The organism is Paraburkholderia sprentiae WSM5005 (genome assembly GCF_001865575.2).
Lineage (GTDB): Bacteria > Pseudomonadota > Gammaproteobacteria > Burkholderiales > Burkholderiaceae > Paraburkholderia > Paraburkholderia sprentiae.
On record NZ_CP017561.2, the window covers coordinates 1,886,109 to 1,943,635 of the forward strand.

Here is a 57,527-nt window from a genome sequence, read left to right on the forward strand (position 1 = left end):
GGAGTCGATTTCGAAAGCGGTGTCGCCAGGCCTCGTGCCGGTGCTGCAACACCCCGCGCTGATATCCGTGCGGCCCGCCGTCGGCGAGCGCACGTTGATGCCGTTGTTCGATTTGCTGGAGCAGGAATTTCGCGGCAGCGCGCGCGGCCATATCGCCGCGGGCATGTCGCTGATGATTGCACTTTTTGTGCAGGTCGCGCGTCTGACCGATGCCGCGTCGAGCGCGGGCGCGACCGTCAATGACCGGCGCGCCGCGCAGATCAAACGGCTACGCGAACTGATCACCGCACACGTGCGTGAGCATCAGCCGATCGATTTTTACGCGGAAAAATTGCGGGTGACCACGACGCAGCTGGGCCGCATTTGTCGTGAAGAGCTCGGGCATTCGCCGCTGTCGCTCGTCAACGACCAGTTGATACGCGAGGCGCAGCGCGATCTGGTGTACTCGGGTTCGAGCATCAAACAGATCGCGCATGCGCTCGGTTTCGAGGACGCCGCCTATTTCAGTCGCTATTTCCGCAAGCAGACGGGCGTCACGCCCAAGGAGTTTCAGGCGGCCGCGCATCGGGACCTATCGCTCAACTAGCGGTCCCGATCAGCGCGCGGGCCTGTGGTGGCAATCACAGTTGCGCCTGCATCTGCGCGCCGGCGACGCCGACGTAGTTTTCCGCCAGCACCGTCGCGGCCGTGCGCGACGTCGTGACGTACTCGAGCTCGGCAACCTGCAGCTGTTGCTCGAACGCCGACGCGCCTTCGATACGATGCATCATGCTGGTCATCCAGTACGAGAAGTGCTCGGCGCGCCAGATGCGTTTGAGCGCAGTTTCGCTGTAGCGGTCGAGCAGATCGGTGCAGTTTTCCTTGTAGAACGCGTCGAGCGCCTTGCTGAGCACGTTCACGTCGGCGACGGCGAGGTTCATGCCCTTCGCGCCGGTTGGCGGCACGATATGCGCGGCGTCGCCAGCCAGGAACAGGCGGCCGTGCTGCATCGTCGTCGACACGAAGCTGCGCATACCGACGATGTTCTTCTGGAAAATCTTGCCGTCGACGACCTTGTGGCCTTCGTCCGAATCGGCGCGTGCATGCAACTCGGCCCAGATCCGATCGTCGGACCAGTTGTTGACCGAGTCCTTCGGATCGCACTGGAAATACATGCGCTGCACGTTCGGCGAGCGCGTGCTGATCAGCGCGAAGCCGCGCTCGTGGCGCGCGTAGATCAGTTCGTCCGACGACGGCGGCCCTTCGCACAGAATGCCGAACCAGCCAAACGGATAGACGCGCTCGAAGTCTCGACGCAGCGCCTGCGGAATCGCCTGACGCGACACGCCTTGCGAGCCGTCGCAGCCGATCACGAAGTCGCATTGCAGCTCGTGCTCCGCGTCTTCGTGCCGATAGCGGATCGACGGCTTATCGGTATCGATGCCGTGCACCGACGTATCCGACACGCCGAAACGCAGTTCGGCGCCCGCTGCGACGCGGGCCGCGACGAGATCCTTGATCACTTCGTGCTGGGCATAAACCGTGATTGCATGACCGGTGAGGCCGCTCAGATCGATGCGCCGGCGCTTGCCTTCGAACGCGAGTTCGAAACCGTGATGCAGCGCGCCTTCGGCTTTCATGCGTTCGCCGAGACCGGTTTGCGTCAGCAGGTCCATCGTGCCCTGCTCGAGCACGCCGGCCCGTATCGTGGATTCGATCTGATCGCGCGTGCGCGTTTCGAGCACGACCGAGTCGATACCGCGCAGATGAAGCAGATGGGAAAGAAGCAGGCCAGCGGGCCCTGCACCGATGATGCCGACTTGGGTGCGCATGTATGTCTCCTGAACGCGGTGATGAAAATTGCGCTCAGTGTGACGATCGCGCCGCCTATCGTGCAACGCGATACGGCGGATAGGCCGTATCGTGCTGCGCGATAAAAGGTGTGGAGCGGGTGCGGGCGCGGCGCGGTCATGCCGGCCGCAAACGCCAGACTGGCGTGGCTTACCGGCGATCCGCACGACACGCGGCTCGTTCTGCCGGCGGCGCACCCCTCAGGTAAACCCCGATCTGGCAAACGAGGTCCAACTGACCAAGAAACAGCCGGTAGACAGGATTTTTCGTCTGTTCCCAGCACGGTGGTCGCTCCCGGGCACGTGATGCCACCAGTCTCGACGAGACACGCCGAGAATGAACCTGAAAGCGGACATAAAAAACCCGCCTCGTGTGGCGGGTTATGTGTGACTGCAAGTCGACGCGCTAACTGGTCATTCGATGGATGATGCTAATGATCAGCGCAATCGCGAATACCGAGGCAGTTCATGAGCAACACCGCGATCACTCGCGCACGCCGCTGTGCTTTTCGAATGCCGCGAGAATCCGCTGCTCCAGCGCGTTGTAGTCGCGGCCAAAGTGATGATCGCCGGCAGTGCGGATGACTTCGACACCGGTCTTCTCGAGCGCCGGGCACAGCGTGTCGGTCTCGTTCTTACCATAGAAGCATTGGACGATCGACGGCGGCACATGCGTCAACTCGGGCCGCACGTCCAGCGCTTTATCGCTTGCGGGCATGCCGAGCCAGCCGCCGACGCGGATCTGGAAATCGGCGTCGGGCGCAAAGCCGAGCAGCGACATCAGCGACACCTGATCGCGCTGCGCCTGCGGCAGACGGTTGTACGCGAACGGCATGACATCGGCGCCGAACGAATAGCCGATCAGCGCGATGTGCTGCGCGTGCCAGCGCGCGCCATAGGTTTGCATCACGCGCGCGAGATCGCGGCTCGTTTTCGCGGGAGGCTGCTCGCTCCAGAAATAACGCAGGCTGTCCCAGCCGACCACCGACACACCATCTTTCTGCAGCGCCTGCGCGATTGTCTTGTCGAGATCGCGCCAGCCGCCATCGCCGGAAATTACGATCGCCATCAAGCCGTTCGGATGCGCGGCCGGCAACTCGATCAGCGGCAGGTCGGACACGTCGTCGGCGCTTGACGGGACCGGCTGCAGATGCGGCGTCAGCAGCGCGACGAGACGCGCGCGATCGGCATTGCCCGTGCTCGCCTTGTCGACGAAACCCGGCACCTTGTCGCGGATCACGGTCGGATCGGGCGCACACGGCTCGAAGCGTGCGTCGAGCGCGTGGTCGGCATCGACCGACACCGCGCCCGCAATCGTATTGGACGGCGCCTGCTCGAGCACGTGCATCGCGAGCGTTGCGCCCTGCCCCGTCCCCGCGACGATCGGCGCGAAATAGTGGCTCGATTGCGATTGCCGTTCGAGCTGATGGCTGAGCGCCTCGGCATCGCCCACCAGCTGATGACAGCTTTCCTTTTTCGCGGCGAGGTTGGCCGCGTAGCGCGCGGTATCGACGCCGACCGTCAACGCGCCCGCTTTCGCGAGCGCATCGGCGCTCTGCTGATCGGCCGCGCTCCAGCCGCTCGCCTGCGAATACAGCACGACGAAGCCGCGCAGCGGCCCGTCGGGCTGGGTCACGTGCACGCTGCCGTAGCGGCCGCCGGGCACGGTGGTGGTGGCCGCGTGCGCGAGTGCGCCGCAGCTTAAAACGCTCGCCGCGACGGCGAGCCGGAACAACGGATGCAATGTCATGAACGCCGGCCTCCCGCCAGCAGCGACAGGTCCGCGAGCGTGAAGAACACGCCGGAACCGGATGCCGCGAGGTAACGCGGCTCCCAGTGCGGCTGGAACTTGCTCTTGAAAGCACGCAGTCCGCGGAAGTTATAGAAGCGGCCGCCGAAGCGCCACACGATGCCGGCCAGCCGATGCCAGCGCGACGCGAGCGGTGTCGGCTGCACGCCGGAGAGCGGCGCAATGCCGAGACTGAGCGAGCGGAAGCCCGCCTGTTTGAGATGCAGCGCGAGCTGCGTGAACAGGTATTCCATCGCGTATGACGACGCGCTGTCGACATGTCGCATCACGCCGACGGTCGCCTCGGTATGCATATCGGTCGTCATGAAGGTCACGAACGCGACCGGCTCGCCGTGCTGGCGCACCAGCATCACCGATTGCGCGGCGAGGTATTCGTCATGGAAAGCGGCGACCGAAAAGCTTTTCTCGCGCGCGTCGCGGCTGTCGAGCCATCCGTCGGAAATGCCGCGCAGCGTTTCGAGCGATGCCGGCACCTGCGCCCGATCGATCACTTCGACGCTAAAGCCGTCGCGCTCGCCGCGCTTTAGCGCATAGCGCAGATGCGCGCGATGCGAGCCCTTCAGATCGAAGTCGTCGAGCACGACGTGCGCTTCCTCGCCGAGCTTCATCAGCGTCAGGCCGGCGTCGAGATACAGCGGCAGCGCGTTCGCGCGCACCTGGTAGAACGCGGCCCGACCGCCGTGCGCATGCGCGAGCGCGACGAACTTGCTGATCAGGCCGGCCCACTCTTCGCGCGGGCCCACCGGATCGTGCAGCGCGGCCCACGTGCGGCCGTATTTCGCGTACATCAGGAAGGCCTCGCGCGACGCCGAAAACAGGAAGCTCTTGTCGCCCATCAACGCCAGACCGGCATCGCTGCGCTCCTGAGCGCGCACGATGCGCGCGGCGTCGTGCAGATCTTCGGGCGCCGGCTTCACGAAGCGGCCCGCAGCCGGACGCAGCAATTGCCAGAACGAAAAGGTCGCGGCGAACAGGCTCGCGGCGAGTGTCGCGCGCAACGCGCGCGGCGCGCGCTCGTCGAACGCGAATTGCCACCACAGGTCGCGCGTGTAAGGCACGTCACGGAAAGCGAACAGCATGACCCACGTCGCGAGCATCAGCACCATCGCGATCGATACGAGCCAGCCGGCCGTAAAGCGCTCGGCGAACAGCGACGAATGACGGTTGAAGCGCTTGCGCGTCGCGAGCAGCAGGACGATCAGCGTGCCGAGCACACCGGCCTCGACGAACGCGAGACCCTTGGTCAGCGACAGCGCGAGGCTCAGCACCGCAAGCGCGAGCGTCATCCACCAGGCCGCGTCGAGCCGCCGCAGCAGCCCGCGCGCGACGAACAGCAGCAGCACGCCGAGCACGCTGCACAGCATCTGCGAGCTTTCGAGCACCCACAGCGGCACGACGTCGCGCAGGATATGGATGCGCTGCCAGAACGCGGGCGTCGCGCTCGAAATCACCAGCATGCCGCCGACCACGAACGTGACGAGGCTCAGAAACAGTGGCGCGAGTTCCGACACGCGCTGCGCCTGCAACAACGACAGGCGGTTCTTCAGTGCGCGCCCCTCGAAGCCGGCCAGCAGCGCCGCGGAGACGACCAGCGGCACGCCGAAATAGATCGCCCGATAAGCGAGCAGCGCAGCGACCATCTGATGCATCTGCACGCTGCCGCTCAGCGTGAACACCATTGCCGCCTCGAACACCCCGACCCCGCCAGGCGTATGGCCGATCATGCCGAGCAGCATCGCGGCCGCGTAGACGGTGATGAAGCCGACGAAGCTCACGTTCGCATGCGGCAGCAAGGCCCACAGCGCGAGGCCGGCGGCGATCACGTCGAGCACCGCCAGCGCGACTTGCCCGAGCAGATCTCGGCGTGCGGGAATATCGAACGAGAGCCACTGCCGGCGCGTGCGGATCGGCCGGGTCTCGCGACGGCACGCGGCGGCCGCGAGCGCCAACGCGATCAGCAACGCCGCGCCGCTCCAGCGCAGCGCGACCGGCGACAAATGCAGCATCGGCGCGAGCTGGCCGGCCATGCAGACCATGCCGAGCGCGCTCATCAACACGAGCGCGAGCGTGAGCGACACGCTCGTGAACACCGTCATGCGGCCGATCTGCGCGGGCGTAATGCCCGCGACGCCGTACACCCGCGCACGCACCGCTCCGCCCGTCAGCGCGCCGAAACCGGTCGCATTGCCGAGCGCCGACCCGGCGGTCGCGCCGACCCATAGCGCCGTGCGCGGCACGCTCGCGCCGAGATAGCGCAGGCCGACCGCGTCGCGCCCGACCAGCGCGACGTAGCTGAGCGCGGTCGCGCCCAGCGCGCCGATCCACTCGCGCGCCGACAGCCCGCGCAGCTGGTGGATCACCGAACGGTAATTGACGGCCTCCGACAGATGCTGCAGCACCACCAGCAGCAGCCCGCAAATGACGAGCGCGAGCACGGGCGACAGAAGTCCTCGGCTGCCGAGCGCTTTCGCTGCACGGCCGAGCAGCGCGCGAAGGCGCTCGAACCTGGGTTGAAGTCGGTGAAATATGGTCAATGCGGGCCTTGCGAGGAGCGATCGCGGCGACGGGCCGTCACGCGCGGTATCGCGTGTGGCGGCGATTACAAAGAGATAACGGCAAAATGTGCAAAAGGTTGACAGCTTTAGCTATTTCGCTGTCGGCGCCGCTGCGCTTTGCGTCAAAGAGGGCGCGATTGTAATGGCTTGTCAGCGCGATGCGAGGCATCGATGGCGCTACAAGTGCGGCGTCAAAAAGCCGCTCGGGGTGTCGTAATCAGGAGCAGTCGCGCACTGCAGGACGCCGCGCGAGTACAAGCGCAAGCCACGCGCCTGCCGCGTCGGGTGCCAGCGCTGAAGGGAAATGCCGATGGCAGAGCGGGGCTGACTTCGAGGATGCGCAACAGACGCGTGTCTCATGCTCCGTTTGCCGGGGCCAGAAAGCACAATGCCCGCTACTCGAGCGGGCATTGACACGGCGGCCGCGCTTGCGCGGCGCGCGGGCAGCTTAGTTCGGGCGACGATGCGCTTCGGCGATCACTGCGCAGTTCTGCAAATGCAGTTCCAGCGCATGCAGCGCCAGCGCGCGCAGCTTGCCGAAGAAGGTGTTGGCGGCGGGGGTGGTACGGACGACGTTCGATGCGGTGTTCATGGCGGCTCCTGACTAGGGTTTATACCTACGCAATAACCCGATTATAGTCATCCGATGGCGCAGTGCAACAAAAATCGATATTTTCTTGGCGGGACCGCGGTGCCCTAACCGTGTGTCGGCGAAAAAGTTCGCCAAACGGCGTCTCGATCCAGCAGGTATTAACAACCTGCACCGTACAGGTGCAATAATCACCGCTTTGCCCGCGGCGCTTCGTCGCAGCCTTGCCGTCATGACCGTCGCCCAGACCCAGAAAGCTCTGATTGCGCCTCTTATCGTCGCGTGTGCGATGTTCATGGAAAGCGTCGACGCCAACGTCATCGTCACCGCGCTGCCGGCGATGGCGCGCGATTTCGCGCGCGATCCCGTCACGCTGAAGATCGCGGTGACGAGCTACGTGCTCGGGCTCGGCGTGTTCATCCCCGTGTGCGGCTGGCTCGCCGACAAGTTCGGCGCCCGCACGGTGTTTCGCACGGCGATCGGCATCTTCGTGACGGGCTCGCTGTTGTGCGCCGCGTCGAATTCGCTGGGCACCTTCACGGTTGCGCGTTTCATTCAGGGCGTCGGCGGCGCGATGATGGTGCCGGTCGGGCGGATCATCATCTTTCGCGTGGTGGAGAAAGCCGACTTCATCCGCGCGATGAACTACCTCAGCGTGCCCGCGATGCTCGGCCCCGCCGCCGGCCCGCTGCTCGGCGGCTTCATCACGACGTATCTGCACTGGCGGCTGATTTTCTTCATCAACGTGCCGATCGGCATTGTCGGCATCTATCTGACCAACCGCTATATCGCCAACACGCGCGAGCCTGACCCCGGCCCGCTCGACTGGGTCGGCTTCCTGCTGTCGGCGGCGGGCGCGGTGCTGCTCCTGCTCGGCTTGTCGCTGGTCGGCGGCGAACTGATTTCGAGTCTGGACGCGTTTGGGATGTGCGCGCTCGGCGCCATGCTGCTCGCGATCTACGTCGCGTACGCGCAGCGCGTCGCGCTGCCGCTGCTCGATCTGCGTTTTTTCAACGTGCCGACTTTCCAGGCGAGTGTGCTCGGCGGCTCGCTGTTTCGCATCGGCCTGGGCGCATTGCCGTTCCTGCTGCCGCTGCTGTTGCAGGAAGGTCACGGCATGAGCGCGTTCGAATCGGGGCTGATCACCTGCGCGTCCGCGTTCGGCGGCATGTTCATGCGCACGATCGCCTCCGCCGTGCTGCGCCGCTTCGGCTTTCGCGACGTGCTCGTGGTCAACGCCGCGCTATCGGGTATCTCGATCGCAGCATGCGGGCTGTTTTTCCCGCACACGCCGACGTGGCTCATCTGGTTCGTCGTGCTGCTCGGCGGCTTCTTCCCCGCCTTGCAGTTCACGAGCCTCAATTCGCTGACTTACGCGGAGATCGCGAGCCGCGACGTCGGCCGTGCGACGAGCCTCGGCAGCGTCGTGCAGCAGATGTCGCTCGGTCTCGGCGTGACCGTCGGCGGGATCGTGCTGCAAATTTCGCGCGCGCTGCATGGACATCCGGGCCTCACGTGGTCGGATTTCTGGCCCGCGTTTCTCGTCGTCGGGCTGTGCTCGTTCGCGTCGATTCCCGTCACGCTGCGCTTGCCGCGCGGCGCGGGCGCAGAGATTTCGCGCGGCGGGCGCGGCTAAGCCGTATCCGGGCGCCCCGCCCTTCAGGCGTTCGGGCGTTCATGCGCGCTTGCGAATCACGCTCACTTCGCCGTTGCGTTCGAGAATCGCGGCGGCCACGTTGTCCATCGAGCGCGAGCCGGTTTTCTGCCGCACGCTTTCCTCGACGTCGGTGCGCGTGACGAGCGCCGCGTGCATTTCGTCCGCGTGAAACTTGCCGTCGCTGTACACCTCGCGCTCGGTGCCGCCCACCAGCAGCTCGAAGCGGCGTGAGCGCATGCAGGCCCACGCCAGCACCCTATGACATACGACGATCACGAACGACGCGACCACGGTCGCGATGAACGGCGAGGCCCCGACGATCGCGCGGCTCAGCGTCGCGCCGAGCAGAATCACGACGACCGAATCGAACGGCGAGCGCTGTCCGAAGGAACGTCGCCCCGATACGCGGATCAGCGCGAGCCCGATCACGAAGATGGCGATCGAGCGCAGACCCATCTGCAACGGGTCGAGCTCCCTGCCTTGGCCGAATACAACGTAAAACGCGTCCATCATGTTCGCCCTCCCCGCGGCGTATTGCCGAGCCAATGTTCTGGTGTCCGGATCATGGCGATCGAGACGAGTTCGCGATGCCCCGCCGCCCATCAGGCCAGCGCGCTATCCGTCGCCCATGAGATGAGCCTGTCGCCGAAGCCGCCGCGCGCGCGGGCCGCCGTGCGCGCGCTCGTCGTCACACGCGGCGCCGCGCTCCACGCGATGCGCGCGCCAGTCGCGATCAGCCGATCGACGAGCGCGACGTCCTCGCTGCACTTGAGCGGCGGAAAGCCGCCCGAGCGCCGATAAGCGTGCGCTGAAACGCCGAGATTCGCGCCATGCACGTGGCGATGTCCGTCGGCGTCGACATAGGTCTTGCGAAAATATTCGCGCACGCTGCGGGGATGCGCGCTCCAGTCGTCGACGGCAATCGAGCCGCACACCGCATCCGCGCCGAGCGCCAGCTGCGCGGCCAGCCAGCCGCGCGACACGCGGCTGTCCGCATCGGTGAACGCGAGCCAGCGCGCACCGTGCGCGAGCAGCAGGGACGCGCCCAGTGCCCGCGCGATGCCGACGTTACGCGCCTTCAGTGTGAGCGTGTGCACGCCGTAAGCGCGCGCGATCGCCCCGCTGAAATCGCTGCAGGCGTCGAGCGCGACAACGATGCGCACCTCTTCGCCGGCGAGCGCTTCGTGTCGCGACGCTGCGAGCAAGGCCGTGAGGCAGCGCGCGATCAACGCCTCTTCGTTATGCGCAGGAACGACCACGCCGATCATAGGAGCCCCTCGCGTTGCGCGACCGAGCGTGCGTCGCGCGACCACACGTCGATCAGCAGATCGGCTTCGTCGTGATGCGCGAGACGCGCGAGACCGCAGCGGGCATCGAATAATGCGTGCGTGTGCTCCGCGCATCCGCGTGCTTCGGCGAACGGCCAGCGCCAATGACAGGCGAGCAGCGTGCCGTCCGTCGTCAGCGACCCGGCGATGCGCGCGGCCAGCGCTTCGAGCTCGGCCGCCTCGAGGTAGTACGCGAACTCGCTGATCACGATCAGATCGAACGGTGCGTACTGCGTCGGCCATTCGCGCGGCACCCTGCGCTGTTCGACCCGCACGTTCGATGCGCCCGCCACGCGTTCGCGCGCCAGCTCGACGGCGCGGGCGTGCAGATCGGCGGCGAGCAGCGCGTCGCAGCGCGTCGCGAGCCCGGCCGTCAACTCGCCGTTCGCGCAGCCCGGTTCGAACGCGTTGCGATACCGCGGCCGCGGCAGCAGCGCGAGGGTCAGCGAACGCTTGCGCCTTTCGTACCAGCCTTCGCGCAAGCGCCACGGATCGTCGCTGTGCCGGTAAAGTTCGTCGAAGTACAGCATCGTCGAGCTCATCTCAGCGATCCTCCGAAGGCTGGGGAGTAGAGGTCATAGCGTCCACGGTGCGAGCGTTTGCGAAGACGCGCGAGGCGGTGCAGGTGCGGCGCTCGTGTCACCCGAGGCGAACAGCCGTTCGCCGAGCGCGGCGAGATCGCGTTCGGCGTGGCTTTGTCGCAGAAACACCGGCAAGTCGGCGAGCGCACGCGCGAAGCGCGCGTTGCGGCACAACGGGCCCGCGCCGAGCGCGCGCGTCGCGTGCTCGATCACCGCGTTCGCGGCCTGCTCGACGGCAAGACGCGCGCGCAGCGCGCGCGTCTGCGCATCGTCGGCCGGCCGGGCGTCGATCCACGCGGCGGTTTCGCGCAGTACCGCCGCGGCCGACTGCAATGCAACATCGGTCGCACCCAGATGAGCCAGCCGATGCGCATCCGCTTGCCGGGCGCACGCGTCGCGCAGCGTGCGGCCGATCTGCGCGGCCGCGCCGTACCAGCACGCGGCGATACCGGCGCCGCCATGCCAGAAGCCCGGACGACGCAGATACGCATACGACCCGCCGACGAGCGTCGCGACGGTGTCGTTGAACGTGACATCCGCGCTGGCGGTCGCCTGCATACCGACGGCCTGCCACTTCGATGTATCGATCGAAATCGAGCTCTGGTCCAGCGCGAGCGCCGCGAGCACGGGCTCGTCGTCACGCCATGCCGTCACGAGCGCATGGGTGAGCGCCTGCGCGCCGGAACACCAGGCCTTGGTGCCGGACAGCCGTACCTGAGCGCCGTCGCCGGAAACCTTCTGGATGCCTTCGTTGATGACGCGCACCCGCGCGTGCGGCGCCTCGGCGGCCCACACGCCCCAGCGGCTGGCCGTGGGCGGCATCGGACCATCCAGCTCGGCGAGAATCGCAAGCGCATCGGTATGGCCTTCGAATAGTTTGACGAGACCGAGGTCGCACGCGCCAACGGCCGCGAGCGCGCGCCAACGCGCCAGCGTCTCGCCCTGCCCCGGCAACGGCACGCTCGGCGCGCGATCATAGCCGCGCTCGATCAGCCGCGCGAGCAGTTCACCGAGGGCGACGGGATCGTTCGGATCGAACCGCGCGTCGCGCAAGAAATCGTCGAGCGATACAGCGGATTTGCCGGGCTGCGGCGCGCGCTCACCTTGTTCTATCGGGACTTGCCGGGACCGGGCCGTGAAGCTGGCCGACTGGTCGCGCGTGTCGAGCATCGTGCCTCCCTGCACCGGTTCGATCCTCGGCCCGCCGGCGGCGGCGGACCGCAACGTATGCAGACTCGCAGCAAGCACCGTGCCACCGGAAGGCGCTCGCCGTGCCGCAAACCCAGCGGCTAGGTCTGCGCGCCTCCGCTCAAACGCCCATCCGCCTTCGCGAGCAACGCATCGAGGACCGCCATCTCGACCGGCTTCACGAGGTGCGCATGAAAACCCGCCTTGCGAGTGCGATCGAGATCGCTCGCATGACCGAAGCCCGTCATCGCCGCGTACATCGTGCGGGCCATCGCGGGCAGCGCGCGCATCGCCGCGAGCGTCGCGTAGCCATCCATCTTCGGCATCGCAATGTCGATCAGCGCGAGATGCGGCGCAAAGCGCGGCGCGATCTGCAGCGCCTGCTCGCCATCGTAGGCGATACGCACCTCGTGACCCTTCAGCTCGAGCAGCATCGCGAGGCTGTCGGCCGAATCGCGATTGTCGTCGATGAGGAGAATCCGCAGCGGCTGCACCTCCGGCGCGGCACCGATCGTGCCGCTTTCCGCGGTGTCGAACTGCGCGGAGAGCGGCAGACTCAACGTGAAGGTGCTGCCGAACCCCAGCCCTTCGCTGCTCGCGACGATGCTGCCGCCATGCATCTCGACGAGCGACTTGCACAGCGTCAGGCCGATGCCGAGGCCGCTCTCGCCGCCATTTTGTCCGTCCTTTTCCTGCGCGAACAGCTCGAAGATCTTGTCGAGCGAGCGCACCGGAATGCCGCAGCCGCGGTCGCGCACTTCGAGCACCGCCATGCGAAAGTCGACACGGCCCTCCATTTCGATCACGCTGCCGTTCGGCGAAAACTTCGATGCGTTGTGCAGCAGGTTTTGCAGCACCTGCACGAGCCGCGTCATGTCACCGCGAATGATCACGGGATCGTCGGGCACCTGTGCGACCACGCGCTGCTCGCGCGAGTCGGTGAACGGCCGCGCCGCTTCGATCGCGCGCGCGACGAGTTCGGCGAGTTCGACGTGTGAAATGCGCAGCTCGACCTTATCGGACATGATGCGGCCGATATCGAGCAGATCGTCGACGAGCCGCGTCAGGTGCGTGACCTGGCGATCGATCAGATCGCGCGCCCGCGCGATCACCGGGCTCAGATTGGTTTCCATCTGCATCGTGCCGACCGCGTTGCGCACCGGCGCGAGCGGATTGCGCAGTTCGTGCGCAAGTGTCGCGAGAAATTCGCGCATGCGCTCGCCGGAGCGCTCGAGTTCCTCGCGCCGGCGCCGCTCGGTCAGGTCCCGCGTGACCTTGGCGAAGCCGCGCAAGCGTCGCGCTTCGTCGTAGACAGCCGTGATGATCACGTTGGCCCAGAACGTCGAGCCGTCCTTGCGCACGCGCCAGCCTTCGTCTTCCACGGTGCCGATCTGCCGCGCGATCGCGAGCTCGCGCGCGGGCTTGCCGGCCGCCGCTTCCTCGGGCACGTAGAACAGCGAGAAGTGCCGCCCGACGATTTCGTCGTGCGTATAGCCTTTGATGCGCGCGGCCCCCGAATTCCAACTCACGATGAAGCCTTGCGGATCGAGCATGAAGATCGCGTAATCCTTCACGCTATCGACGAGCAGCCGGAAGCGTTCTTCGCTCTGCCGCAGCGCTTCGAGGTATTCGCGCTGCGCGGTCAGATCGCGCGTGATCTTCGCGAAGCCCGTGACCTCGCCCGCCTCGTTGCGTATCGCGGTGATCACGACGTTCGACCAGAACGTCGTGCCGTCCTTGCGCACGCGCCAGCCTTCATCCTCGAAGCGGCCGGTCAGCGCCGCCTGTTCCAGCTCGTAAGTCGGCCAGCCGCGTGCGACGGCTTCGTCGGTATAGAAGCGCGAAAAATGCTGGCCGACGATCTCGTTTTCCCTGTAGCCGTTCAGCTTCTGCGCGCCGGCATTCCAGCTGACGATGTGGCCCCTCGCGTCGAGCAGAAAGATCGCGTAGTCCGAAATCGCCTGTACGAGCGACGAATAGTCGACGCTGACGGGCACCGGCGGCGCGGCCGCGGCCTGCACTTGGGCGGGCTCGCCGTAATCGCGCGAAGAAGAAGCATCAAGCTGGGTCATAGCGGATACGTAATTTGAATTTTCGTCTCAAGCAAAGCTCGCGCCTGGCAGACGGTAGCGTCCCTCGCGCAAGCGGTAGCGCGCTCCCACGCCGGGGTCGGGATAGGTCACGAAGCGTGCTCGCGCGCTGGGCCATACGACGCAAAGCTTATAACGGCGGGCCCCGCGATTGCTAAAGGCCAATGACGGATCGCGTCGCCGGGTTGCGGTTTCGGTTTGGCATTTTGCCCTTCGCTAGCAAAAACAGGAGTGTCAATTGAAAAAGGTATTGACGGTTTTCGCAACGAACTTCGCGGCCCCGCTTGTTCTTGCCGCCGCATTGAGCTTGGCACCCACCGCCGCGCAGGCCGAAGGCTGCGCCAAAGGCGCGGTCGTGGGCGGCGTCGCCGGGCATGTTGCCGGTCATCATGGGACCGCGGGCGCGGCAGCGGGCTGCGCGATCGGCCACCACGAGGCGAAGAAGAAAGACAAGGCGGCGAGCGCCGCGGCCGCCGCGAGTCAACCCGCCGGAAAGTAGTGCCTGCCGCGAGCAACAGAGCACGTAAAAGGACTGGCCGTCGCGCCATGCTAACGGCCGGCCAGGGTCGACGCCGCAGGGCGTCCGCGCGTCTCGCGACGGCAAACCGCTGCCGCGCTTGCGCGCTAGTCAGCCCGCCGCGCCGATCTTTTCGGCGAGCTTCGCGTCGTAGCTCGAATGGACGTGCACACGCTTTTTGTCGGGATACGCGTACGCGTACGCCTTGCGCAGCGCGAGCGACGCCTCGTGAAAGCCCGACAGGATCAGCTTCTGCTTGTTCGGATAGTTCGCGATGTCGCCGACGGCGAAGATGCCCGGCCGCGAGCTTTCATAGTTCGATGTATCCACGTCGACGCGGCCGCCGTGAATCGTCAGTCCCCACTGCGCGATCGGGCCGAGATCGGCGACGAGCCCATACAGCGCGATCAGATGCTCGGCTTCCAGCTGGATCTCGCCGTCGATCTGCCGCAGCGTCAGCGAGCGCAGCGCACCGTCTTCCACCTCGAGCGCCGCGATCCCGCCGACGACGAAGTCCATTTCGCCCGCCTCGACCGCGCGCCGCATCAGCTCGACGCTCGAATCGGCCGCGCTGAAGCCCGCGCGCCGATGCACCAGCGTCACGCGCCGCGCGACCTTGCGTAATGCCAGTGCCCAGTCGAGCGCTGAATCGCCGCCGCCCGCGACGACCACGTTTTTGTCGGCGAAATCGGCGAGGCGCGGCACGCTGTAGTGCACGTGACGCGTTTCGAGCGGCCCGGCCTCCGGGAGCGTGAGCTTTTGCGGAACGAACGCGCCATTGCCGGCGCCGAGCAGGATCGCCGCGACGTCGAACACCAGGCCGCGCTGCGTGCGCACGGTCCAGCGTCCGTCGTCGCGCTGCTCGATCGTTTCGACGCGCTGTTCCAGATGAATCGGCACATCGAACGGCTTGCACTGCGCGAGCAACCGTTCGACCAGTTCGCGCGCGGTGCAAGAGGTGATGGCGGGGATGTCGTAGATCGGCTTGTCGGGATACAGCTCGATGCACTGGCCACCGACGCGTCCGAGTATGTCGACGATCTGGCAGCTGAGGCCGATCACACCCGCCTCGAACGCCGCGAACAGACCCACGGGACCGGCGCCGACGATCAGCACATCGGTGCGGATCGGCGAAACGGGCGAAGCGGACGGGTCGGCGGCAACGGTCATGGGGCAGGTCTCCGGGCTCACGGTGGAACGCGCAATGCAAGGATCGATGACCCACCATACCGAATCGGCCCGCACGCGGCAACGATGTCATTGTCGACGGTAAGGATGCTCGGGACGCGCGTCGGGCGCATCGTCACACCCCTCAGGCCGCAGCGATCGGCGCGCAGCGCGGCGACCCACTGCCGGCCTCACTCGCCAATCCACGACCCGCGCAGATCGCTGTCATGCAGCAACTGCAGCAGCGTGCCCGCCGGGCGGCTCAGGCGCTTTGCCGCGAGCGCGATGAATTCCACCGACGGCAAGGTCGGCAGTCCGGCCGCATTCACCGGCGGTGCGAGCCCGCGCGCGGCCAGGTACTGCGGCCGCACGGTGATGCCGAGTCCGCCGCGCGCGGCCGCGATACAGCCGGAATGACTGCTGCTCGTGCAGACGATCTGCCAGCTCGCGCCGGCTTCGGCGAGCGCATCGAGCACGACCGCGCGCGTCACGCTCGGCTCGGCGACCAGAATCAGCGGCAGCGGCTGGCTCAAATCGACGAGCGTGCCGGTCCGCGCCAGCCATTCGAGCCGCCCGGTGAAGAGCGGCACGCCGCGCCGGTCGCCGAGCCGGCGCTTGCCGACCAGCAGATCGATCGCGCCGGCGTCGAGCAGTTCGTAGAGCCTGCCGGTCATGCCGATCGTGATTTCAAGCTCGACGTCGGGATGCGCGTTGCGAAACGCCGCCAGCACGGTTGGCAGCGGGCCGAGCGCGATGTCGTCCGATGAACCGAGCCGCACGCGCCCCTTCAGACGCGGCGCGCGAAACTGCGATTCGGCGCGCGCCAGCGCGTGCAGGATCACGCTCGCATGCGCGAGCATCGCTTCGCCGTCGGGCGTCAGCGCGAGCGAATGCGTATCGCGCACGAACAGGCGCCGGCCCACGCTCTGTTCGAGGCGCCGGATATGTTCGCTGACGCTCGACTGCGTCAGATCGAGCCGCCGCCCCGCTTCGGTGAAGCTATGGCAGGCCGCGACGGTCGAAAAGGTCTTGAGCCAGATTGGATTGAGCATGCCTGATTGTCGCGCCGCTCATCGGCAATGTCGATAACAGTCAGCAGGCCTAGTGGGGTTCCCGATTGACGGGTTCGCCAATAAGATGACGGAATTCCGCTTGCCCTGCTCCGGGTGCGCTTCGCCGCCCGCTGTCGAAAACCGCTGTCGAAAACATGACCAAGGATTCCTCTCAGACCGCCCTGCTGTGGATCGTCGCCGCCGGCTTCTTCATGCAGTCGCTCGACACGACGATCGTCAACACCGCGCTGCCGTCGATCGCGAACAGCCTGCACGTCGCGCCGCTCGCGATGCAACCGATTGTCGTCGCCTACACACTGACGATGGCGATGCTCACGCCCGCCTCCGGCTGGCTTGCCGACCGCTTCGGCACCCGCCGCGTCTATTTCGCTGCGATTCTCGTGTTCGTGCTCGGCTCGATCTGCTGCTCGAGCGCGCACACGCTCGGCCAGCTCGTGATGGCGCGCGTGCTGCAAGGCCTCGGTGGCTCGATGCTGCTGCCGATCGGACGGCTCGCGGTACTGCGCAGTGTGTCGGGCGAGCAATACGTGTCCGCGCTCGCGTTCATTTCGATTGCGGGCCAGCTCGGACCGATCGCCGGGCCGACGCTCGGCGGCTGGTTCGTGCAGGCGATCACGTGGCATTGGATCTTTCTGATCAACGTGCCGATCGGCGCGGTAGGACTTTACGCTGTGCGGCGCTTTCTGCCGTCGCATGACGAGGCGCAGGCGCCTCCGTTCGATGTCATCGGTTGCGCGCTGCTGTCGCTGTGCATGATCGCGTTTTCGCTTGCCATCGACGCGCCGGTCTCGTCGCATCGCGCGGCGTGGTCGGCGGCGCTGTTCGCATTGGCTGTCGCGAGCGCGCTCGCCTACGTTCCTCACGCACGAAACCGCCGCGATCCGCTGTTCAAGCTGTCGCTGTTCGGCGAGCCGAACTTCAGCGTCGGCCTGATCGGCAACCTCGTATGCCGGGTCGGCTCGAGCGCGGTGCCGTTCCTCGTGCCGCTGCTGCTGCAACTGCAGCTCGGCTACTCGCCGCTGCACTCCGGTCTGATGATGCTGCCCGCGGCGCTCGCCGGCACGCTCGCCAAACGCTGGATCGCGCCGCTCGTGCGCCGCTTCGGCTATGACACGTTCCTGCTTGTCAACACGATCATCGTCGGCTCGGCAATCGTCGCGTTCTCGCTGATTTCGCGCGGCACCCCGCTCGTGATCGAAATCGCGATCCTCGCGGTATTCGGCGCGGCCAACTCGATGCAGTTCGCGGCGATGAACAGTGTCACGCTGAAGGACCTGTCGCACGAAGACGCGGGCAGCGGCAACAGCCTTTTCTCGATGGTGCAGATGCTCGCGATCGGGCTCGGCGTGTCGATCGGCGGCGGGCTCGTGAATCTGTTCGCGGCGCAATGGGGCTCGCCGGAACTCGGCTTCCGGCTCGCGTTCGTGTGCGTCGGCGTGATCACGCTCGTGTCCGCCTGGATCTTCCGCCATCTCGACGATGCGTCGGGCACGCGTGTGATTCGCGGCCAGGCCGCGCCGAGCACCGGGCGTTGAGACGCTGCGGCGCGCACGCCAATCGGGCGAGGAAGCTTTTAGCCTTTGACGAGCGCGTGCGGCAGTTTCGCTGCGGCCGCCGAAGCGCCGCCCCGCCCGGGTCCGCGCCTTGCTTCTCAGCTATGTCTTCCTTTCCAGGAGAGCAGCGATGAGCAAAGCGACGGATCAATCCCAAGGCGAAGCAGAAAACGCGGCCGACAACGAATCGAAAAGCCAGGCCGGCACCCCGACCGAGGACCTCGCGCACCCGCACCATGCAGTGCATAGCGACAACCCGAAGAGCAAGATGCCCGAGCGCGACGATCAGGGCCGCAAGCAATCGCCTGCCGACCGTCCTGGCAAACAGCCCGGCGAGGGCGAAACGTCGGTCGGTTGATCAGATGAAACCCGCACACACGGCCTGGGTGTGCGCTGCATCCAGGCCGCATCACTTTCCGCTTTCCGCAGCTTTCTGTAAGCAAACATTTCTTCCCGATTTTTACCGAATATTTTTTCGGCGCCTTGCACTACTTTGCTGCTTGCGGCAACGCGTGCGCCTGCGAATCGGCGGCCCCGCTTCCTGCCGCTCCATGCCGCTTCCGATTGATAAAAGGCGTCATCCATGTCCAACGCGTCAAGTTCTCCCGTCGTCGGTGCGCCCGTCGCCTACGTCTCCATTTGCGTGCCCACGTGCAACCGTCCCGAGCTGCTGGTCGAATGCATCGACTCGTGCCTCGCGCAAAACTATCGGCATCTGGAAATCCTGATTGGCGACGATTCGACGGACGCGCGCTCGCAGCAACTGATCGCGCAGCGTTACCGCGACGAGCCGCGGGTGCGCTACGAGAAGCATGCATCGCCGCTTGGCCAGGCGCGCAATGTATCGAGCCTGTTCGCGCGGGCGCGCGGCGAAAAGATCCTGCTGATCCACGACGACGATCTGTTGACGCGCGACGCCGTCGATAAACTCGTGTCGCTATGGCAGCGCTATCCGCGGCTCGATGCGGCATTCGGCGCTCAGTACGAAGCGGATCACGACGGCGCCATCGACTTCGACGCGAGCGCCCGTCTGAACGCAGCGTTCCGGCGCACCCGGGCCAGTGAGGGTCTGCAGCCGCTCGCGGGCCGCACCGGCCTGATCCAGATGTTTCCGAACAATGGCTGGATGGCCGATGCGCGGCTCGTCAAGCGGATCGGCTACGACGAGCGGTACGGCGTCTGTTGCGACTACGTGTTCGGCGCCAAGCTATGCCTCGCCGCGCGCGAGGTGTTTTATCTGCACGACTATGTGTCGGTGTATCGGAAGACCGCGACGTCGATCTCGCACAGCACGCGCGGCACGCGGATGGCCGCATCGCAGAGCGCCTATGCGTTCGTGAAGTCGCTCGATTTGCCGGCGCGACTGGAGCCGTCGCGGCGGCTCGCGCTGCGGCGATTGGCACCGATCGTCGTGTCGATTCACGCGCGCAACGGCCAGCCGCGCGCGGGCTTGCAAGTCGCGCTCGCGCATCTGTTCGCCTACCGCTATGGATTCAGCGCGCGGTTCTACTATCACCTGGCGATGCTCGCGCGCGCGGCACTGCGGGCACGGCGCTCGGTCGCCAGCGCCGCGACCGATGCGGCCGCCGCCGCGGTCGCGGTGGTCGCGGCCGCGCCGGTAGTCGCCGCGGATCAGGCCGCGGCGGTCAAGGAGTTCGTCAACGAACTGGTGAGCGAACGGCACGAGCCGGTGACATTGCGCGAGCGCCTGTGAGCGCTGCACGGACGGGCTTTCTTCAGGTCAAGTTCCGCTGCCCTTTCGCTGCCGTCGTGATCTGAAACCCGGTCACGCGCCACGATTCGCACCCCTGCCCGCTCAAGGCTCGTGACGCAAATACCCTTGCGTCGACGGATCGCGCATGCGTAACGACACGAGGCCCGCGATCGCGCACATCGCCGTCACGTACCAGAAGAACATCGATTCGACGTTGGCCTGCTTCAGCCACAGCGCAACGTACTCCGCCGAGCCGCCGAAGATCGCGTTCGCGACCGCATACGACAAGCCCACGCCGAGCGCGCGCACTTGTGGCGGGAACATTTCCGCCTTGATCAGACCGCTGATCGACGTATAGAAGCTGACGATCGCGAGCGCCACCACGACCAGCGCGAAGGCCGCATACGGGCTCGTCACGTCTTTCAGCGCATGCAGCAGCGGCACCGTGCCGAGGGTAGCGAACAGGCCGAAACACAGCATCGAGCGGCGCCGCCCGATGCGGTCCGACAACGCGCCGAACGCCGGCTGCATCAACATGTAGACGAACAACGCGGCGGTCATCACCGAGCTCGCGGTCTTCGCGTGCATGCCGGCCGTGTTGACCAGGTACTTTTGCATGTAGGTGGTGAACGTGTAGAAGATCAGCGAGCCGCCGGCTGTGAAGCCGAGCACCGTCATGAACGCGGTCTTGTGCTCCCACAGCCCGCGCAGCGTGCCCGCTTCCTTGCGCTGGCGCATCGCGGCGGTGGTGGTTTCATCAAGGGATTTGCGCAGATACAGCGCGATCAACGCGGCGATGGCGCCAATCACGAACGGCACGCGCCAGCCCCATGCCTTCAGCTCTTCGGTCGTCAGCGTCTGTTGCAGGGTCACGAGCACGAGCAGCGCGCACAGTTGGCCGCCGATCAGCGTCACATACTGGAACGACGCGAAAAAGCCGCGCCGGCCCTTCAACGCGACTTCGCTCATATAGGTTGCGCTGGTGCCGTATTCGCCGCCCACCGACAAGCCCTGCAACAGCCGCGCGAGCAGCAGCAACGCCGGCGCGAGCGCGCCGATCTGCGCGTAGGTGGGCAGCATCGCGATCACTAGCGAGCCGCCGCACATCATGAATACCGACACCATCATCGCGGTGCGGCGACCGCGTTTGTCGGCGAGCCGCCCGAAGAACCAGCCGCCGATCGGCCGCATCAGAAAGCCCGCGGCGAACACGCCCGCCGTGTTCAGCAACTGCGTGGTCGTGTTGCCACTCGGGAAGAACGACGGCGCGAAGTAGAGCGCCGTGAACGAATACACGTAGAAGTCAAACCACTCGACGAGATTGCCCGATGAAGCGCCGACGATTGCAAAAATGCGGCGCCGTGTATCGTGCGCCGAGGCCACGATGGATTGTTCGGTTCGGTCGTTCATGCTTGGTGTCTTTCCTTATTTAAACGAGGAGAACGGTCGTGCGCCGTCTTGATGTCGCGCGCGCAGCCTGAGCGGCCGTCGCGAGTGCGCGAATTTTACATAAATGAAAGCAAAGGAAGGTTGTTTGTCAGCGCGACCTGAGGAAAGCCCTGGGTCGGTCGAATTTGCGCTCCCACAAAACGAAGCCCCTGCCAGTTGACGACTGGCAGGGGCTTGACGGGTGACACGGACCGCTTCGGCGGGCGCTCAGGCGGCGCTCAGATTCTCAAGGACGGCGGCATGTACCGGCACTCGTAGCGTTTTCTGACGGTACCGTTTTCGTCGACGCTTTCGAGGTACACGTCGAACTGCCATAAGCGCGCCATATGCTTGAGCACTTCGTCGCTATCCGGTGACAGGTGCCGGTTATCGCTCATGAAATGACGCAACGTGAGACTGCGGTCACCGCGTGTATTGACGGCCCACACCTGAATGTTCGGCTCGCGGTGATGCATGTCGTACTGCCGCGACAGCGCCTGGCGTACGTACTGGTAGCCGCTATCGTCGTGAATCGCCGACACTTCGAGCGCGTCGCGCATGTCGTCGTCGAGCACCGAGAACAGGCGCATTTCGCGGATCAGATGCGGCGACAGATACTGCGCGACGAAGCTCTCGTCCTTGAAGTTGCGCATCGCGTAGTGCATCGCGGGCAGCCACGGACTGCCGGCCAGATCCGGGAACCACCGGCGATCTTCGTCGGTCGGCGATTCGCAGATGCGGCGAATGTCGCTCATCATCGAAAAGCCGAGCGCATACGGGTTGATGCCGCTGTAATACGGCTTCGTGACCGGCGGCTGGTAGACGACATTGCTGTGGGAATGGAGAAACTCCATCATGAAGCCGTCTTCGAGCTTGCCCTGGTTGTACATCGTATTGAGCAGCGTGTAGTGCCAGAACGTCGCCCAGCCTTCGTTCATCACCTGGGTCTGCCGCTGCGGGTAGAAGTACTGACCGATCTTGCGCACGATGCGGATCACCTCGCGCTCCCACGGCTCGAGTAGCGGCGCGTTTTTCTCCGCAAAATACAGCAGGTTTTCCTGCGGCTCGGGCGGATAGCGCTCTTCGACCTCCTCGGGCAGCGGTGTATGGCGCGTGGGCAAGGTGCGCCACAACTCGTTGACCTGCGACTGCAGATACGCCTCGCGTTCGCGACGCGCGGCGAACTCTTTCTGCAGCGACAGCTTCTGCGGCCGCTTGTAACGGTCCACGCCGTAATTCATCAGCGCGTGGCACGAATCGAGCAATTCCTCGACGCGGTCGAGCCCATAGCGCTCCTCGCATTCCGCGATGTAGTTTTTCGCGTAGACGAGGTAGTCGATGATCGCGTGCGCGTCCGTCCACAAGCGGAACAGATAGTTGCCCTTGAAGAACGAGTTGTGACCGTAGGCCGCATGGGCGATGACGAGCGCCTGCATCGTCATCGTGTTCTCTTCCATCAGATAGGCGATGCAGGGGTTCGAATTGATGACGATTTCGTACGCGAGCCCCATCTGGCCGCGACGATAGCTTTTTTCCGTAGAAAGAAAATGTTTGCCGAACGACCAGTGACGGTAGTTCACCGGCATACCGACGGACGCATAGGCATCCATCATCTGTTCGGCGCTGATGAGTTCGAGCTGGATCGGATACACGTCGAGCTCGTATTGCTCCGCAACACGGGCAATATGCGAGTCGTACTCTTCGATCAATTCGAAGGTCCAGTCGGACGGGCACGGCAGAGGCCGTCTATCGGCTACGTTCATACGGACTTCCCTTTGCCCCTCGATGGGCGTTCCGGTGTGTCCCGTGCTGCAGATCGCGGACTGCTCCGGCACGAGCGGTTCCCGTTCCATCACGAAGTCGCCGCCTGCTTCTCGAACAGCTCGCGAAACACCGGATAAATGTCGGCCGCGGTCTCGACCTTCTTCATCGCCATATGCGGTTGCGATAGCGCCAGTTGCGCGTATTCGAGCCACAGATTCTGCTCTTCGGGCGTCACCTGAATATACGCAAAATACCGCACCTTCTCCAGGATGTCATCCGACAGTATCTTGCGGCATTTCGGCGAGTCGTCGGTCCAGTTGTCGCCATCGGACGCCTGGGCGCCGTAAATGTTCCATTCAGTCGGCGAGTAGCGTTCGTCCATCACCTTGCGCATCAGTTCGAGCGCGCTCGACACGACGGTGCCGCCGCTTTCGGTCGAGTGGAAGAACGTGTCCTCGTCGACTTCCTCGGCGCGCGTGTGGTGGCGAATGAACACGACTTCGATGCGCTCGTAGTTACGCTTCAGGAACAGGTACAGCAGGATGAAGAAGCGCTTGGCGAGATCCTTGCGCTGCTCGTCCATCGAACCGGACACGTCCATCAGGCAGAACATCACCGCCTGGCTCGACGGCGTGGGCTGCTTCACGCGATTCACGTAGCGCAGATCGAATGGATCGATGAACGGAATGCGCCAGATCCGTCCTTTCAGATGGTGGATGTCGTCCTCGAGCCGCTTGATCTCTTCGCGGCGATCGGCGGGATCGGCCATCAACTCTTCGAGCTGGCGCTCCAATTCGTGCAGCTGGTTGACGAGCGGCGCGCCGAGCGCGATGCGCCGGCCGAGCGCGCTGCGCAACGAGCGCACCACGTCGATGTTGTTGGGCGTGCCCTCGGCGGCCCAGCCCGCGCGGACGCTTTTCCACGTCGGCACCGCCATCAGATGAGTTTTGACGAGACGCGGCAGTTCGAGGTCGTCGAAGAAATACTGCATGAACTCTTCGCGGCTCAGTTCGAACACGAAGTCGTCCTGACCTTCGCCCTCGTTACTGGCCTGACTCCCTCCGCCGCCGCCACCGCCACCTTGCGGGCGCTGAATCTTGTCGCCGCGGATGTAGTCCGAGTTGCCGGGATGCACCATCTCGCGCCGGCCGCCCGGTCCGTGACGGAACGACGGCTCCGCGATGTCCTTGCGCGGAATGGTGATGCTCTGGGTGTTCTGAATGTCCTTGATGCTGCGGTCGCGCACCGCCTCCGACACGGCACGACGAATGTAGTTTTTGACGCGGCGCAAAAAGCGCTCGCGATTCGCAATACTTTTGTTCTTACCTGCCAACCTGCGGTCGATGATTTGATGAAGCACGCCCGGTCTCCCGTCCATGCAACCGCGATTCCCTGCGGCCGCATCACTATTTCGGGTGCGCGAAACGCCCGCCGCGCAGTGCAATGCTATGACCCTGCGGCCTGCGCCTCGCCGGTTGCCCGTACGGTCGAACCGTACGAGCGGCACACCATGAGTATCATGCGCGCATCATGACGACTTGCGCACGCGCAGATACCAGTCGCACAGCAAGCGCACCTGCTTCGGCGTATAGCCCTTCGCCACCATGCGATTGACGAAGTCTTCATGCTTGCGCTGCTCTTCGGCCGAGCCCTTCGCGTTGAACGAGATCACCGGCAACAGCTCTTCCGTGTTCGAGAACATCTTCTTTTCGATCACGACGCGCAGCTTCTCGTAGCTGATCCACGCGGGGTTCTTGCCCGCATTCGCAGCCCGCGCACGCAGCACGAAGTTCACGATTTCGTTGCGGAAGTCCTTCGGGTTGCTGATGCCCGCCGGCTTCTCGATTTTCTCCAGTTCGGCGTTCAACGAGGCACGGTCGAAGCTTTCGCCGGTGTCGTGGTCGCGGAACTCCTGATCCTGGATCCAGAAGTCCGCATACGTGACGTAGCGGTCGAAGATGTTCTGACCGTACTCGGAGTACGACTCCAGATACGCGGTCTGAATCTCCTTGCCGATGAACTCCGCATAGCGCGAGGCGAGCACGTCCTTGATAAAGGACAGATACTTCTGCTCGGTCTCCGGCGGGAACTGCTCGCGTTCGATCTGCTGTTCGAGCACGTACATCAGATGTACCGGGTTGGCCGCGACTTCGGTCGAGTCGAAGTTGAACACGCGCGACAGAATCTTGAACGCGAAGCGGGTCGACACGCCGGTCATGCCTTCGTCGACGCCGGCGAAGTCGCGATACTCCTGATACGATTTCGCTTTCGGGTCCGTGTCCTTCAGATTCTCGCCGTCGTAGACCTGCATCTTCGAGAACAGGCTCGAGTTCTCCGGCTCCTGCAAACGCGTGAGCACGGACATCTGCGCCATCATCTTGAGCGTGCCCGGCGCGCACACCGCGTTGGCGAGCGACGAGTTGCGCAGCAACTTCTCGTAGATCTTGACCTCTTCGCTATAGCGCAGGCAGTACGGCACCTTGACGACGAAGATCCGGTCGAGCAGCGCCTCGTTGTTACGGTTGTTGCGGAATGCCTTCCACTCCGACTCGTTCGAGTGAGCGAGGATGATGCCGTCGAACGGAATCGCGCCGAAGCCTTCCGTGCCCTTGAAGTTGCCTTCCTGGGTCGCGGTGAGCAGCGGGTGCAACACCTTGATCGGCGCCTTGAACATTTCGACGAATTCGAGCAGGCCCTGATTGGCGAGGCACAGGCCGCCCGAGTAGCTGTAGGCGTCGGCGTCGTCCTGCGCGTACTGTTCGAGCTTGCGGATATCGACCTTGCCGACCAGCGACGAGATGTCCTGATTGTTTTCGTCGCCCGGTTCCGTCTTCGAGATAGCGATCTGGCGAAGGATCGACGGATAGCGGCGCACGACGCGGAACTTGCGGATGTCGCCGTTGTACTCGTGCAGGCGCTTGACCGCCCACGGACTCAGAATGCCTCGCAGGTAGCGACGAGGGATGCCGTATTGCTCTTCGAGGATCGGACCGTCTTCCTCGTAGTCGAACAGACCGAGCGGCGATTCATTGACGGGCGAGCCCTTGATCGCATAGAACGGCACGCGTTCCATCAGCTGCTTCAGACGTTCGGCGATCGACGACTTGCCGCCGCCGACCGGTCCTAACAGATACAGTATCTGCTTCTTTTCTTCGAGCCCCTGGGCCGAGTGCCGGAAGTAGGCGACCACCTGCTCGATCACCTCTTCCATCCCGTAGAACTCACGGAATGCGGGGTATACCTTGATGACCTTGTTCGCGAAGATACGCGATAGACGCGGATCGTTGCGCGTGTCGATCTGTTCCGGTTCTCCAATTGCCGTCAACATGCGTTCGCCGGCGGTGGCGTACGCGGCGGGATTGTCTTTGCAGAGCGCGAGATACTCCTCGAGCGAGAGTTCGTCCTCCCGTGTTTTCTCGAAGCGGGTCGCGAAACTGCTGTAGATATCCATGCTACCTCCTCGCCAAAGTCTGGAGCGATGTCATGCGCGGCGCGCTATTCGGAAACGACATCGCTCGAATTCATCCTAAACCCTTTTAAATTTTTTTTCACGGACTACGTTGCGAAAATCGCGTCGTAACCGCCATGTCCACATCCTCACCTGGAAACAAAGATTCGACATCTACAATTTTTTACGTACGTTGCAACAAATCACATCGATGCTGCTCCGCTGTACCGTTGCTTTCTTCGGCACCGCATCGCTATTCAGTGCTCCTGCACGAGTTCGCGGTAGCACTGCATCGCGCCATGTCGTCGCGTTGCTGATGCACATCCCGTACCTGCACCGTCGAGCCTGCATAAAAATGCCGCTGTCTGCGCACGAACACTTCGTGACTAACAGCATGCACTGATGACATGGATGACGGCAGCGGCTCGCAGCGCGCTTATAGGTGTATACGGAAGGACACGGCAAAGTTGCAACGCAAGGCATCAAACAGACTAGCGATCAAGACTGCCACCGTTTTCCATTCGCCAAAATAAAAACGGCTGCACGCGTGCAGCCGTTTCTTATGAAACGTTGTAATTTGCCGTTACAAGCGCCGCAGCATCGATCAGGTCAGTTCGATCTCCACTTCACCGAGTCCGTCGATATGACCGCGCACGATGCCCGGCTCGTCGATCTTGTGCGCGCCAACGTACGAACCAGTCGTCAAGGTCCAGTCACGCTCGATGGTGATGCCCATCGCCGCGCAATGGTTGACGAACCACACGAGCAGCTCGCGCGGATCGCCCGCTGGGTTGCCGGTCATTTCCGGTATCAGCGAACGGCCGTTGAAACTCAGCTCCAGTTCCGGCGACACGAAGTCGAAGCCGCGCGCGAGGCTCGCATAGACGGCAGGATGGCCGGTGATCAGCGCGCCGTTGTTCTGCGCGTCGGCCAACTGCGCGAGCGGTGCGACGTTCGGCCACTCGGCAAAGCGGCTGTCGACGATCTCGATGGCCGGCAGCACCGCGCCGAGCTTGGACAGCACCTCGTCGCGCGCATACGCCTGAGCGCGCGGCTCGATCGTCGCGTCGAAGCGGAACGCGATCTCGAGCTCGACCAGCACGCGGAAGAATCCGTCGTGCGCGAGCCGCGCCGGCGACGGCACCACCAGCGAGGCCGGAATGGGCGCGCCCGACGTCGCGCCGCCGGGCGACTTCGCGCCGATTTTCCACGCGCCGGTCGACTCGCCGAGACCCACGATCACCGCCTGTTGGATCGCGTAAGCGCTCGCCGCATCGGGGGGCAGGCTGTCGGGTGGCGGCGCCACGATCGGCCGGTGCTGCCGGCGTGCCTCGACGAGGCGTTGCGCAAGATCGTATCGCGTGATGTCGGTTCTTTGTGGCTGGCGCATGGCGGGTTCACAGGACGTAGCGATGAAGTGGGAGCCACCTGTTCGAGGTGCGGGCAGCCGCACGTCGCGCACGCGGATCGGGGCCGTGCCCGTCAATGTACCGGATCGCGGCGCGCACCGGTGAAAGGCGGCAGCGCGCAAACGTTAATTCTTGCGCGAGCCGAAAAAAAACCCGCATGCGGACCCTGCGCGGCTTGTCGTGAAGCGCGCGTCGCTGGCCGTGGCGGGTGTGCCGGACAAGGCGAGCGCCCGGAACGGATGTTGCATCGAACTGCCGCGGGTCGAATCAGGCGACGCGCGACAGCGCCGCCGCCCGGTTCAGCTGAGCTTGAGCAAGCTCAGAAGGTCTCCCATTCCTGATCGCTGCCAGCCGTCGTCGCGGGCCTGGCCGGCGCGCGCGCCGGCGCGGGCGCAGCCGCCACCGCCACTTGGGGCGCGACAGCGGCCGGGACCGGGGTCTTCGGACGCAAGGCCGCCTGCGCCGTGGCCTGCGTGGTCTTGCGCGCGCGGGTGGCGGCCGGACTCGGGGATCTCACCCGCTTGGGCGCCGCAACTGCCGAGGCCGCTTCGTGACCGCCACGGCCGCTGTCGTCGACCTGAAACACCGCGACCGCGCTGCGCAGCCGGGTCGCCTGCTCCTCGAGCGACGACGCCGCGGCGGCCGCTTCCTCGACGAGCGCCGCGTTCTGCTGCGTGACCTCGTCCATCTGCGTGACCGCGCGCGCGACCTGGTCGATGCCGCCGCTCTGTTCCTCCGACGCCGCCGCGATCTCGCCCATGATGTCGGTTACGCGCTGCACCGCGCCGATGATCTCGCTCATCGTGCGGCCGGCCTCGTCGACCAGCGCCGTGCCCGAGTGCACGCGCTGGACGGACGTATCGATCAGCTCCTTGATCTCCTTGGCCGCCGCCGACGAACGCTGCGCGAGGCTGCGCACCTCGCCCGCGACGACCGCGAAGCCGCGCCCCTCTTCGCCCGCGCGCGCCGCCTCGACGGCCGCGTTCAGCGCGAGGATGTTGGTCTGGAAGGCGATGCCCTCGATGATCGAGATGATGTCGGCGATCTTCGCCGAACTCTGGTTGATGTCGCCCATCGTGCCGACCACCTGGCCCACCACCGCGCTGCCCTTGTTGGCGATCTCCGACGCGTTGGCCGCGAGCGCGCTCGCCTGGCGCGCGTTGTCGGCGTTCTGGCGCACGGTGCCGGTGAGCTGCTCCATGCTCGAAGCGGTTTCCTGCAGCGCGGACGCCTGCTCCTCGGTCCGCGACGACAGGTCGATGTTGCCCGCCGCGATTTCGCGAGTCGCGGTCGCGATCGACTCGCTGCCCCCGCGCACGCTGCGCACCGTTTCGGTGAGACTGCGCTGCATTTTGGCGATTCCGTCGAGCAGTTGCCCCATTTCGTCGCGCGACGTCACCATCACCGGACGACGCAAATCGCCGGCCGCGATCGCCTCGAAGTGGCCGAGCGCTTCGCCGAGCGGACGCGCGATCGCGCGGCTCAGCGTCAGATACGACAGCGCCGCCGCGATCACGCCGAGCGCCAGCGCGGCGATGCTGACGATGCGAAATGTCTCGAAGCTGCTCTGCGCGGCGTCATAGCCGAGCTTCGCCGAATCGAACTGGAATTTGCGCAGCGCGTCGTCGGCGACGACGAGATCGTTGAACACGACTTGCAGATGCTTTGCGTCCTCGACAAGCTGGTTCTGATCGTTCGCCGTGATCGACCCCGCGAACGCTTCGAGATGCTGATGCAAGGTGTTGCGCTTCGCGGCGACGTCCTGCGCGAGCCGGTCTTCGTCCGCGTTGCGCGGCAAGTCGAGATATTTTTTCCACCACACGTCGGATGTGCCGCCGAGCATGCGCGCACGCTCGATAGTCGATGCCGCTTCCGGCGTGCCGACCAGGAGCGCGGCGCGATCGAGCGCGAGACGTTCGCGCGCCGCGTAGATTTCCGCATTGCCGATGTTCACCGCGCTCGGCATCGCGTCGGTGAACGTGTCCCGATAGGCGTCATTCGAACGGCTCATGCCGAACAGACCGAAAACGCCGATCGCGACCAGCAACGCGGCGAGGAATGCCATCGTGAGGCCAATTCGCGCCTTGATCGTGATGCCTTTGTTCACCATGCTGGGTCCTGTTTGCTGTACTGAAATGAGAGGCTGCCTGCGCAGACCTGAGACGGCGGGGTCCGGCGCTATTCGAGTGGGCGCTCTAATTACGGTTTACGGCAACGCATTCACAGACTTGAAGCATTTAAAAGATATGAAGAAAGACGTTGTAAGACGTAGAAAGCAAGTTGGCTGAGGAGCGATATGTTCGCGGCGCCTTCGGGCAACGCGATGGCATTCGTCAAGGCAGGGCTTTTGACGCTTTAGCGGCGGGGGTCAGTGCGGGTGCGAGGGTTCGGAAGCGCCCGGAGCGGTGGCAGGACGGATCGGTCGGGCGGCACCCGAGCGTGCTAACGCCGGTGACCGCATCAGCCGAATGCGTCGACCTCGGAGCGCGTCGGTATCGATGGTTGCGCGCCCGCGCGCGTCACCGATAGCGCGGCGGCGCGTTGCGCAAAGTGGATCGCCGCTTCGACAGTCGCGCCCTGCGCAAGCTGCGCCGCGAAGCCGCCGATGAAGGTGTCGCCGGCCGCGGTCGTATCGACCGCCTCGACGCGCGGCGCGTCGTACCGCATCACGGCCGCACCTTCGAGCGCGGCGTGCACGCCGCGAGCGCCGAGCGTGACCAGCACGTTGCGCGCGCCGGCCGCGCGCAATGCGGCGGCGGCCCGCGCGGCGTCCTCGGGCGAATCGACGGTCAGACCGCTCAGCGCGGCGGCTTCGAGTTCGTTCGGGATCAGATAGTCGATCAGCGGCAGCCAGTCGGCCGGCAACGGGCCGGTGGCGGGCGCCGGGTTCAGGATCACGGTCTTGCCGAGCCGGCGCGCCGTGGCGAGCGCCGCGCGCACCGATTCGGGCGGCGTTTCGAGTTGACAGATCACCACATCGGCGGCGGCGAGCGTCGCTTCGTGTCGTGCGATTGTGGCGGGCGTGACCTCGCCGTTGCTACCCGCGACGATCACGATCGTGTTCTGGCTCGCATCGTCGACGACGATCAGCGCGACGCCGCTCGGCGCGCCGCCGGTTTCGAGCGCCGCGCAATCGATGCGCTCCGCTTCGAGGCCCGCGCGCAGCTGCGCGCCGTTCGCATCGGCACCGACACAGCCGAGCATCGACACCTGCGCTCCGAGCCGCGCGGCCGCGACGGCCTGGTTGCCGCCTTTGCCGCCCGCGACCTGCGCGAAGGTGCGCCCAGCCAGCGTCTCGCCCGGCTGCGGCAGGCGTGGCGAGCGCACCACGAGGTCCATATTCAGACTGCCGACCACCGTGACGCGTGCGCCCGTTTCGTTGCTTGCCACTCGAATGTCCTCCGTTGCGCGGCGGATCGGCTTGCTATTCCGCGCGCGTCCTTCATGTGTCCTTCATGCGGCGCATCAAGCCGCCAGATCCCGCCGCGCATCGCCCGCCCACGTCGCGGTGGACTCGCGCACGATCAGCCGCGGCGACACCACGCGCCGGCGCGCCGGCGCCCGCGCGGCGTGGTTCGCCGACGCCTCGGCGATCCGGTCGATCAGCGTCTGCGCAGCGGTGTCACCGAGCGCTCGCACCGACTGCCCGACCGTCGACAGCGACGGGAACGTGAAGCAGCCCAGCTCGATATCGTCGAAACCGATGATCGAACAGTCGCGCGGCACGCTGATGTTGCGCTCGGCCGCCGCGCGCAATGCGCCGATGCCCATCATGTCGTTGCCCGCGAAAATCGCCGACGGCCTGACCGTGTCGAATAACTGCGCGGCCGCACGGTGTCCGCCCGTCCCCGAGAAATCGCTTTCGACGATCGCATCGGCGGCAATCTCGATGCCGCGCTCGGCCATCGCGCGAATGAAGCCGTGCACGCGCATCGCGCTGACCGCGGTCTGCACCGGCCCCGTGATGCAGCCGATCCGCACATGCCCGAGTTCGAGCAGATGACGCGTGGCCAGATACGCGCCCTTCTCGTGATCGATCTGCACCAGATCCGCGTTGATCCCCTCGATGTTGCGGTCCACCACGACGAGCGGCTCGCGCGCGTCGGCGAGCGCCTGCGCGAGCACGGCGTCGTCGCCGGCGGATGCGACGATCAACCCGTCGATGCGTTTTTCCTGCAGCACGCGCAGATAGTTGCGCTGCTTCGCGGGGTCGTCGTCAGAGTTGCAGAAGAACACACAGTAGCCGTTGCGCGCGCAGCCGTCCTCGATGCCGCGCGCGAGCTCCGCGAAATACGGGTTCGTGCTGTTCGGCACCACCAGTCCGATCGTCGCGGTCGAGCGCGCCTTCAGCGAGCGCGCGACTGCCGACGGCACATAGTGCAGTTGACGGATCGCGTGCTCGACTTTCGCGCGCACATCGGCCGACACCGGCCGCGAGTTGTTCACGACGTGCGATACCGTCGTGAACGACACCCCCGCCACGGCCGCTACATCCTTGATCGTCGCCATAACCTGTTGCTCTCCGGTCCCATGCAGTGATTCATCATTACGTCGCGGCGCATACTCAGGCGCGTTTGCGGCGGCTGCGGTATGTATCGAGCACCACCGCGACCACGATCACAGCGCCGGTGATCATCCGCTTGGTCGGCTCGTTCGCGCCGATCTGCGCGAGCCCCGCCGCCAGCACCGAAATAATCAGCACGCCAAAGAACGTGCTGATCACCGAACCACGTCCGCCCATCAGACTCGTGCCGCCGATCACGACCGCCGCGATCACCTGCAACTCCAGGCCGACGCCCGCATTCGGATCGGCTGCCTCGAGCCGCGAAATCTGGAACAGCGCCGCGAGTCCCGACAGCGCGCCCATCAGCGCGAACACGATTACCTTGTACGGCCGCGGATTGACGCCCGCGAGCCGCACCGCTTCCTCGTTGGTGCCGATCCCGACCAGGTAACGACCGAACACCGTGCGCGTCAGCACCAGCTGGGCGATCACCATCACGGCGACCGCGATCAGGAAGGCCGGCGAGATGCCGAGCGCGATCGGGTTCGACAGAAAGTCGAACGCGTCGCCGATATACGCGGTGCGCGAATTGGTCATCTGATACGCCATGCCGCGCGCCGCCTCGAGCACGCCGAGCGACACGATGAACGACGGAATCCGCCAGCCCACCGTCACCGCGCCGGTCACGGTGCCGGTCAGCGCCGCGACCGCGACACCGAGCAGCGCGCCCGCGGCCGGCCCCCAGCCCCATTTCAGCGTCACCACGCTGACCACCGACGCCCCGAGCGCGAGCACCGAGCCCACCGACAGATCGATCCCCGCGATGATCAGCACGAAGGTCATGCCGACCGACATCACGACGAGATCCGGGATCTGGTTCGCGATCGTGCTGAACGTGTCGTACGTCAGAAAGTGCGAACTCAGCAACGAGAACAGCACGATCATCGCGAGCAGCGCGCCGGCGAGACCGAGGTAGTTCGAAAAGCCGAGCCGCGTGCCGGCCGGCTTGCCGCTGGCGAGCGGCGCCGACGGATCGGCGGGCGGCGTCGCGCTCGGCGCATCCGGCGCGCCACCCTGCTTGCCGTCCGACTGGCTGTTCTGTTTGACACCGGCCGACTCGCGCCACGATTGATCGGTCATCCCTGGCTCCCTGCTTCGTTGACGCCGTGCGTGTGCAGCAGCGCCTCGCGGCCGCGGTAGCCGGCGAACGCGGCCGCGAGCAGCGCATCCTGGCTCCAGCTCGCGCGCTCGAACACGCCCGTCATGCTGCCCGCCGACATCACGCCGATCCGATCGCAGATCAGCATCAGCTCGCGCAGATCGCTCGACACCACGACGAGCGCGCGGCCGTCGCGCGCGAGCGCGCCCATCAGGCCGTAAATATCGAACTTCGCACCGACGTCGATGCCGCGCGTCGGTTCGTCGAATAACAGCACGCGGCAGTCGCGCGCGAGCCAGCGGCCGATCACGACCTTCTGCTGGTTGCCGCCCGACAGCTCGCCGACGATCTGCGCGGGCCCCGAGCTGCGAATCCGCATCGCGGCGATCTGCTTGCGCGCCAGCGCGTTCTCGCGCTTCGCGTCGACCACGCCGTGCCGCGCGACGCTGCCGAGATTGCCGAGCGACAGGTTGGCCGCGATCGGTTGCGGCAGCAGCAGCCCTTCGCCTTTGCGGTCTTCGGTGATCAGCGCGATGCCCGCGCGCACCGCGTCCGCCGGCGAGTCGATCCGCATCGGCGTGGGCGGTGCGCCCGGCGTCGCGGCGAGCGACACGCTGCCGCCATCCTTCGGGTCGGCGCCGTAGATGAGCCGCATCAGCTCGGTGCGGCCCGCGCCGATCAGCCCGCTCACACCGAAGATCTCGCCCGCGCGCACCTCGAACGACACGTCGCGCACGACCTTGCCGCGCGCGAGCCGCTCGACTTTCAACAGCGGCGCGCCGATGTTGCGCTCGCCGAGATCGATATGCTCGCCAAGCTCGCGGCCGACCATCCACGTGACGATCTGCTCGCTCGTCAGCTTTGCCATCGCGTCGACTTGCACGAGGCGGCCGTCGCGCAGCACCGCGACCCGTTCGGCGACCCGCGCCAGCTCTTCGAGCCGGTGCGAGATATAGACGAGCGCGACGCCGCGTGCCTTGAGCCGCCCGATCTGCTCGAACAGCAGATCGACTTCGCGCGCGGTCAGCATCGCGGTCGGCTCGTCGAGGATCAGAACGCGGCAGTCGTCGATCAGGTTGCGGGCGATCTCGACCATCTGCTGATGACCGATGCCGAGTTCGCCGACCAGCGTGTCGGGATCGATCGCGTCGAGCCCGACCTGCGCCATCGCCGCGCGCGCGTTCTCACGCAGCTTGCCGCGATCGATCCAGCCGAAGCTGAGCGCGCCCGCGCGCGGCAGCCGGTTCAGGAACAGGTTTTCGGCGACCGACAGCGTCGGCAGCAGATTCAACTCCTGCATGACCATGCGCACCCCGAGCGCCTCCGCCTCGGTACGGCTCGCGGGCGCATACGGCGCACCGGCAAGCCGCATCGTGCCCGCGCTCGGCTCGACCAGCCCGCCGACGATCTTCGACAGCGTGCTCTTGCCCGCGCCGTTCTCGCCGGTCAACGCCAATACCTCGCCTGCTCGCAGCGACAGCGATACATCGGCGAGCACCGGTTCCGCATAGGTCTTGCCGATGCCGCTGACGGTCAATACGACAGGCAAGGCGTCGTGGTCGGTTGAATCCATCGCGCTCCTGGTTGCATGGCGCTACTGGCGCCTTTGCGCCTTCGTGGCGCTTTGGCGCTCTCGCCTCGCGAGCCGCCGACATGACGCTTACCTCTGGAATTAACGGCGCCGCGGCGAGTTTCTTGAGCGTTCATTGAATAAAAGCGGATCGTCGGGTTGCCGCGTCGCTGCCGAAGCGGGCTTCTTCGCGCGCTTCGGCGGCGGCTTTTGCGGTTTCCCGCACGGGTTTGCGGCAGCGCCCGGCTGGCGCTTGATGCAAGGCGCGCCGAGCTTACTTCAGCGTGTCTTTCGTCACCAGAACGACCGGCGTTTCGACGACGCCCGACAGCTCCGACTGCTTCTTGTTTCCGCTCAATGCCTTCAACGCGGTATCGATGCCGAACACGGCCTGCTTCGCCGCGAACTGGTCGGCGGTGGCGAGCACGCGGCCGTCCTTCAGCATCGGATGGATCGCGTTGATGTTGTCGTAACCGACCACTAGCACCTTGCCCTGCTTGCCGGCCGCGCGCACGGCCGACACCGCGCCGATGGCCATGTTGTCATTGCCGGCGAGCAGCGCCTTCAGGTTCGGATACTCGTTGAGCATGGCCGAGGCAACCGCGTTGCCTTTGTCGATTTCCCACTCGCCCGACTGCACCGACACGACTTTCGCGCCGACCGCCTGCATCGCATCCTTGAAGCCCGCGGTGCGCTGCTGCGCGTTGGTGGTCGTCGACACGCCTTCGAGGATGCCGACCTCGTCGCCGGCCTTCAGGCGCTTCGCGAGGTAGTCGCCGACCATGCGCGCGCCCTTGCGGTTGTCGGGGCCGACGAACGGCACGTTCAGGTCTTTCGACTTCAGCACGTCCGGATCGAGCCGGTTGTCGATGTTGACGACGATGATGCCCGCGTCGACCGCCTTCTTGACGACCGGCACGAGCGCCTTCGAATCGGCCGGCGCGAGCACGATCGCGTCGACCTTCGACACGATCATCTGCTCGACGATGCGGATCTGATTGGCGGTGTCGGTTTCATCCTTGATGCCGTTGGTGATCAGGTCGAACTTGGTGGGGTTGTGCTTCTGATAATCCTTCGCGCCGGTCTCCATGGTCAGGAAGAACTCGTTGGCGAGCGACTTCATCACGAGCGCGACCTTGGGCTTATGAGCCGGCGCGTTCTGCGCGTAGGCAGCGGAAAAAGGCAGGACGGCGGAGGCGGTGGCGAGAACTGCGGCGGCAAGCATGCGACGGCGGGTTCGATGGCTCATGCGTATCTCCAGGATTCTGTGGCTCGCGGACGAGCCGTATTTTTTGTGATGCGCAAACGTTTGCGAGGCCTATTCTCAGCGCAAGCCCTTCGGAATGTCAACGAATCGCGGTGTTGCAACGCATCGGCGCGCAAGCGCCGCGGCGCCGCAATGCGCTCGATCCATCCGGGCAGCGTGTGGCAAGGTTTCCTCGCTCGGTCCGTGCAGTCGATGTCGCCCGTGCGTCGCGCGCGGCGCGGCGTACCGGCCGCTTATGCTGGCCTGGTATCGCGCGCGCTGCAAGTGAAACCGCGAGGAAAACGGGAGGCGCGCCGGCTAGAGCCAGCCGGCCTTGCGAAAGCGCCGGTAGAGTACGAAGTCGATCGCCAGCATCACCAGCAGGACGACCGGATAGCCGAACTTGAAATGCAGCTCGGGAATGCGCTCGAAGTTCATCCCGTAGATACCGGCGATCATCGTCGGCACCGCGAACAGCGCTGCGAACGAGCCGAGCCGCTTGGTGATTTCGCTCTCGGCGAGCGAGATCATGCCGAGGTTCACCTGCACCGCCGTGACGACGATTTCGCGTCGTCCCTCGATGGTTCTGACGATCCGGTCGAGGTGATCGTAGACGTCGCGAAAGTACGCCTGCATGCCCGCACACACGCTCGGAATGCGCCCGCCCGTCAGTTTCCCGACCGCTTCCTGCAGCGGCACGATATGGTGCTGCAGGATCACCAGCCGGCGCTTCATCGTGTACAGGTCCTGCACGATCGCGCGCGCGGCGGCCGAATCGCTCTTCTCGAAGATGCGGTCTTCGAGCGTCTCGAGCTCGGTGCTCATCGCCTCGACGACCGGGAAATATCGGTCGACCACGTCGTCGATCAGCGCGTACAGCACGAACGCCGAGCCTTCCTTCAACAGATGCGGCTCGCGCTCGCAGCGCGCCCGCACGCCCTGGAAACCGGTGCGCGTGCCGCGGCGCACCGACAGCACATAGTTGCTGCCGACGAACACGTCGACTTCGCCGATCACGAGTTCGCCTTGCTCGTCCATCTCGACCGTGTGCATCACGGTAAACAGCGAATCGCCGTACTCCTCGAGCTTCGGGCGCTGATGGCCGTATTGCGCGTCTTCGATCGCGAGCTCGTGCAGATTGAACTCGTCTTTCATGACCGCGAGTTCGTCGGGGCTCGGGTCTTTCAACGCGACCCAGACGAAGCACTCGGGCCGCGCGACATAGTCGCTGATGCTGTCGATATCGATGTCAGCGAGCTTCCGGCCGTCCTGATAGGCGGCGCAATTGATCAGCATGTTCGGATTACCTTGCATACGGAAGCAGACCGCGCCGCCGTCTCGCGTAAGCGTGGCGTAAGCCGGGCGGCGGGTCTGCATGAACGGACAAGCACGCTTGCGACGGGCTTGCATCAGCCGCCATGTTAAGGCGCGACGCATCAGCCGCGCGTATCCGTTTGTGAATAATCGACGACACGCTACTGCGCGACCCGTTGCAGGCCGATGCGGTGATCGTCATTGAACGTGACCGAGGCGCGGTTGGTGTAGCGCGGGTCGGGCGTCACGATGAAGGTCAGCTCGACGAGCGGATCGAACTGCGTCGATACACCGATCCGATGCGCGCCGGGCGGCAGATAGAACACCACGTGCTCGCCGTTCAACAGGTCGGTCACGCGCTCGCCGTCGACATAGACGAGCGCATCGCGGAACCGCACCACCACGTCGCGCGAACGCTCGCGCCGCACGTCCACCGCGACGAGCCCAGGGCCCGGCTGCGTGTAACCCTGTCCGACGATGCGCTCGGCCGGCACCGGTTTGAACGGTACCGGCTCGGCCGGCGTCGACGCGCAGCCGGCTAGCGTAAGCGCGCTGATCACGCTGAACGCGACGGATGCGGCCAACGCGGCGCAGCGTGCGGACCCGGCCGGCCGTGCGGTTCGGCCGCGGCAAGACACGCGCATCGGCATGCTGGTTCTCCCGTGTGCTCTCGATCGTGGGCGGCTCGTGGGCCGGCTTTCCGACTACGCGGTGCGGGTCGCCGCTGTGCGTCCGCCTGACCCGGCGCGCACGCTGCGCTCGCACGCATGACTGTTGCGCATCATAGCAACGCACGGGCAATGCGCCGGCCAATGTCGACCCTGCTCGGGCGCCGCGCCTCTTGCACGGCGCGGCGTTCTTCTTCATGATCGTTGCGAAGGCGGCCGCACTGGCGGTTGACCGTCGTCGGACGCACGATCAAGGAGACTGCGATGTGGTATTTCACCTGGATTCTCGGCGTGGGTGTGGCGCTCGGCTTCGGCATCATCAACGTGATGTGGCTCGAGACCAACGGCACGTTCGCGCGCGACCCGCACCCCGATGCCGTCGCCGCGCCGCGTGAGGACAAGCCTGCGTGAGCTCGCTGGTTTTCTTTTGCGGTCATGCGGGCACGGGCAAGACGACGTTGGCGAAACAACTGCTCGGCCCGCTGATGAAAGCGAGCGGCGCGCCGTTCTGCCTGCTCGACAAGGACACGCTTTACGGCGGCTATAGTGCGGCCGCGATGTCCATGCTGACCGGTGATCCGAACGATCGCGACAGCCCTCTTTTCCTGCAGCATCTGCGCGAGCCCGAGTATCGCGGCCTCATCGATACCGCCCGCGACAATCTCGAACTCGGCGTCAGTGTGTTGGTCGTCGGCCCGCTATCGCGCGAGGTGCGCGAGCGGCGTCTGTTCGATCATACGTGGCTGGGTGTCGCCCCGGACGTGAAGTTGCGTGTCGTATGGGTGCACACGTCGGAGGACGTGGCGCGGCAGCGGATCGTCGCGCGCGCGAATCCCAACGATGCATACAAGCTCGCACACTGGGAGGACTACCGGCAGCGCCGGTTCGTGCCGAGCGGCGCGAGCCGCGATGGTCTGCTGATGTTCGACAACACCGCGCCGAACCCGGCGCACTATGACGCGCTCGTCGCGCGGATCATGGCTGGGTGACGGTCGCCGTCGCGAGCTATCGCAGCCTCAAACCGTCGCCATCGCCTCCAGCGACCGCCCCTCATACAGCTTGCCGAAGCGGTTCGCCAGAAAATCGCCGAGCGACACCTGCTCCTGCCGCACGAAGCCCTTTTGCGGCAGCTTGCGCTCGCGGAACAGATCCAGCACCGCGCACATCGCGCCGGCGGTCGTGATCTGGATCGCGCTCATCGGCACGCCGCAGACGGTCTTCGCGAAAATCTTGCGCGTGAACACCTCCTGCACGAGCTGAGCGTCGCGCATGCCGCTCACGGTGATGAACACCAGCACGACATCCTGCGCGGTCGACGGCACCGAGCGGCGCATGATGGCTTTCAGCGTATCGCGGTCGCTCGACAGACGCAGGTCCTCCAGCAGGAACTGCATCAGGTTGCGATGGCCTGGATAGCGCACCGACTTGTAGTCGAGCGATTCGACGCGGCCCGATAGCGTTTCGCACAGCGTGCCGAGCCCGCCCGAGGTGTTGAACGCTTCGTACTCGGTGCCGTCGAGCGAGAAATGCTCGAGGCCTTCGAGCGGCTGCACCCACTGCGTGCGGCCGTCGCGGATCGCCTCGCACGGCTGGCAATACTCGTTGATCAGACCGTCGACGCTCCACGTCAGGTTGTACTTCAGCGCATTGGTCGGAAACTCGGGCAGCGCGCCGACGCGCATCTTCACGTCGCGGATTTCCGTGAAGCGGTTCGCGAGCTCATGCGCGGCAATGCCGATAAAACCCGGTGCGAGACCGCACTGCGGCATGAACGCGTGATCGGCATCTTCGGCAATGGCGCGGATCGCGTGCGTTGCGCGCACGTCCTCCGTCAGATCGAAGTAATGGACACCCGCGCCCTTCGCGGCCGATGCGACGTTGACCGCGAGGTAGTACGGCAGCGCATTGATCAGCACGTCGAAGCCCTGAATCGCGGCTCGCACTACGGCGGCGTCGGCGGAATCGATGCGGCGCGTCGGCATCCCCTGGGCGGCGAGCTTGTCGAGCGCATGCTGATCGCGGTCGAATGCGACGACTTCGTAGTCGCCCGTCTCGCGCAGCATATGGGCAATGGTGTGACCGATCAGGCCTGCGCCAACGATAGCTACTTTCATCTGCTGCTCCTTGTTATCCATGTGCTGTCTTCGAGCGTGGGAAGTGCGCCGTGCGTTGCGCGCGGCGCCTGCGGACCGAACCCTTGAATGACAGTGTAGGTAGAAGCAAAAACAGTTCATACGCGCAAAATGCTGCGGTATGACCATCGGGTTCGACGTTCTGACGAACGCGTAAAGCGATTCGTCGAAGTACGGTCGAAAAGGCGCTAACAAAAGGATTCGCGAGCCGCCCGCGGATAGGCTACGCCGCGCGCCGGCTCACACGGCGCCGCGGTCGATCTTGCGCGCGAGAATGATCGACGTCGTGGTCCGCTCGACGCCTTCAAGGCCGCCGATCTGATCGAGCAGATCGTTGAGCCGCTCCGGCGAATCGGCGCGCAGCCATGCCACGTAGTCGAACTCGCCGCTCACCGCGCACAGCAGCTGAACCTCCGGCATTTTGGCGAGGCGCTTCTGCACGGCCGGCCCGTGCTTCGGCGCGATGATGATGCCGACATACGCAACGATGCTCGAATCGAGCACGTCCTGGCCGAGCCGCACGCTGTAGCCGGCGATCACGTTGCTGCGCTCGAGCCGCGCAATGCGTGCGATCACGGTCGTGCGCGCGACGCCGAGCTGCCGCGCGAGACTCGCGACGCTCTCACGCGCGTTGGCTTGAAGCAGTGCAACGAGGTTACGGTCGAGGTCGTCGAGCTGGTCGAGGCGCGGAGGTCTCATCGAAGGGGAAAGGAAGTGGGTGTGGAATGTCGCGGATTATCGCGCGTCTGCGCGCAGCGGCGCCATGTCACGCTGCACGGCCACAGAGGCACGGCGTCTCGTGGGGGCCTCGGCGCAGTGTGCCGGCGCAATTGCCGCGCAGGCGCGAGCCGTTTCGCGTTCGTTTCGGTTGTAAGCGTTTGTCGCACCGACACCGTGTTGTAGGGTTAACGTGTTACTAATAGCGGCGACAGGCGAATGCGGCAGCCGCTTAGCGGCGCCGCCATTGGCCGCTGGCGCGGGGCACTTCGCTCGCCGCGCGCCGTGTCTCAATACGAACAGACATCAGGAGTTTCGATGAAAAAAGCACTGGTTATGCTGGCTACCGCCGTTTCAATGGGCGGCGCGTTCGCCCAAACCGCCGCGCCGGCCGCGGCACCGGACACCACAGCCTCGGCCCCCGCGGCCAAGGCCGGCCATGAACGCAACGTCGAAGACCGCATCGCTTATCTGCACTCGCAACTGAAGATCACGCCCGCGCAGGAGACGCAATGGAAGGCATTCGCCGACGTCATGCGCAGCAACGGCGAAACCATGGGTCAGCTGTTCGAGCAGCGCAAGGCGGCAACCAACGTGAGCGCGCTCGACGATATGAAACAGTACGCGACGATCGCGCAGGCGCATGCGGATGGCATGAAGAAGCTCGTCGATGCATTCGATCCGCTGTATAACAGCCTGTCACCGGAGCAAAAGAAGCTCGCCGACGCGACGTTCCGCCATGGCGGCCCGGAGAGCGGCCATCATCGCGGCCGCCACGGCAAGGGCATGAGCGGCAAGCCTGCGGCCGAAGCCGCGAGCGACGCGGCCGTCAAGCCGTAATGAAGGGTCGCCCGCGGCGCGGGTTGCCGCGTTGCGGGCGCGGTCCGTTCGGACGCGGTTGATTTCAGCGATTCCGCTAGCGCCGGAAAAACGGCTTGCTCACACCTCCCCGCCATTCGAATCGCCCCGCCCGGCCCATGCATCTGGCATGATTCGGGTGCGCGGCGTCCGGGCCGGCTTTCCGTCCTAGCGACCCACCGCACACGATCGCCGCCATGCGGCAAGTCTCACCGCAACACCCACCCCTAATCTCCCGCCCGCTTCATGACCGAACTCAGGAATCTCGATCTGCGTGACGATCCGCACGCCCAACGCGTCGTCAAGGACGAAACGGTAAGCGTCGAATTCGCCGCCGCCGAAGGCCAGTTGATGAGCCTCGAAGGCCCGAACCGCTATGTGCGTGGCGATTCGCTGATCACCGGCTCGACCGGCGAGCGCTGGGTCGTCTCGCGCGAGCGCTTCGACGCGAAGTACCTGCCCGCCGATGCGGCGCTTGCGCACGGCGAAGCCGGCGCGTATCGCAACCGCCCGGCGGTCGTGCTTGCCCGCCGGATGGACGCGGCCTTCTCGCTCGCGCGCTCGGCCAGCGGCGGCGACGTGCTGCACGGCGCGCCCGGCGACTGGGTCATGCAATATGCGCCCGGTGACTATGGCGTCGTGCAGGCCGCGCGTTTCGCGAAGGTCTATCGGCTCGCGGACTGAAACTGCTTCAAGGGCGCTTCATTGGTGCGTCACGCGAACTCGTCGCCGAGATCCACCGTGACTTCACGCGGAACCGCCTCGCCGTTCGCGTACATTTCTTCGAGCGAGCCCAGGCTCGCTTCGACGTACGCGCGCAACACCGCGAAGCTGCGGCCGCGCAGCCGCACCGGCATCGCGCGATAACGCGCGAGCGCCGCCGGCGCGATCGCGACCGTCATCACGATGCGCCGCGCGGTCGAACCGAAGCGCATCGCTACCCAGTGGATCGTCAGCGTGGGTGCGCCGTCGTCGGCCGCACGCTCGATGAACTGCGTCTGCTCGGGAAACAGATCGCTGATGACGCGCGCGAGCTCGTCGAACTCTGGGTGCGCGCAGTCGTATTGGTAAGCTTCCATGAGGGCTGCCGGGAAAAGAAGATCCTGAAACGTAGGCGCATTCTAGAGAAACGCTGAACGGATAGCGAGGCGCGTCGCGCCGGCCACCCCGGCGCTCATTCGCTCATTCGCTCACGCCTCGACCGGCCGCCGGTAAATCCGTATCAGCAGTCCCGCGACGAACAACGCCGCCACCGCATAGATCGTATCGGCCGCCGCGAGCGGCAGCAGCCGCGCCTGCGTCATCGCCGCGGGCACGTCGAGCAGCGCGTGCACCACGATGGCGAGCGGCAGGATGCCGCGCGAGCCGGCCCGCACGCCGCGCCACATCAGCACCGACAGACCGATCTGAAACACCAGCGCCGCGATGCGTTCCAGCGCAAAAATCCCGGCCAGTTGCGGCGTCAGGCTCGCGAGAATCAGATGCACGCGCATCACCGCTTCGGCCGGCAGATTGCCGAGATAATCGCCGAGCCGGCCGCGGTTTTCGAGGACCGCGAACACGAGCCACTGGCACTGCACGAGCACGCCGACCAGCCACGCTTCGGCACCGCCGTGGCCGAGGCCATAGCTGAGCGCGGCGCCATCGTCGGCGCGCAATGCGGCGGTGCGCGTGTCGGCAGTCGCGCTGGCGGCGGTGCTCGCGGCGGTGCTGGTGCCCGCCCGTGCATCGACGCCGGCGTTCGCGTCGACGTTCGCTTTTCTGCGCGGCGCCGGCCGCGCCGTCGCGCGCTTCACGAGCAGCCGCATGCCGAAGAACCGCCCTACTTCCTCGCAGACGCCCGCGGTCAGCGCGCCGTAGACGACGAACGCGAGCGGCTGCGCAAGGAACGCCGCGCTCGCCTCGTTGCCGCGCAGCAGATAGTCGTTCAGCCCACGCTCGATCACCATCGCGAACAGCGCGAACACCGCGACGCCGGCGATCGCGTCGCGCGGCCTGAGCGCGAGCGGCCGGCGCAACTGCCGATAGATCAGAAACGGTAAAGCGGCGATGACGAGCGTGGCGAGTGCGAGGCTCGCGAGGGTAAGCGGTGGCACGACCATGAGTATCCTTGCGGGGTTCGTTGCAATCCCCGGCGCGCAACCGCTGCGCGCCGCAGCCCCGAATGATCGCAGATCGAGCGCAACTCAGCGCGCGGTCGAAGCCCGCACGATCAACTCGCCGGGCAGCAGGCAGTCGCGCGCGCCCATGTGCGCGCCTTCGATGCGCTCGTGCAGGAATTCGACCGCGCGATAGCCGATGTCGTAGGTCGGCTGACGGATCGTCGTGATGCCGGCGAGTTCGGCCCACTCCGGATCGTCGATGGCAAGCAGCGCGACGCGGCTCTGCCAGTGCGCGCCGTAGCGCGCGTTCAGATGCAGCGCGAGACGCAACGCGACCGGTGCGTTGGCCGCGAACAGCGCGACGCGTGGCGAAGCGCCGGCGGGCTCAGCAACGTCCCCAGTCAGCGAGTCGATCGCGTGATCCAGCTCGGCGAGGCCACGCTCGAGCGCGGCCGCCTCGGCGAGATCGAGCACCAGCGTACGACCGCGCGCGCGACCAGCGTCGCGCATCGCGCGATCGAACGCTTCGACGCGCAACTGGCGCGAGCTGACCTGCTCGAACGGCTGCACGACGAACCAGATGTGCCCGAAGCCACGTTCGAGCAAATGCCGCGTGCCGAGCCCGGCGGCCGCGCGATTGTCGAGACCGACCATGTCGGCGATCAGCCCCTCCACGCGCCGATCGACCAGCACCGCCGGAATCCCGCCGTCGCCGACCGGCCGCAACGTTTCCTCGCGCACGCCGAGCGCGTTGACGATCACGCCTTCCACGCGATACGTGGTCAGCAGTTGCAGATAACGCCGCTCCATCTCGATTTCGTTCGCCGCGTGGCAGATCAGCGGCATCAGGCCGAGCGCGTGGCACGCAGCCTCGACGCCTTGCAGCACTTCGACGGAGTACGGATTGGTCAGGTCGGCGACCAGCATGCCGATCAGCCGGTTGCGGCCGCGCTTCAGGCCGCGCGCCATCTGGTTCGGCTGATAGTCGAGCCGTGCGATCGCAGCTTCGATGCGCGCGCGCAGCTCGGGCGACAGCGCGCTGATCTCGCCGTTCAGATAGCGCGAGATGCTGGTCTTGCCGGTGCCCGCTTCGCGCGCGACATCGGTGATGGTCGCGCGGCGCGGCGCCGCGGGCGGACTACCGGGGGGCGTGCTGGGCGGGCTCGTGCTCATGCGCTGATCGTTCGTATCGGTCCGAGGGCGGAAGCTTGCGCGCCGCTGCGCGATTCACTTCGCCAGGACGTCACGATTGACGATGTTCGTCGTCAACGTGCCATCGAGCGCGGCGACCAGGTTCTCGGCCGCGTTGAGCGCCATCGCATGACGCGTTTCGTGGGTCGCCGAGCCGATATGCGGCAGCGCGACCACGTTCGGCATCGAGAGCAACGGCGAGTCCGCCGGCAACGGTTCGGTGTTGAACACGTCGAGGCCCGCGCCATGAATCGTGCCGTTGCGCAAGGCCTCGATCAGCGCGGCTTCGTCGACGGTCGCGCCGCGCGACGCGTTGATCAGGATCGCGCTCTTCTTCATCGAGCGCAATTCGGCCGCGCCGATCAGATGCCGCGTCTCTGGCGTGAGCGGTACCTGCAGACACACGAAGTCGGACTGCGCGAGCAATTCGGCCAGCTCGACGCGCCGTGCGCCATACGCCTGTTCCGCTTGGCGGTTCGCGCTGCGGTTCGTATAGAGCACGTTCATGTTGAAGCCGAGCGCCGCACGCCGCGCGACCGCACCGCCGATCCGCCCCAAGCCGACGATGCCGATCGTCTTGCCCTGCACGTCGAGCCCGAACTGCGCGGGCCCGATGCTGGTGCGCCATTGCCCCGCCCTGACCCAGTCGGCCAGTTCGACGACGCGCCGCGCGCACGCTAGGATCAGCGAGAACACCGTATCGGCGGTCGATTCGGTCAGCACGTCCGGCGTGTGCGCGAGCACGATGCCGCGGCGCGTGAGGTCGTCGACGTCGAACTGGTCGTAGCCGACCGAGATCGTCGACAGCGCCTTCAGCCGGCTCGCGCCCTCGAGCATCGCCGGCGTGATCTTCACGCTCGCGCCGATGCCGCCGTCGGCATCGCGCAGCGCGGCGACGAACGGATCATGCCGTGACGGATCGACCTGCACGACCTGCGCATGCTGTTGCAGATAGCCGAGCACATCCTCGGGCAGCGACTTCCAGGCGACGATCTTCTTCATCAGCTAATTTTCCTTGCGACGGTGGGACGAGCGGGTTCACTTCTTTCGGCGCTGGCCGGCTTGACGGCAAGCGTCAGGAGCACCGCGGCGACGAGCGCCACGCTCATGAATGCATACGATGCCGCGGGCGATCCGGTCGCGCCGTTCAGATAGCCGACCACGTACGAGCCGACGAACGAACCGAGCGCGCCCATGCTGTTGATCAGCGCCATCGCGCCGCCCGCGACGTTCTTCGGCAACAGCTCCGGCACGATTGCGAAGAACGGCCCGTACGGCGCGTACATGGCGGCGCCCGCGATCACCAGTAGCGCATACGAGACCCAGAAATGGGCGGAGCCCAGGCCGTACGACACCGCGAACGCGATTGCGCCGATCAGCAGGAACGGCCACACGAACACCTTGCGGCGGTTGAGTTTATCCGATGCCCACGAAGCTGCAAGCATCGCGATCGTCGCGGCCAGATACGGCAGCGCCGACAGCCAGCCGGTTTCCACCATGCCGATCGACGAGCCGTTCTTCAGGATCGACGGCAGCCACAGCACGAAGCCGTACACGCCGATGCTCCAGCAGAAATACTGCGCGCACAGCTTGATTACCGCGGGCGTGCGAAACGCCTCGCTGTAGTTGCGCACCGGCTTGATCGCGGCCTGCTCGGCGCGCAGCGTCTGCGCTAGCGCGTCCTTTTCCTGCGGCGAGAGCCACGACACCTGCTCGGGCTTGTCCTTCACGAGGAACCACCAGCAGATCGCCCAGATGATCGCGGGCGCGCCCTCTGCGATGAACATCTGCCGCCAGCCAAACGAATGCACGAGATAACCGGACACGATCGACATCCACAGCACCGTGACTGGATTGCCGAGGATCAGGAACGTGTTCGCGCGCGAACGCTCGCTCTTCGTGAACCAGTTGCTGATGAAGATCAGCATCGCCGGCATCACCGCGGCTTCGACGACGCCGAGCAGGAAGCGGATTGCGATCAGCGACGGGATGTTGCTGACGATGCCGGTCAACGCGGCGCAGCCGCCCCACAGAACGAGGCTCCAGAACACCAGCTTCTTCACGCTGCGACGTTCGGCGTAGATCGCGCCCGGAATCTGGAAGAAGAAATAGCCGAGGAAGAACAGCGCGCCGATCAGCGACGCGAGCCCCTTGCTGATGCCGAGATCGTGGTTGATGCCGGCCGCCGACGCGAAGCCGAAATTCGCGCGGTCCAGATACGCGAGGCTGTACGTGATGAACACGATCGGCATGATCGTCCACCAGCGGCGAATCGCAAGCGATGAGGTCATGGAAGTCTCCTTGGACGGCGTGGTCCCGAATCAATGATGAAAAAAACTGGGCGCGCTGAGCGCGCTCTCGTTGTCGATGCAGTCCGAGCCGCGTCAGGCCGCGCTTGCGATGCCTGACACCTCGGCGAGTTCCAGCGCGTCAAGTTCGGCGCGGCTCGGCAAACCTTCCGAATCGCCGATCACCTGGATCGCGAGCGCACCGATGCGGTTGCCGCGTGCGACCGCCCGCGCGAGCGTGCGGCCTTCGAGCAGCGCGCTGATCACGCCGACCGCGAAACCATCGCCCGCGCCGACCGTATCGACGACGTTCGCGACCGGCCGGCCGGTGATCGTCGCGGCATCGGTCGCGGTGCGGTAATACGCGCCCTGCGCGCCGAGCTTGACGATCACACCGCGCGCGCCGCGCTCGAGGTAGAACGTCGCAATGTCCTCCGGCTGCGAGTAGCCGGTCAGAATCTCGCCCTCGCCGATCCCTGGCAGCACCCAGTCGGCGAGCGCGGCGAGCGCGTTCAAGCCTTCGACCATCGCCGCGCGCGACGGCCACAGCGTCGGACGCAGGTTCGGGTCGAACGAAATCGTCCTGCCTGCTCCACGCATTTCGCGGGCCAGGTGGAACGCGAGTTCGCGCGAACTCGCCGAGATCGCCGGGGCGACGCCGGTCAGATGCAAATGACGCGCGCTCAGCACGTAATCGGCGACGTAGTCGTCGACTGACAAATGGCTCGCCGCCGAGCCCTTGCGGAAGTATTCGACCGCCGGATCGCTGCCGTCGTCGTTCTTCGATTTCAGCTGAAAGCCGGTCGGATAGCGTGCGTCCGTGCTCACGCAGCGCTGATCGATGCCCTCTTTGGTCAGCGTATCGCGCACGTACTGGCCGAATGAATCGTCACCGACACGGCTCATCCAGCCCACGCTGAAGCCGAGCCGGGACAAGCCGATCGCGACGTTCAGATCCGCGCCGGCGATGCGCTTCGTGAATCGCCCGACGCTCGCGAGTGGGCCGGTTTCGGCGGCGACGAACATCGCCATCGCTTCGCCGTAGGTGATCACATCGAGGATGGGGTCCGGGTGGGTCATGCTGTGCTCCTGGTGGTGCTTCCGATGCGGGTGATTCGTCATGCCGCGTCGCGCGCCTACACTCGTGCGAGCCAGTTCACATAACGCGCGGCATCCGCGTCGATCCGGCTCGGGTCGAACGGAAACTCGATGCCGCGCGGTACATCGCGCGGCAGGCGCTCGAGGAGCGCGCGGAATGACGCGTCATCGTCGGCCGGCGCGCTCGCGAAGCGCCGCGCGCCCTCGCCCGCGATGGTCTTGCAGTGGATGTACTCGACATGCGGTGCGAGCTGCGGCGCGATGTCGAGCGGCGCGACGTCGACCCATGCCCAGTTGCCGGTATCGAAAGTCATGCCGAGCGCGCCCGCGTGGCCTTCGCGCGCGAGCGCGTCGAACAGCCCGACGAACTGCTCGGGCGAGCCTCCCTGCGCCAGTTGCCCGTTTTCGACGACGACCCGTGGATGCGCGCCGCTCCCGGTGCCAGAGCCGACCTGCGCGGCGATGGCCGCGCCGTCAGCGTCGTCCGCGAAGCCACCGAGTTGCAGCTTGACGAAGCGCGCGCCGAGCGCGGACGCCTGGTCGAGCGCGATCCGCAGTGCATCGGTATCGAGCCGGCCGTGCGCCGCGTACAACGATGCCGGCGTCGAAAACACCGACCACAGACCTAGATCCGTCAACGCCGCGCCGAGCGCACGCAACGGTTGCGGGTGCGCGTCCGCGTCACTCGCGAACAGTTCGCGGCGCACTTCGAACCCGGCCGCGCCGGCCCGCTTTGCCGCCCGTGCCCATTTCAGGTGACCGTCGACGCGTACCGCGTTCATGCCGAACGCGCTGGCGACGATCACGATCTCCACTGCATCAGCCATGTCGAATTTGCTCAATTCTCTCGTGGAGTGCGCTTTGGAACCGGTTCCAAACGCACTTTGAAAAAAAGCGCCGAGGCGCTGCGATGTGCAAATGATGCGCGGTGCCGCCCGCGCACACCATAGAGGAAATCCCGAAGTGCGACGGGTGTGCGGCGAGCATAAAGCGAGGCACGCGGGCTGCCCGCACACGTTCACAGTTGCCCCGGCGACACGCGGCGAGCGCTCGACTCAGCCGCCCCCGTCCGCGACGCACATCGCCAGAAACTGCTCGACCACCCGAGACGGTGCGCTCGCATGCGGCACCAGAATCGACAGCCGCCGCGTCAGCGGCTGCGGCCTGAGCGACATCAGCTGCAGCGCACCGTCCTCGTGGCGCATCGACATCGCCGACACGAAGCCGACGCCCATGCCGGCCCGCACCGCCTCTTTCACCCCTTCAACCCCGGCGATCTCGAGCGCGACACGCATCGGCACGCCCGCGCGGGCGAACTCGCGCTCGACCGTCTGTCGCACGCCCGAGCCTTCCTCGCGCAGCACCAGCGGATACCCGCCGAACGCGGCCAGCTCGATGCGCCCGCCGCTGTCGGCCTGCGCGAGCGGATGCGCACGCGGCATGATCGCGACGATCTCGTCCTCGCGCCAAGCGTGCACGAGCGTGTCCGGCGGCAGATCGTTGCCGGCTGGGCCCTCGATCATCGCGATATCCACCGAACCGAGCGCGCCGACGATCTCGGCCGTGTTGCCGTTGGCGGTATGCACGCTCACGTCCGGGTAGCGGCGATGGAATTCGGCGATCAGGTACGGCAGCAGGTAGCTGGCCGGTGTCGTACTCGCGCCGATCCGCAAGGTGCCCTGCTCGAGACCGCGCAGCGCGTCGCGATAGGCATGGGCCTGCCGCCAGGTGTCGCGCAGCCGCGCCGCATAGCTGGCGAGCTGCTCGCCGGCGGGCGTCAGCCGCACGCCGCGGCCATCACGCTGATACAGCGGCTCGCCGAACTCGTCCTGCAGCTGCCTGAGCTGCCCGGACACCGCCGGCTGCGACAGATGCAGCGCCACCGCCGCCCGGCTGATGTTGCGATGTTCGGCGACGGTGGCGAACGTTATAAGTTGGTCCGGGGTCATCTCAATTAAGTATCAGTTCATCCGATATTTCACATTCTAAATGATGATTTTTCATATCGTTATATCTAATTTAGGATTAGTCCCGTTGCCGCTCCCGCAGTCTCATGCAGTCCTTTCGAAGTCAGGCACCCGACCATGTCCACGCCCACCGTTCCGCTTCCCGCCGCCTCCCCCGCGCTGTCCACCCGTGGCCAGCTCAACGGCGTACTGTTCGTTGCGCTATTCGCGGCCGCCGTCACGCGCATCGCGGCGATTCCGGCGATTGCGGGTCTCGGCCTGAGTCCGCTGATCGTCGGCATCGTCGCCGGTGCGATCTACGGCAACGCACTGCGCGACGGCATGCCGGCCAGCTGGGCGGCCGGGGTCAACTTCTCGGCGCGCAAGCTGCTGCGTATTGCGGTCGCGTTCTTCGGCTTGCGCGTGAGCTTGCAGGAAATCGCGCAGGTCGGGCTGCCCGGTCTCGCGCAATCGGTGCTGATCGTGGTCAGCACGCTCGTGATCGGCACCTGGGCCGGCATGAAAATCATGAAGCTCGATCGCGACACCGCGCTGCTGACGGCGGCCGGCAGCGCGATCTGCGGCGCAGCCGCGGTGCTCGCGTTCGAGTCGACGCTGCAATCGAAGCCGCACAAGAGCGCGATGGCGGTTGGCAGCGTCGTGCTGTTCGGCACGCTGTCGATGTTCCTGTACCCGGTGTTGTTCAGGGCCGGCTGGCTGCACCTCGATACGGTCGGCGCCGGCCTGTTCTTCGGCGGCACGATCCACGAGGTCGCGCAGGTGGTCGGCGCGGCGAGCAACGTGAGCCCGGAAGCGACGCATATCGCGACGATCGTCAAGATGACCCGCGTGATGCTGCTCGTGCCGGTATTGCTGGTCGTGGGCCTGTGGGTGAACCGCGCCGCTCGCGGCGCGAAGGATGCCGGCACGGACGGCGCCGCGCCGCGCAAGCTGGCGATCCCCTGGTTCGCGCTCGGCTTTCTCGCCTGCGTCGTGATCAACTCGCTGCACGTACTGCCGCAAAGCGCCACCTCGACGCTGAACCTCGTCGACACCTTCGCGCTGACGATGGCCATGACCGCGCTCGGCATCGAAACGCGAGTCTCGCAGATCCGCGAAGCGGGCCCGCGCGCGCTGACCACTGGCCTGATTCTGTACGTGTGGCTGATCGCCGGCGGACTGGGCATCACATCGACCGTCCAGCACCTGTTCCGCTGAGCCGTCGCCGGCTTCCCCGCCTTTCCCGACACCCCGCCGCGCGCGGGGTTTTGCGCTTTCTGGCGCACCATCCGGGCCGATCACACGGCATACTCGTTGCTGCGAATTTTGCTCCCGCAACCCGCCCGTGCGCGACGTCCGCGTCGGGCCACCGGAATGAGGATCGATCGATGAGCCTGGAACTGTACTACTGGGACGGCCTGCAAGGCCGCGGCGAATTCGTGCGGCTCGCGCTGGAGGAAGCCGGCGTCGCCTATGTCGAAGTCGCACGCGGTAAACCGTCGAAGGGCCAAGGCACCGAAGCGATGATGGCGGTGATGCAAAGCCCCGACGAACCCTATCCGCCGTTCGCGCCACCGTTTCTGAAAGACGGCGATCTGGTGATCTCGCAGACCGCCAACATCCTGTTCTATCTCGGCCCGCGACTCAACCTCGCGCCGACGGTGGAGAGTCTGCGCTATGTCGCGAACGGCCTGCAGCTGACGATCGCCGACGTCGTCACCGAAGCGCACGACACCCACCATCCGCTCGCGAGCGGCCGCTACTACGAGGAGCAGAAAGACGCGGCGCAGGTGCGTGCGCACGATTTCATCGACCATCGGATTCCGAAGTTCATGTCGTATTTCGAGCGCGTACTCGCGCAGAATCCGGCCGGCGACAGCTTCATGGTCGGCGACACGCTGAGCTACGTCGACCTGTCGATGTTCCAGCTGATCGACGGTCTGCTGTACGCGTTTCCGCGCGCGCTGAAGCGCTTCGGTGAGCATTATCCGCGGCTCGCCGCGCTGCACGACAGGGTGATCGCGAGACCGAACATCGCCGCGTATCTGGACTCGGACCGGCGCATCGCGCATAACGAAAGCGGCATCTTCCGGCACTATCCGGAACTCGACCGGGCGGCGACTTGATCCGCCTCACCCGCCCCCGCCCGCTCGCCGCCGCGCGCCCGCCATTCGAGGCGGGCGCGCTGCTGTTGTGCCGCGGTTTTATCAACCTTCGCTCACGCCCCGTACCGTCGACGTGCTTTCATTCCTGCTGAAACTGCGCACCCGCGCCCAACGCCTTTTCCGCCTTTCCGAAGCCCACACGATGCTGGTCTGGTCGGTCGTGGTCGGCATTGCCGGCGCGTTCGCGACCATCGCGTTTCGCAACTGCATCCAACTGCTGCAACTGGCGATGACCGGCCACTCCGGCAGCTTCGTCGAACTGGCGCGCAGCCTGCCGTGGACGATGCGCATCTGGGTGCCGGCCGTGGGCGGTCTGGCCGCCGGTATTTTTCTGCTGATCGCGCAGCGTCACGCCGACAGCACCCCGCACACCGACTACATGGAAGCCGTTGCGATCGGGGACGGCGTCGTGCCGGTGCGACTCAGCCTGTGGCGCAGCGTGTCGTCGCTGTTTACGATCGCGAGCGGCGGCTCGATCGGCCGCGAGGGTCCGATGGTGCAGCTCGCGGCGCTCGCGTCGTCGCTGATCGGCCGCTGGGTCCACTTCGATCCGCCACGGCTGCGCCTGCTGGTCGCGTGCGGCGCGGCGGCCGGTATCACTTCCGCGTACAGCGCGCCGATCGCGGGCGCGTTTTTCGTCACCGAGATCGTGCTCGGCTCGATCGCGATGGAAAACTTCGGGCCGGTTCTGGTCGCGGCGGTCGTCGCGAACATCACGATGCGCGAGTTCGCCGGTTACAAGCCGCCCTACGAGATGCCGGAGTTTCCGACCGTGACCGGTCCCGAGGTGCTGCTGTTCGTCGCGCTCGGCGCGCTGTGCGGCGCGGCCGCGCCGCAGTTCCTGCGGCTGCTCGATGCATCGAAGGCGGCATTTCGCAAACTGCCGGTGGCGCTGCCTGTGCGGCTCGCGCTCGGCGGTCTCGTGGTCGGCATCATTTCGGTCGCGGAGCCCGAGGTGTGGGGCAACGGCTACAGCGTCGTGAACTCGATCCTGCATTCGCCGTGGACGTGGTCCGCGCTCGTGCTCGTGCTCGTCTGCAAGCTCGCGGCGACCGCGGCGACGGCCGGCTCCGGCGCGGTGGGCGGCGTGTTTACGCCGACGCTGTTCGTCGGCGCGGCGGTCGGCTCGCTGTTCGGCCAGGGCATGCACGCATTGTGGCCGCATGCGACCTCGGCCGCCTACGCGTATGCGATGGTCGGCATGGGCGCGTTCCTCGCGGGCGCGACCCAGGCGCCGCTGATGGCGATCCTGATGATCTTCGAGATGACGTTGAGCTATCAGGTCGTGCTGCCACTGATGCTGTCGTGCGTAGTCGCGTATTTCATCGCCCGCGCGATCGGCAAGACTTCGATGTACGAGATCACGCTGCGCCGCAATCGCGAGGAGCAGGAGCGCTCGCGTTTGCGCGCCACACAAATGCGCGAACTGATCCGTCCCGCGCAGACCGTGGTGCGGCCGAACGCGACGGTGCACGACATGACGCGCGTGTTCCTCGAATATCCGGTCAAGTATCTGTACGTCGCGAACGACTCCGGCGCGTTTCTCGGCGTGGTTGCGCTGAAGGACATCACGTCCGATCTGCTCGAGCGCCGCGACACGTCGATGAAGACCGCCGCCGATTATCTACAGCCGCATTTCGACGTGCTGACGCCGGACATGTCGCTCGCCGTCGCGTTGCAGCACTTCCTGGCGTTTCAGGGCGAGCGGTTGCCCGTGATCGAAAGCACCGCGCATCCGAAGCTCGCCGGCGTCGTCTACAAGACCTCGCTACTGGATGCGTACTTCCGTATGAATCCGTCGCGCTAGCGCCTTCGCCCAAGCTCCGCGGCCACCCTCTTTTCGCGCGGCGCGATGCAAAGCGCCGCAGATTTTCTACAATGAACACACCGCCGGCCGCGGTTGCGGCCGGCACGCGTGAGCCCAGCAGGGGTGCAGCGACAGCGCCTGCCGCATCATCGGAGCGAAGATGAGCGAACCGTCCCCGGAAGCCGTACGCCGCGATCAAGCCGGTTGGATTTTCGTGCATATCGAAGGCGAGCCGTACGATCGCGGCGAGCAGCACGGCCAGTTGCTCGCCGACGAAATCAGAAACGCGATCCGCACCGCGCGCTACCTCGCCAAATGGGACACGGGCGAGGAGTTCGACACCTTCGTCAACGCCGCGACGAGCCAGTTCGCGAGCAAGCTCGACACCGAATTCGCCGACGAAATCCAGGGGATCGCCGACGGCGCGAAGCTGCCGTTCGCCGAAGTGCTCGCGTGGAACGGCTACATGGATCTGCTGCAAAGCTGGTGGCCGACACACGCGGCGCAGCAGCGGCCGCAGTTGGGCGCGAAGCTGTGGCGCGGCCGGCGCGGTCACCACTGCAGTGCGTTCATCGCCACCGGCAATGCGACGCGCGACGGCCGCATCGTGATGGCGCACAACTCGTGGGACCGCTACGCGGCCGGCGACGCGTTCAACGTGGTATTCGACATCGTGCCCGATCGCGGCAACCGCATCCTGATGCAGGGCCTGCCGGGCTGCATTTCGAGCCTGACCGACTTCTGGGTTACGGCGGCCGGCCTGATGGTCACCGAAACGACGATCTCGAACTTCGCGGGCTACAACGCGGCCGGTGCGCCCGAGTTCTATCGCTCGCGGCGCGCGTCGCAGTATGCGAACAGCATCAAGGAATGGTGCGACATGTTCTCGCTCGCGAACAACGGCGGCTACGCGAACAGCTGGCTGCTCGGCGACACGAAGACCGGCGAGATCGCGCGCTACGAACTCGGGCTGCACTATGCGGGCTTCGAGACCACGAAGGACGGTTTCTACAGCGGCTACAACACCGCGACGGACCTGAAGATCCGCAACCAGGAATGCATCGGCGAAGGCGAGGACTATACCGACGTGCGCAAGAACGGCGCGCGGCGTCTGCGCTTCATGCAGCTCGAGGACATGCATCGCGGCAGCATCGACGTCGAACTCGCGAAGCAGATGATCGCCGATCATCACGACGTCTATCTCGATCGCAACGACAACCCGTGCTCGCGCACGATCTGTGGGCATCTGGAGCTCGACGACGCGCGCTTTGGCGGCACCGATCACGGCCCGTTCAATCCGTGGGGCGCGAACGACGGCAAAGTGGTCGATAGCGACATGGCGCGCGAGATGGCGTTCACCGCGCGCTGGGGCCATCCGTGCGGCCGGCCGTTCGACGCGCAGGCGTTCATGAAGCGGCATCCGCAGTGGAACTGGCTGAACGGCTATATGCGCGACCGGCCGTCGTGGCCCTGGACGCGCTTCGAGGTGCTGCGCTAGCGCATGACCGGACGCGCAGGCCCGTTCGTGCGATCGTGGAATCAACAATACGGTTTTGTCGCAAATGTGCGTGCTTTGCAGTATTTGCCATCTAAGATGCTAAAGGGCGTGAGCCGCGCAGCGCCACGCCATCGTCGGCTTGCACCGTCCTTTCGACGCGGGACGGCACAGGGTTTGCTCGATTGTCAGCGCCGCATGAGCTTTAGGAGGTCGGGCGATGAAAACCTCGACACTGTTAACCATGGTGACGCTGTCAGCCTCGTGCTTTGCCGCGCCGGTCCATACCGGGTCGGACAGCACGGATTCCACCACGCTTGCCCAACGCGCGAACGCCGCGCCGGTCGCGCCGCCGGCCCCGGACGTCTCCAGCATCGACGCCAGCCGTCCGCAGCAATGGGACCACATTGCGCTGCCGAAGTCCCGCCATCTGGAGCGCAGCCTGACCGGGCAGCACGAGCATCTGACCACCTGAGGGCGGCTGCAACGGCGAGTCATGGCGTGGCTGCGATGGCGCGCCGTCCGAATTCGCGCCGGCTGTCGTGACGGGCTGTCGTGACGATGACCCGGCGATGAGCGCCGGACTGCGTGAGACTGTGAGCAACTCATCGCGGCGCGGCGCTGGCTTGTCGCTGCGCCAATCGCAACCTGACCCACACCAGCACGACAGGAGCATGCGCATGACGGCCTCGGACATTCCCGGCGAATCGATCGATCTGCAGATTGCCGATCTTCTCGCGGAAGTCAAATTCCCCACCAACAAGGATGCGCTCGTCGACGCGGCGCGCGAAGCCGGCGCGAGCAACGAGGTACTGGCGATGCTCGATGGCATGCCGGAGCAGGATTACGTCGACATCGAATCGGTCACGCGCTTGATCGGCGGCAATTATGGCCCGGGCTTAGGGATCTAAACCCGCAATCCGACGCGCGTCACCCCACTGATCAGAACTGCGACGACGCCGCGATGCGGGTGCGCGGCACCCGTATCACACGGCGCGTCGTGCCGCCGCTTTCGAGCGCGTCACGGGCGATCTCGCGCGCAGTCGGATCGCCGGACCCGCTTACCCGCGCCACCGCCCGCACCTGCACCGCGCCACGGGAAGTCGGCGCCGGCGCGCTTCCCGGCTGGAAATGCTCGACCAGGTGGTCGATGAACGTCCGCACCTTCGCCGGCAGATGCAGCCGGCTCGGATAGGCAATCGTGATTTCGATGGGCGGCAGACTGTACGCGTCGAGCAGACGCACCAGCCGCCCCGCGGTCAGATCCCGCCCGATCAGATAGCTCGGCAGGATCGCCACGCCCATGCCCAGCAGTGCGAACTGCCGCAGCATCTCGGCGTTGTTCGCCGCGATCGCGTTGGTCGGCCGCACCCGCACTTCCCGGTCCGGACCCTTGAACACCCGCTCCTCGCCGCCGCTCTGCTCGGTCGGCCGGCTTAGGCACGAATGCCTGAGTAGATCCTCGGGGCGCGTCGGCGTGCCGTGTTGCGCCAGATAGGCGGGTGTCGCGCAGACCGTCATGTAGCCGGTCGTCAGCCGCCGGGTCACGATGCTCGCGCTGCGCATG

The 57,527-nt window shown here is 65.7% G+C and carries 51 protein-coding genes (2 of these 51 cut by a window edge); 16 read left to right on the forward strand and 35 right to left on the reverse strand.

Features of this window, described 5'->3' with window-relative positions:
* A protein-coding gene (locus BJG93_RS08605) for a helix-turn-helix domain-containing protein (RefSeq protein ID WP_027197881.1) crosses the window boundary here: on the forward strand, positions 1–586 show its 3' portion. The gene continues 305 nt to the left of window position 1, outside the view; the window shows 586 of its 891 coding nt (coding positions 306–891); its start codon lies beyond the left edge, outside the window; its stop codon occupies positions 584–586.
* A gap of 34 nt (positions 587–620) precedes the next feature.
* On the opposite strand, the gene BJG93_RS08610 is transcribed toward BJG93_RS08605, so the two are convergent.
* From BJG93_RS08610 to BJG93_RS08625, 4 genes are all read right to left on the reverse strand, one after another.
* Complete coding sequence (locus BJG93_RS08610) at positions 621–1,811, reverse strand: 4-hydroxybenzoate 3-monooxygenase (protein WP_027197882.1); 1,191 nt, start codon at positions 1,809–1,811, stop codon at positions 621–623.
* A gap of 502 nt (positions 1,812–2,313) precedes the next feature.
* The gene (locus tag BJG93_RS08615; RefSeq protein ID WP_027197883.1) at positions 2,314–3,579 is read right to left on the reverse strand and encodes a virulence factor family protein; all 1,266 of its coding nucleotides are present in this window, start codon (positions 3,577–3,579) and stop codon (positions 2,314–2,316) included.
* Positions 3,576–6,167 carry a bifunctional lysylphosphatidylglycerol flippase/synthetase MprF gene (mprF, locus tag BJG93_RS08620; protein ID WP_027197884.1) on the reverse strand — a complete coding sequence of 864 codons (2,592 nt, stop codon included), beginning with the start codon at positions 6,165–6,167 and terminating at the stop codon, positions 3,576–3,578. The genes BJG93_RS08615 and mprF overlap by 4 nt, the downstream gene beginning before the upstream one ends.
* A 475-nt stretch (positions 6,168–6,642) precedes the next feature.
* Complete coding sequence (locus tag BJG93_RS08625; protein WP_167544145.1) at positions 6,643–6,786, reverse strand: hypothetical protein; 144 nt, start codon at positions 6,784–6,786, stop codon at positions 6,643–6,645.
* 229 nt (positions 6,787–7,015) lie between these two features.
* Between BJG93_RS08625 and BJG93_RS08630 the strand changes: the two genes are divergently transcribed.
* The gene (locus BJG93_RS08630) at positions 7,016–8,419 is read left to right on the forward strand and encodes an MFS transporter (RefSeq protein ID WP_027197885.1); all 1,404 of its coding nucleotides are present in this window, start codon (positions 7,016–7,018) and stop codon (positions 8,417–8,419) included.
* Positions 8,420–8,458: 39 nt separating this feature from the next.
* On the opposite strand, the gene BJG93_RS08635 is transcribed toward BJG93_RS08630, so the two are convergent.
* The 5 genes from BJG93_RS08635 to BJG93_RS08655 form a co-directional block, all read right to left on the reverse strand.
* Positions 8,459–8,953 (reverse strand): DUF421 domain-containing protein, encoded by a 495-nt coding sequence (locus BJG93_RS08635; protein ID WP_027197886.1) that lies wholly within the window; start codon positions 8,951–8,953, stop codon positions 8,459–8,461.
* An 89-nt stretch (positions 8,954–9,042) separates the two neighbouring features.
* A complete protein-coding gene (locus BJG93_RS08640; RefSeq protein ID WP_027197887.1) occupies positions 9,043–9,708 on the reverse strand; it encodes a glycosyltransferase in 666 nt (221 codons plus the stop codon).
* Complete coding sequence (locus BJG93_RS08645; RefSeq protein ID WP_027197888.1) at positions 9,705–10,310, reverse strand: SAM-dependent methyltransferase; 606 nt, start codon at positions 10,308–10,310, stop codon at positions 9,705–9,707. Before BJG93_RS08645 ends, BJG93_RS08640 begins: the two co-directional genes overlap by 4 nt.
* A gap of 33 nt (positions 10,311–10,343) precedes the next feature.
* Complete coding sequence (locus BJG93_RS08650) at positions 10,344–11,519, reverse strand: acyl-CoA dehydrogenase family protein (RefSeq protein WP_027197889.1); 1,176 nt, start codon at positions 11,517–11,519, stop codon at positions 10,344–10,346.
* A gap of 119 nt (positions 11,520–11,638) precedes the next feature.
* Positions 11,639–13,609 (reverse strand): PAS domain-containing hybrid sensor histidine kinase/response regulator, encoded by a 1,971-nt coding sequence (locus BJG93_RS08655; RefSeq protein WP_027197890.1) that lies wholly within the window; start codon positions 13,607–13,609, stop codon positions 11,639–11,641.
* Positions 13,610–13,928: 319 nt separating this feature from the next.
* Here BJG93_RS08655 and BJG93_RS08660 point away from each other — a divergent pair, with 319 nt between their 5' ends.
* Positions 13,929–14,126: a hypothetical protein gene (locus BJG93_RS08660; RefSeq protein ID WP_051374475.1), complete on the forward strand. Its 198-nt coding sequence runs from the start codon at positions 13,929–13,931 to the stop codon at positions 14,124–14,126.
* Positions 14,127–14,255: 129 nt separating this feature from the next.
* On the opposite strand, the gene BJG93_RS08665 is transcribed toward BJG93_RS08660, so the two are convergent.
* Positions 14,256–15,314: an NAD(P)/FAD-dependent oxidoreductase gene (locus tag BJG93_RS08665; protein ID WP_027197892.1), complete on the reverse strand. Its 1,059-nt coding sequence runs from the start codon at positions 15,312–15,314 to the stop codon at positions 14,256–14,258.
* Positions 15,315–15,502: 188 nt separating this feature from the next.
* A complete protein-coding gene (locus tag BJG93_RS08670; RefSeq protein ID WP_027197893.1) occupies positions 15,503–16,363 on the reverse strand; it encodes a LysR family transcriptional regulator in 861 nt (286 codons plus the stop codon).
* A gap of 155 nt (positions 16,364–16,518) precedes the next feature.
* On the opposite strand from BJG93_RS08670, the gene mdtD reads away from it, so the two are divergent.
* The 3 genes from mdtD (at position 16,519) to BJG93_RS08685 (ending at position 19,651) form a co-directional block, all read left to right on the forward strand.
* Positions 16,519–17,919 (forward strand): multidrug transporter subunit MdtD, encoded by a 1,401-nt coding sequence (gene mdtD, locus BJG93_RS08675; protein ID WP_027197894.1) that lies wholly within the window; start codon positions 16,519–16,521, stop codon positions 17,917–17,919.
* Between the two features lie 148 nt (positions 17,920–18,067).
* Positions 18,068–18,295 carry a hypothetical protein gene (locus BJG93_RS08680; protein WP_027197895.1) on the forward strand — a complete coding sequence of 76 codons (228 nt, stop codon included), beginning with the start codon at positions 18,068–18,070 and terminating at the stop codon, positions 18,293–18,295.
* Between the two features lie 225 nt (positions 18,296–18,520).
* The gene (locus BJG93_RS08685; RefSeq protein WP_027197896.1) at positions 18,521–19,651 is read left to right on the forward strand and encodes a glycosyltransferase family 2 protein; all 1,131 of its coding nucleotides are present in this window, start codon (positions 18,521–18,523) and stop codon (positions 19,649–19,651) included.
* Positions 19,652–19,753: 102 nt separating this feature from the next.
* Here the strand turns inward: BJG93_RS08685 and BJG93_RS08690 are convergent, their stop codons facing one another.
* The 13 genes from BJG93_RS08690 to BJG93_RS08750 form a co-directional block, all read right to left on the reverse strand.
* Complete coding sequence (locus tag BJG93_RS08690; protein WP_027197897.1) at positions 19,754–21,061, reverse strand: MFS family transporter; 1,308 nt, start codon at positions 21,059–21,061, stop codon at positions 19,754–19,756.
* Positions 21,062–21,318: 257 nt separating this feature from the next.
* Positions 21,319–22,932 carry a SpoVR family protein gene (locus tag BJG93_RS08695; protein WP_407675256.1) on the reverse strand — a complete coding sequence of 538 codons (1,614 nt, stop codon included), beginning with the start codon at positions 22,930–22,932 and terminating at the stop codon, positions 21,319–21,321.
* Positions 22,932–24,203 (reverse strand): YeaH/YhbH family protein, encoded by a 1,272-nt coding sequence (locus BJG93_RS08700; RefSeq protein WP_027197899.1) that lies wholly within the window; start codon positions 24,201–24,203, stop codon positions 22,932–22,934. Before BJG93_RS08700 ends, BJG93_RS08695 begins: the two co-directional genes overlap by 1 nt.
* Before the next feature lie 168 nt (positions 24,204–24,371).
* Positions 24,372–26,294 carry a PrkA family serine protein kinase gene (locus BJG93_RS08705; protein WP_027197900.1) on the reverse strand — a complete coding sequence of 641 codons (1,923 nt, stop codon included), beginning with the start codon at positions 26,292–26,294 and terminating at the stop codon, positions 24,372–24,374.
* Positions 26,295–26,895: 601 nt separating this feature from the next.
* The gene (locus BJG93_RS08710) at positions 26,896–27,657 is read right to left on the reverse strand and encodes a 2-keto-4-pentenoate hydratase (protein ID WP_027197901.1); all 762 of its coding nucleotides are present in this window, start codon (positions 27,655–27,657) and stop codon (positions 26,896–26,898) included.
* Between the two features lie 362 nt (positions 27,658–28,019).
* Entirely contained in the window at positions 28,020–29,810 is a 1,791-nt protein-coding gene (locus tag BJG93_RS08715) for a methyl-accepting chemotaxis protein (protein WP_027197902.1), read from the reverse strand.
* A gap of 350 nt (positions 29,811–30,160) precedes the next feature.
* The gene (gene rbsK / locus BJG93_RS08720) at positions 30,161–31,090 is read right to left on the reverse strand and encodes a ribokinase (protein WP_027197903.1); all 930 of its coding nucleotides are present in this window, start codon (positions 31,088–31,090) and stop codon (positions 30,161–30,163) included.
* A 75-nt stretch (positions 31,091–31,165) separates the two neighbouring features.
* Positions 31,166–32,209: a LacI family DNA-binding transcriptional regulator gene (locus tag BJG93_RS08725; protein WP_027197904.1), complete on the reverse strand. Its 1,044-nt coding sequence runs from the start codon at positions 32,207–32,209 to the stop codon at positions 31,166–31,168.
* A gap of 55 nt (positions 32,210–32,264) precedes the next feature.
* A complete protein-coding gene (locus BJG93_RS08730) occupies positions 32,265–33,344 on the reverse strand; it encodes an ABC transporter permease (protein WP_027197905.1) in 1,080 nt (359 codons plus the stop codon).
* Positions 33,341–34,936: a sugar ABC transporter ATP-binding protein gene (locus BJG93_RS08735; protein WP_027197906.1), complete on the reverse strand. Its 1,596-nt coding sequence runs from the start codon at positions 34,934–34,936 to the stop codon at positions 33,341–33,343. The genes BJG93_RS08730 and BJG93_RS08735 overlap by 4 nt, the downstream gene beginning before the upstream one ends.
* Before the next feature lie 271 nt (positions 34,937–35,207).
* Positions 35,208–36,182, reverse strand: a complete 975-nt coding sequence (locus BJG93_RS08740) for a sugar ABC transporter substrate-binding protein (protein WP_027197907.1) — start codon at positions 36,180–36,182, stop codon at positions 35,208–35,210.
* A 315-nt stretch (positions 36,183–36,497) separates the two neighbouring features.
* Complete coding sequence (gene corA / locus BJG93_RS08745) at positions 36,498–37,475, reverse strand: magnesium/cobalt transporter CorA (protein WP_027197908.1); 978 nt, start codon at positions 37,473–37,475, stop codon at positions 36,498–36,500.
* 179 nt (positions 37,476–37,654) lie between these two features.
* Positions 37,655–38,077 carry a DUF2846 domain-containing protein gene (locus tag BJG93_RS08750; RefSeq protein WP_231337391.1) on the reverse strand — a complete coding sequence of 141 codons (423 nt, stop codon included), beginning with the start codon at positions 38,075–38,077 and terminating at the stop codon, positions 37,655–37,657.
* A 348-nt stretch (positions 38,078–38,425) separates the two neighbouring features.
* On the opposite strand from BJG93_RS08750, the gene cydX reads away from it, so the two are divergent.
* Together cydX and BJG93_RS08760 are read left to right on the forward strand one after the other, a co-directional pair.
* Positions 38,426–38,572, forward strand: coding sequence for a cytochrome bd-I oxidase subunit CydX (gene cydX, locus BJG93_RS08755; RefSeq protein WP_034479452.1), 147 nt, complete (start codon positions 38,426–38,428; stop codon positions 38,570–38,572).
* Positions 38,569–39,150 (forward strand): AAA family ATPase, encoded by a 582-nt coding sequence (locus BJG93_RS08760; RefSeq protein ID WP_027197910.1) that lies wholly within the window; start codon positions 38,569–38,571, stop codon positions 39,148–39,150. The genes cydX and BJG93_RS08760 overlap by 4 nt, the downstream gene beginning before the upstream one ends.
* A 27-nt stretch (positions 39,151–39,177) precedes the next feature.
* On the opposite strand, the gene BJG93_RS08765 is transcribed toward BJG93_RS08760, so the two are convergent.
* Both BJG93_RS08765 and BJG93_RS08770 read right to left on the reverse strand, forming a co-directional pair.
* The gene (locus BJG93_RS08765; RefSeq protein WP_027197911.1) at positions 39,178–40,275 is read right to left on the reverse strand and encodes a saccharopine dehydrogenase family protein; all 1,098 of its coding nucleotides are present in this window, start codon (positions 40,273–40,275) and stop codon (positions 39,178–39,180) included.
* A gap of 258 nt (positions 40,276–40,533) precedes the next feature.
* A complete protein-coding gene (locus BJG93_RS08770) occupies positions 40,534–40,992 on the reverse strand; it encodes an Lrp/AsnC family transcriptional regulator (RefSeq protein WP_027197912.1) in 459 nt (152 codons plus the stop codon).
* Positions 40,993–41,328: 336 nt separating this feature from the next.
* On the opposite strand from BJG93_RS08770, the gene BJG93_RS08775 reads away from it, so the two are divergent.
* A complete protein-coding gene (locus tag BJG93_RS08775; protein ID WP_027197913.1) occupies positions 41,329–41,850 on the forward strand; it encodes a Spy/CpxP family protein refolding chaperone in 522 nt (173 codons plus the stop codon).
* 264 nt (positions 41,851–42,114) lie between these two features.
* Entirely contained in the window at positions 42,115–42,552 is a 438-nt protein-coding gene (locus tag BJG93_RS08780; RefSeq protein WP_027197914.1) for a PGDYG domain-containing protein, read from the forward strand.
* A 29-nt stretch (positions 42,553–42,581) separates the two neighbouring features.
* On the opposite strand, the gene BJG93_RS08785 is transcribed toward BJG93_RS08780, so the two are convergent.
* The 8 genes from BJG93_RS08785 to BJG93_RS08820 all read right to left on the reverse strand — a co-directional run bounded on the left by BJG93_RS08785 (position 42,582) and on the right by BJG93_RS08820 (position 50,496).
* Entirely contained in the window at positions 42,582–42,947 is a 366-nt protein-coding gene (locus BJG93_RS08785; RefSeq protein WP_027197915.1) for a DUF3022 domain-containing protein, read from the reverse strand.
* Positions 42,948–43,058: 111 nt separating this feature from the next.
* On the reverse strand, positions 43,059–43,970 hold the full coding sequence (locus BJG93_RS08790) for a YhfC family intramembrane metalloprotease (RefSeq protein WP_027197916.1): 912 nt from the start codon (positions 43,968–43,970) through the stop codon (positions 43,059–43,061).
* Positions 43,971–44,054: 84 nt separating this feature from the next.
* Positions 44,055–45,143 carry a LacI family DNA-binding transcriptional regulator gene (locus BJG93_RS08795; RefSeq protein ID WP_027197917.1) on the reverse strand — a complete coding sequence of 363 codons (1,089 nt, stop codon included), beginning with the start codon at positions 45,141–45,143 and terminating at the stop codon, positions 44,055–44,057.
* A gap of 54 nt (positions 45,144–45,197) precedes the next feature.
* The gene (locus BJG93_RS08800; protein ID WP_027197918.1) at positions 45,198–46,163 is read right to left on the reverse strand and encodes a 2-hydroxyacid dehydrogenase; all 966 of its coding nucleotides are present in this window, start codon (positions 46,161–46,163) and stop codon (positions 45,198–45,200) included.
* On the reverse strand, positions 46,163–47,452 hold the full coding sequence (locus tag BJG93_RS08805; RefSeq protein ID WP_027197919.1) for an MFS transporter: 1,290 nt from the start codon (positions 47,450–47,452) through the stop codon (positions 46,163–46,165). The genes BJG93_RS08800 and BJG93_RS08805 overlap by 1 nt, the downstream gene beginning before the upstream one ends.
* A gap of 93 nt (positions 47,453–47,545) precedes the next feature.
* Entirely contained in the window at positions 47,546–48,529 is a 984-nt protein-coding gene (locus tag BJG93_RS08810; RefSeq protein ID WP_027197920.1) for a sugar kinase, read from the reverse strand.
* A 56-nt stretch (positions 48,530–48,585) separates the two neighbouring features.
* Complete coding sequence (locus BJG93_RS08815; protein WP_027197921.1) at positions 48,586–49,374, reverse strand: TIM barrel protein; 789 nt, start codon at positions 49,372–49,374, stop codon at positions 48,586–48,588.
* Between the two features lie 228 nt (positions 49,375–49,602).
* A complete protein-coding gene (locus BJG93_RS08820) occupies positions 49,603–50,496 on the reverse strand; it encodes a LysR family transcriptional regulator (RefSeq protein WP_027197922.1) in 894 nt (297 codons plus the stop codon).
* A gap of 135 nt (positions 50,497–50,631) precedes the next feature.
* On the opposite strand from BJG93_RS08820, the gene BJG93_RS08825 reads away from it, so the two are divergent.
* From BJG93_RS08825 to BJG93_RS08850, 6 genes are all read left to right on the forward strand, one after another.
* On the forward strand, positions 50,632–51,711 hold the full coding sequence (locus BJG93_RS08825; RefSeq protein WP_027197923.1) for a YeiH family protein: 1,080 nt from the start codon (positions 50,632–50,634) through the stop codon (positions 51,709–51,711).
* Positions 51,712–51,881: 170 nt separating this feature from the next.
* Positions 51,882–52,619, forward strand: a complete 738-nt coding sequence (locus BJG93_RS08830) for a glutathione S-transferase (protein WP_027197924.1) — start codon at positions 51,882–51,884, stop codon at positions 52,617–52,619.
* A 112-nt stretch (positions 52,620–52,731) separates the two neighbouring features.
* The gene (locus tag BJG93_RS08835; RefSeq protein ID WP_027197925.1) at positions 52,732–54,465 is read left to right on the forward strand and encodes a ClcB-like voltage-gated chloride channel protein; all 1,734 of its coding nucleotides are present in this window, start codon (positions 52,732–52,734) and stop codon (positions 54,463–54,465) included.
* Between the two features lie 160 nt (positions 54,466–54,625).
* Entirely contained in the window at positions 54,626–55,963 is a 1,338-nt protein-coding gene (locus tag BJG93_RS08840; RefSeq protein WP_027197926.1) for a C45 family autoproteolytic acyltransferase/hydolase, read from the forward strand.
* Positions 55,964–56,180: 217 nt separating this feature from the next.
* Positions 56,181–56,435, forward strand: coding sequence for a hypothetical protein (locus BJG93_RS08845; protein ID WP_027197927.1), 255 nt, complete (start codon positions 56,181–56,183; stop codon positions 56,433–56,435).
* Between the two features lie 205 nt (positions 56,436–56,640).
* Positions 56,641–56,871, forward strand: a complete 231-nt coding sequence (locus BJG93_RS08850; protein WP_027197928.1) for a DUF2795 domain-containing protein — start codon at positions 56,641–56,643, stop codon at positions 56,869–56,871.
* Positions 56,872–56,902: 31 nt separating this feature from the next.
* Here BJG93_RS08850 and BJG93_RS08855 read toward each other — a convergent pair whose 3' ends face one another.
* Positions 56,903–57,527: the 3' portion of a LysR family transcriptional regulator gene (locus tag BJG93_RS08855; RefSeq protein WP_027197929.1), read on the reverse strand. It continues 443 nt past the right edge of the window; the window shows 625 of its 1,068 coding nt (coding positions 444–1,068); the start codon falls outside the window, past its right edge — the gene reads right to left on this strand; the stop codon is at positions 56,903–56,905.

What these genes read in the sequence shown, in the direction of transcription:
- BJG93_RS08610 (WP_027197882.1), bottom strand. Translation starts at nt 1,811, where the DNA reads ATGCGCACCCAAGTCGGCATCATCGGTGCAGGGCCCGCTGGCCTGCTT.
- BJG93_RS08615 (WP_027197883.1), bottom strand. Translation starts at nt 3,579, where the DNA reads ATGACATTGCATCCGTTGTTCCGGCTCGCCGTCGCGGCGAGCGTTTTA.
- BJG93_RS08625 (WP_167544145.1), bottom strand. Translation starts at nt 6,786, where the DNA reads ATGAACACCGCATCGAACGTCGTCCGTACCACCCCCGCCGCCAACACC.
- BJG93_RS08630 (WP_027197885.1), top strand. Translation starts at nt 7,016, where the DNA reads ATGACCGTCGCCCAGACCCAGAAAGCTCTGATTGCGCCTCTTATCGTC.
- BJG93_RS08635 (WP_027197886.1), bottom strand. Translation starts at nt 8,953, where the DNA reads ATGATGGACGCGTTTTACGTTGTATTCGGCCAAGGCAGGGAGCTCGAC.
- BJG93_RS08640 (WP_027197887.1), bottom strand. Translation starts at nt 9,708, where the DNA reads ATGATCGGCGTGGTCGTTCCTGCGCATAACGAAGAGGCGTTGATCGCG.
- BJG93_RS08645 (WP_027197888.1), bottom strand. Translation starts at nt 10,310, where the DNA reads ATGAGCTCGACGATGCTGTACTTCGACGAACTTTACCGGCACAGCGAC.
- BJG93_RS08650 (WP_027197889.1), bottom strand. Translation starts at nt 11,519, where the DNA reads ATGCTCGACACGCGCGACCAGTCGGCCAGCTTCACGGCCCGGTCCCGG.
- BJG93_RS08655 (WP_027197890.1), bottom strand. Translation starts at nt 13,609, where the DNA reads ATGACCCAGCTTGATGCTTCTTCTTCGCGCGATTACGGCGAGCCCGCC.
- BJG93_RS08665 (WP_027197892.1), bottom strand. Translation starts at nt 15,314, where the DNA reads ATGACCGTTGCCGCCGACCCGTCCGCTTCGCCCGTTTCGCCGATCCGC.
- BJG93_RS08670 (WP_027197893.1), bottom strand. Translation starts at nt 16,363, where the DNA reads ATGCTCAATCCAATCTGGCTCAAGACCTTTTCGACCGTCGCGGCCTGC.
- mdtD (WP_027197894.1), top strand. Translation starts at nt 16,519, where the DNA reads ATGACCAAGGATTCCTCTCAGACCGCCCTGCTGTGGATCGTCGCCGCC.
- BJG93_RS08680 (WP_027197895.1), top strand. Translation starts at nt 18,068, where the DNA reads ATGAGCAAAGCGACGGATCAATCCCAAGGCGAAGCAGAAAACGCGGCC.
- BJG93_RS08685 (WP_027197896.1), top strand. Translation starts at nt 18,521, where the DNA reads ATGTCCAACGCGTCAAGTTCTCCCGTCGTCGGTGCGCCCGTCGCCTAC.
- BJG93_RS08690 (WP_027197897.1), bottom strand. Translation starts at nt 21,061, where the DNA reads ATGAACGACCGAACCGAACAATCCATCGTGGCCTCGGCGCACGATACA.
- BJG93_RS08695 (WP_407675256.1), bottom strand. Translation starts at nt 22,932, where the DNA reads ATGGAACGGGAACCGCTCGTGCCGGAGCAGTCCGCGATCTGCAGCACG.
- BJG93_RS08705 (WP_027197900.1), bottom strand. Translation starts at nt 26,294, where the DNA reads ATGGATATCTACAGCAGTTTCGCGACCCGCTTCGAGAAAACACGGGAG.
- BJG93_RS08715 (WP_027197902.1), bottom strand. Translation starts at nt 29,810, where the DNA reads ATGGTGAACAAAGGCATCACGATCAAGGCGCGAATTGGCCTCACGATG.
- BJG93_RS08725 (WP_027197904.1), bottom strand. Translation starts at nt 32,209, where the DNA reads ATGGCGACGATCAAGGATGTAGCGGCCGTGGCGGGGGTGTCGTTCACG.
- BJG93_RS08730 (WP_027197905.1), bottom strand. Translation starts at nt 33,344, where the DNA reads ATGACCGATCAATCGTGGCGCGAGTCGGCCGGTGTCAAACAGAACAGC.
- BJG93_RS08735 (WP_027197906.1), bottom strand. Translation starts at nt 34,936, where the DNA reads ATGGATTCAACCGACCACGACGCCTTGCCTGTCGTATTGACCGTCAGC.
- BJG93_RS08740 (WP_027197907.1), bottom strand. Translation starts at nt 36,182, where the DNA reads ATGAGCCATCGAACCCGCCGTCGCATGCTTGCCGCCGCAGTTCTCGCC.
- corA (WP_027197908.1), bottom strand. Translation starts at nt 37,475, where the DNA reads ATGCTGATCAATTGCGCCGCCTATCAGGACGGCCGGAAGCTCGCTGAC.
- cydX (WP_034479452.1), top strand. Translation starts at nt 38,426, where the DNA reads ATGTGGTATTTCACCTGGATTCTCGGCGTGGGTGTGGCGCTCGGCTTC.
- BJG93_RS08765 (WP_027197911.1), bottom strand. Translation starts at nt 40,275, where the DNA reads ATGAAAGTAGCTATCGTTGGCGCAGGCCTGATCGGTCACACCATTGCC.
- BJG93_RS08770 (WP_027197912.1), bottom strand. Translation starts at nt 40,992, where the DNA reads ATGAGACCTCCGCGCCTCGACCAGCTCGACGACCTCGACCGTAACCTC.
- BJG93_RS08775 (WP_027197913.1), top strand. Translation starts at nt 41,329, where the DNA reads ATGAAAAAAGCACTGGTTATGCTGGCTACCGCCGTTTCAATGGGCGGC.
- BJG93_RS08780 (WP_027197914.1), top strand. Translation starts at nt 42,115, where the DNA reads ATGACCGAACTCAGGAATCTCGATCTGCGTGACGATCCGCACGCCCAA.
- BJG93_RS08785 (WP_027197915.1), bottom strand. Translation starts at nt 42,947, where the DNA reads ATGGAAGCTTACCAATACGACTGCGCGCACCCAGAGTTCGACGAGCTC.
- BJG93_RS08790 (WP_027197916.1), bottom strand. Translation starts at nt 43,970, where the DNA reads ATGGTCGTGCCACCGCTTACCCTCGCGAGCCTCGCACTCGCCACGCTC.
- BJG93_RS08795 (WP_027197917.1), bottom strand. Translation starts at nt 45,143, where the DNA reads ATGAGCACGAGCCCGCCCAGCACGCCCCCCGGTAGTCCGCCCGCGGCG.
- BJG93_RS08800 (WP_027197918.1), bottom strand. Translation starts at nt 46,163, where the DNA reads ATGAAGAAGATCGTCGCCTGGAAGTCGCTGCCCGAGGATGTGCTCGGC.
- BJG93_RS08805 (WP_027197919.1), bottom strand. Translation starts at nt 47,452, where the DNA reads ATGACCTCATCGCTTGCGATTCGCCGCTGGTGGACGATCATGCCGATC.
- BJG93_RS08810 (WP_027197920.1), bottom strand. Translation starts at nt 48,529, where the DNA reads ATGACCCACCCGGACCCCATCCTCGATGTGATCACCTACGGCGAAGCG.
- BJG93_RS08815 (WP_027197921.1), bottom strand. Translation starts at nt 49,374, where the DNA reads ATGGCTGATGCAGTGGAGATCGTGATCGTCGCCAGCGCGTTCGGCATG.
- BJG93_RS08820 (WP_027197922.1), bottom strand. Translation starts at nt 50,496, where the DNA reads ATGACCCCGGACCAACTTATAACGTTCGCCACCGTCGCCGAACATCGC.
- BJG93_RS08825 (WP_027197923.1), top strand. Translation starts at nt 50,632, where the DNA reads ATGTCCACGCCCACCGTTCCGCTTCCCGCCGCCTCCCCCGCGCTGTCC.
- BJG93_RS08830 (WP_027197924.1), top strand. Translation starts at nt 51,882, where the DNA reads ATGAGCCTGGAACTGTACTACTGGGACGGCCTGCAAGGCCGCGGCGAA.
- BJG93_RS08840 (WP_027197926.1), top strand. Translation starts at nt 54,626, where the DNA reads ATGAGCGAACCGTCCCCGGAAGCCGTACGCCGCGATCAAGCCGGTTGG.
- BJG93_RS08845 (WP_027197927.1), top strand. Translation starts at nt 56,181, where the DNA reads ATGAAAACCTCGACACTGTTAACCATGGTGACGCTGTCAGCCTCGTGC.
- BJG93_RS08850 (WP_027197928.1), top strand. Translation starts at nt 56,641, where the DNA reads ATGACGGCCTCGGACATTCCCGGCGAATCGATCGATCTGCAGATTGCC.